Origin of the sequence: Mesorhizobium sp. AD1-1, assembly GCF_020164655.1 — a bacterium.
GTDB classification, from domain to species: domain Bacteria; phylum Pseudomonadota; class Alphaproteobacteria; order Rhizobiales; family Rhizobiaceae; genus Mesorhizobium; species Mesorhizobium ciceri.
In genome coordinates, this window is the sequence record NZ_JAIUGP010000007.1 from 114,671 (window position 1) to 172,341 (window position 57,671).

55 protein-coding genes (2 of these 55 running past the window's edge) are annotated in these 57,671 nt (G+C 58.5%); 11 read left to right on the plus strand and 44 right to left on the minus strand.

The genetic code is table 11. From position 1 onward, the window contains the following. From LB519_RS15505 to gtdA, 12 genes are all read right to left on the minus strand, one after another. Nucleotides 1-698, minus strand: the 5' portion of a protein-coding gene (locus tag LB519_RS15505; RefSeq protein WP_224620477.1) for an aldehyde dehydrogenase family protein. Its footprint begins 766 nt before the window's first position; 698 of the gene's 1,464 nt are visible here — the first part of the coding sequence; it begins with the start codon at nt 696-698; its stop codon lies beyond the left edge, outside the window. Nucleotides 699-763: 65 nt separating this feature from the next. Next, complete coding sequence (locus tag LB519_RS15510; protein WP_224620478.1) at nt 764-1,339, minus strand: DUF1349 domain-containing protein; 576 nt, start codon at nt 1,337-1,339, stop codon at nt 764-766. A 72-nt stretch (nt 1,340-1,411) separates the two neighbouring features. Then, nucleotides 1,412-2,440, minus strand: coding sequence for a proline racemase family protein (locus LB519_RS15515; protein ID WP_224620479.1), 1,029 nt, complete (start codon nt 2,438-2,440; stop codon nt 1,412-1,414). Between the two features lie 95 nt (nt 2,441-2,535). Continuing rightward, nucleotides 2,536-3,219 carry a GntR family transcriptional regulator gene (locus LB519_RS15520; protein WP_224620480.1) on the minus strand — a complete coding sequence of 228 codons (684 nt, stop codon included), beginning with the start codon at nt 3,217-3,219 and terminating at the stop codon, nt 2,536-2,538. A gap of 89 nt (nt 3,220-3,308) precedes the next feature. After that, nucleotides 3,309-4,421, minus strand: a complete 1,113-nt coding sequence (locus LB519_RS15525) for an ABC transporter ATP-binding protein (RefSeq protein ID WP_224620481.1) — start codon at nt 4,419-4,421, stop codon at nt 3,309-3,311. Between the two features lie 8 nt (nt 4,422-4,429). Next, complete coding sequence (locus LB519_RS15530; protein ID WP_224620482.1) at nt 4,430-5,218, minus strand: ABC transporter permease; 789 nt, start codon at nt 5,216-5,218, stop codon at nt 4,430-4,432. Beyond that, nucleotides 5,218-6,099 (minus strand): ABC transporter permease, encoded by an 882-nt coding sequence (locus tag LB519_RS15535; RefSeq protein ID WP_224620483.1) that lies wholly within the window; start codon nt 6,097-6,099, stop codon nt 5,218-5,220. Before LB519_RS15535 ends, LB519_RS15530 begins: the two co-directional genes overlap by 1 nt. Nucleotides 6,100-6,169: 70 nt before the next feature. Then, on the minus strand, nt 6,170-7,294 hold the full coding sequence (locus LB519_RS15540) for a PotD/PotF family extracellular solute-binding protein (RefSeq protein WP_224620484.1): 1,125 nt from the start codon (nt 7,292-7,294) through the stop codon (nt 6,170-6,172). A 189-nt stretch (nt 7,295-7,483) separates the two neighbouring features. Next, nucleotides 7,484-9,130 (minus strand): choline dehydrogenase, encoded by a 1,647-nt coding sequence (locus LB519_RS15545; protein ID WP_224620485.1) that lies wholly within the window; start codon nt 9,128-9,130, stop codon nt 7,484-7,486. A 93-nt stretch (nt 9,131-9,223) separates the two neighbouring features. Next, the gene (locus tag LB519_RS15550; protein WP_224620486.1) at nt 9,224-10,135 is read right to left on the minus strand and encodes a dihydrodipicolinate synthase family protein; all 912 of its coding nucleotides are present in this window, start codon (nt 10,133-10,135) and stop codon (nt 9,224-9,226) included. A gap of 530 nt (nt 10,136-10,665) precedes the next feature. Next, entirely contained in the window at nt 10,666-11,136 is a 471-nt protein-coding gene (locus tag LB519_RS15555; protein ID WP_224620487.1) for a MarR family winged helix-turn-helix transcriptional regulator, read from the minus strand. 201 nt (nt 11,137-11,337) lie between these two features. After that, nucleotides 11,338-12,387, minus strand: a complete 1,050-nt coding sequence (gene gtdA, locus LB519_RS15560; RefSeq protein ID WP_224620488.1) for a gentisate 1,2-dioxygenase — start codon at nt 12,385-12,387, stop codon at nt 11,338-11,340. Nucleotides 12,388-12,510: 123 nt separating this feature from the next. Here gtdA and LB519_RS15565 point away from each other — a divergent pair, with 123 nt between their 5' ends. Together LB519_RS15565 and wrbA are read left to right on the plus strand one after the other, a co-directional pair. Continuing rightward, nucleotides 12,511-13,365 (plus strand): fumarylacetoacetate hydrolase family protein, encoded by an 855-nt coding sequence (locus LB519_RS15565; RefSeq protein ID WP_224620612.1) that lies wholly within the window; start codon nt 12,511-12,513, stop codon nt 13,363-13,365. Nucleotides 13,366-13,437: 72 nt separating this feature from the next. Further along, nucleotides 13,438-14,067: an NAD(P)H:quinone oxidoreductase gene (wrbA, locus tag LB519_RS15570; protein WP_224620489.1), complete on the plus strand. Its 630-nt coding sequence runs from the start codon at nt 13,438-13,440 to the stop codon at nt 14,065-14,067. 115 nt (nt 14,068-14,182) lie between these two features. On the opposite strand, the gene LB519_RS15575 is transcribed toward wrbA, so the two are convergent. The 6 genes from LB519_RS15575 to LB519_RS15600 all read right to left on the minus strand — a co-directional run bounded on the left by LB519_RS15575 (nt 14,183) and on the right by LB519_RS15600 (nt 20,121). Next, nucleotides 14,183-14,392, minus strand: a complete 210-nt coding sequence (locus LB519_RS15575; RefSeq protein WP_224620490.1) for a hypothetical protein — start codon at nt 14,390-14,392, stop codon at nt 14,183-14,185. A gap of 49 nt (nt 14,393-14,441) precedes the next feature. Next, nucleotides 14,442-15,236 (minus strand): enoyl-CoA hydratase-related protein, encoded by a 795-nt coding sequence (locus tag LB519_RS15580; RefSeq protein WP_224620491.1) that lies wholly within the window; start codon nt 15,234-15,236, stop codon nt 14,442-14,444. A gap of 114 nt (nt 15,237-15,350) precedes the next feature. Then, nucleotides 15,351-17,003: an FAD-dependent oxidoreductase gene (locus tag LB519_RS15585; RefSeq protein WP_224620492.1), complete on the minus strand. Its 1,653-nt coding sequence runs from the start codon at nt 17,001-17,003 to the stop codon at nt 15,351-15,353. 75 nt (nt 17,004-17,078) lie between these two features. Continuing rightward, on the minus strand, nt 17,079-17,849 hold the full coding sequence (locus LB519_RS15590; RefSeq protein ID WP_224620493.1) for an alpha/beta fold hydrolase: 771 nt from the start codon (nt 17,847-17,849) through the stop codon (nt 17,079-17,081). Nucleotides 17,850-17,899: 50 nt separating this feature from the next. Beyond that, nucleotides 17,900-19,135 (minus strand): CaiB/BaiF CoA transferase family protein, encoded by a 1,236-nt coding sequence (locus tag LB519_RS15595; RefSeq protein ID WP_224620494.1) that lies wholly within the window; start codon nt 19,133-19,135, stop codon nt 17,900-17,902. A gap of 8 nt (nt 19,136-19,143) precedes the next feature. After that, nucleotides 19,144-20,121: a cupin domain-containing protein gene (locus LB519_RS15600; RefSeq protein ID WP_224620495.1), complete on the minus strand. Its 978-nt coding sequence runs from the start codon at nt 20,119-20,121 to the stop codon at nt 19,144-19,146. 335 nt (nt 20,122-20,456) lie between these two features. On the opposite strand from LB519_RS15600, the gene LB519_RS31320 reads away from it, so the two are divergent. Next, a complete protein-coding gene (locus tag LB519_RS31320) occupies nt 20,457-20,801 on the plus strand; it encodes a hypothetical protein (protein ID WP_318011928.1) in 345 nt (114 codons plus the stop codon). 218 nt (nt 20,802-21,019) lie between these two features. Here LB519_RS31320 and LB519_RS15610 read toward each other — a convergent pair whose 3' ends face one another. Beyond that, complete coding sequence (locus tag LB519_RS15610) at nt 21,020-22,639, minus strand: GMC family oxidoreductase (protein WP_224620496.1); 1,620 nt, start codon at nt 22,637-22,639, stop codon at nt 21,020-21,022. Nucleotides 22,640-22,831: 192 nt separating this feature from the next. Here LB519_RS15610 and LB519_RS15615 point away from each other — a divergent pair, with 192 nt between their 5' ends. Beyond that, the gene (locus LB519_RS15615) at nt 22,832-23,182 is read left to right on the plus strand and encodes a hypothetical protein (RefSeq protein WP_224620497.1); all 351 of its coding nucleotides are present in this window, start codon (nt 22,832-22,834) and stop codon (nt 23,180-23,182) included. A 569-nt stretch (nt 23,183-23,751) separates the two neighbouring features. Here LB519_RS15615 and pobA read toward each other — a convergent pair. The 6 genes from pobA to pcaD are packed head-to-tail and all read right to left on the minus strand — an operon-like array spanning nt 23,752 to nt 28,559. Further along, nucleotides 23,752-24,924, minus strand: coding sequence for a 4-hydroxybenzoate 3-monooxygenase (pobA, locus tag LB519_RS15620; RefSeq protein WP_224620498.1), 1,173 nt, complete (start codon nt 24,922-24,924; stop codon nt 23,752-23,754). Further along, the gene (locus LB519_RS15625; RefSeq protein WP_224620499.1) at nt 24,924-25,976 is read right to left on the minus strand and encodes a 3-carboxy-cis,cis-muconate cycloisomerase; all 1,053 of its coding nucleotides are present in this window, start codon (nt 25,974-25,976) and stop codon (nt 24,924-24,926) included. Before LB519_RS15625 ends, pobA begins: the two co-directional genes overlap by 1 nt. Before the next feature lie 8 nt (nt 25,977-25,984). Further along, a complete protein-coding gene (gene pcaG / locus LB519_RS15630) occupies nt 25,985-26,599 on the minus strand; it encodes a protocatechuate 3,4-dioxygenase subunit alpha (RefSeq protein ID WP_224620500.1) in 615 nt (204 codons plus the stop codon). Then, on the minus strand, nt 26,599-27,354 hold the full coding sequence (pcaH, locus tag LB519_RS15635; RefSeq protein WP_224620613.1) for a protocatechuate 3,4-dioxygenase subunit beta: 756 nt from the start codon (nt 27,352-27,354) through the stop codon (nt 26,599-26,601). Before pcaH ends, pcaG begins: the two co-directional genes overlap by 1 nt. Further along, nucleotides 27,344-27,757 carry a 4-carboxymuconolactone decarboxylase gene (pcaC, locus tag LB519_RS15640; protein WP_224620501.1) on the minus strand — a complete coding sequence of 138 codons (414 nt, stop codon included), beginning with the start codon at nt 27,755-27,757 and terminating at the stop codon, nt 27,344-27,346. Before pcaC ends, pcaH begins: the two co-directional genes overlap by 11 nt. Continuing rightward, nucleotides 27,750-28,559 (minus strand): 3-oxoadipate enol-lactonase, encoded by an 810-nt coding sequence (gene pcaD / locus LB519_RS15645; protein WP_224620502.1) that lies wholly within the window; start codon nt 28,557-28,559, stop codon nt 27,750-27,752. The genes pcaC and pcaD overlap by 8 nt, the downstream gene beginning before the upstream one ends. A gap of 302 nt (nt 28,560-28,861) precedes the next feature. On the opposite strand from pcaD, the gene LB519_RS15650 reads away from it, so the two are divergent. Beyond that, nucleotides 28,862-29,827 (plus strand): helix-turn-helix domain-containing protein, encoded by a 966-nt coding sequence (locus LB519_RS15650; RefSeq protein ID WP_224620503.1) that lies wholly within the window; start codon nt 28,862-28,864, stop codon nt 29,825-29,827. Nucleotides 29,828-30,012: 185 nt separating this feature from the next. On the opposite strand, the gene LB519_RS15655 is transcribed toward LB519_RS15650, so the two are convergent. The 10 genes from LB519_RS15655 to LB519_RS15700 form a co-directional block, all read right to left on the minus strand. After that, nucleotides 30,013-30,822 carry an aspartate dehydrogenase gene (locus LB519_RS15655; RefSeq protein ID WP_224620504.1) on the minus strand — a complete coding sequence of 270 codons (810 nt, stop codon included), beginning with the start codon at nt 30,820-30,822 and terminating at the stop codon, nt 30,013-30,015. Between the two features lie 18 nt (nt 30,823-30,840). Next, nucleotides 30,841-32,346, minus strand: coding sequence for an aldehyde dehydrogenase family protein (locus LB519_RS15660; protein WP_224620505.1), 1,506 nt, complete (start codon nt 32,344-32,346; stop codon nt 30,841-30,843). Nucleotides 32,347-32,454: 108 nt separating this feature from the next. Further along, nucleotides 32,455-33,519, minus strand: coding sequence for an ABC transporter ATP-binding protein (locus tag LB519_RS31325; RefSeq protein WP_224620506.1), 1,065 nt, complete (start codon nt 33,517-33,519; stop codon nt 32,455-32,457). A gap of 11 nt (nt 33,520-33,530) precedes the next feature. Beyond that, entirely contained in the window at nt 33,531-34,373 is an 843-nt protein-coding gene (locus tag LB519_RS15670; RefSeq protein ID WP_224620507.1) for a carbohydrate ABC transporter permease, read from the minus strand. Between the two features lie 9 nt (nt 34,374-34,382). Then, entirely contained in the window at nt 34,383-35,318 is a 936-nt protein-coding gene (locus LB519_RS15675; RefSeq protein ID WP_224620614.1) for a carbohydrate ABC transporter permease, read from the minus strand. Between the two features lie 71 nt (nt 35,319-35,389). After that, the gene (locus LB519_RS15680; RefSeq protein ID WP_224620508.1) at nt 35,390-36,691 is read right to left on the minus strand and encodes an ABC transporter substrate-binding protein; all 1,302 of its coding nucleotides are present in this window, start codon (nt 36,689-36,691) and stop codon (nt 35,390-35,392) included. A gap of 717 nt (nt 36,692-37,408) precedes the next feature. Continuing rightward, the gene (locus tag LB519_RS15685) at nt 37,409-38,731 is read right to left on the minus strand and encodes an NAD(P)/FAD-dependent oxidoreductase (protein WP_224620509.1); all 1,323 of its coding nucleotides are present in this window, start codon (nt 38,729-38,731) and stop codon (nt 37,409-37,411) included. Nucleotides 38,732-38,844: 113 nt separating this feature from the next. Then, a complete protein-coding gene (locus LB519_RS15690) occupies nt 38,845-39,339 on the minus strand; it encodes a hypothetical protein (protein ID WP_224620510.1) in 495 nt (164 codons plus the stop codon). A 2-nt stretch (nt 39,340-39,341) separates the two neighbouring features. Further along, nucleotides 39,342-40,958: a GMC family oxidoreductase gene (locus LB519_RS15695; RefSeq protein ID WP_224620511.1), complete on the minus strand. Its 1,617-nt coding sequence runs from the start codon at nt 40,956-40,958 to the stop codon at nt 39,342-39,344. Between the two features lie 632 nt (nt 40,959-41,590). Continuing rightward, nucleotides 41,591-42,511, minus strand: a complete 921-nt coding sequence (locus LB519_RS15700; RefSeq protein WP_224620615.1) for a LysR family transcriptional regulator — start codon at nt 42,509-42,511, stop codon at nt 41,591-41,593. 612 nt (nt 42,512-43,123) lie between these two features. On the opposite strand from LB519_RS15700, the gene LB519_RS15705 reads away from it, so the two are divergent. The 3 genes from LB519_RS15705 to LB519_RS15715 are packed head-to-tail and all read left to right on the plus strand — an operon-like array spanning nt 43,124 to nt 45,922. After that, a complete protein-coding gene (locus LB519_RS15705; RefSeq protein WP_224620512.1) occupies nt 43,124-44,353 on the plus strand; it encodes a cytochrome P450 in 1,230 nt (409 codons plus the stop codon). A 13-nt stretch (nt 44,354-44,366) separates the two neighbouring features. Continuing rightward, nucleotides 44,367-44,678: a 2Fe-2S iron-sulfur cluster-binding protein gene (locus tag LB519_RS15710; protein ID WP_224620513.1), complete on the plus strand. Its 312-nt coding sequence runs from the start codon at nt 44,367-44,369 to the stop codon at nt 44,676-44,678. After that, nucleotides 44,675-45,922, plus strand: a complete 1,248-nt coding sequence (locus tag LB519_RS15715; RefSeq protein WP_224620514.1) for an NAD(P)/FAD-dependent oxidoreductase — start codon at nt 44,675-44,677, stop codon at nt 45,920-45,922. The genes LB519_RS15710 and LB519_RS15715 overlap by 4 nt, the downstream gene beginning before the upstream one ends. Before the next feature lie 190 nt (nt 45,923-46,112). Here the strand turns inward: LB519_RS15715 and LB519_RS15720 are convergent, their stop codons facing one another. The 3 genes from LB519_RS15720 to LB519_RS15730 form a co-directional block, all read right to left on the minus strand. Continuing rightward, nucleotides 46,113-47,357 (minus strand): DegT/DnrJ/EryC1/StrS family aminotransferase, encoded by a 1,245-nt coding sequence (locus tag LB519_RS15720; RefSeq protein WP_224620515.1) that lies wholly within the window; start codon nt 47,355-47,357, stop codon nt 46,113-46,115. A gap of 64 nt (nt 47,358-47,421) precedes the next feature. After that, nucleotides 47,422-48,237: a shikimate dehydrogenase family protein gene (locus tag LB519_RS15725; protein ID WP_224620516.1), complete on the minus strand. Its 816-nt coding sequence runs from the start codon at nt 48,235-48,237 to the stop codon at nt 47,422-47,424. Nucleotides 48,238-48,350: 113 nt separating this feature from the next. Then, entirely contained in the window at nt 48,351-49,274 is a 924-nt protein-coding gene (locus tag LB519_RS15730; RefSeq protein WP_224620517.1) for a dihydrodipicolinate synthase family protein, read from the minus strand. A 113-nt stretch (nt 49,275-49,387) separates the two neighbouring features. Between LB519_RS15730 and LB519_RS15735 the strand changes: the two genes are divergently transcribed. Together LB519_RS15735 and LB519_RS15740 are read left to right on the plus strand one after the other, a co-directional pair. Then, nucleotides 49,388-50,911, plus strand: coding sequence for a UxaA family hydrolase (locus tag LB519_RS15735; protein ID WP_224620616.1), 1,524 nt, complete (start codon nt 49,388-49,390; stop codon nt 50,909-50,911). 18 nt (nt 50,912-50,929) lie between these two features. Beyond that, nucleotides 50,930-51,895 (plus strand): GntR family transcriptional regulator, encoded by a 966-nt coding sequence (locus LB519_RS15740; RefSeq protein ID WP_224620518.1) that lies wholly within the window; start codon nt 50,930-50,932, stop codon nt 51,893-51,895. A gap of 25 nt (nt 51,896-51,920) precedes the next feature. Here LB519_RS15740 and LB519_RS15745 read toward each other — a convergent pair whose 3' ends face one another. The 6 genes from LB519_RS15745 to LB519_RS15770 form a co-directional block, all read right to left on the minus strand. Continuing rightward, nucleotides 51,921-52,550 (minus strand): helix-turn-helix domain-containing protein, encoded by a 630-nt coding sequence (locus LB519_RS15745; RefSeq protein ID WP_263484779.1) that lies wholly within the window; start codon nt 52,548-52,550, stop codon nt 51,921-51,923. A gap of 75 nt (nt 52,551-52,625) precedes the next feature. Continuing rightward, on the minus strand, nt 52,626-53,423 hold the full coding sequence (locus LB519_RS15750) for an ABC transporter permease (protein WP_224620520.1): 798 nt from the start codon (nt 53,421-53,423) through the stop codon (nt 52,626-52,628). Beyond that, on the minus strand, nt 53,420-54,316 hold the full coding sequence (locus LB519_RS15755) for an ABC transporter permease (RefSeq protein ID WP_224620521.1): 897 nt from the start codon (nt 54,314-54,316) through the stop codon (nt 53,420-53,422). Before LB519_RS15755 ends, LB519_RS15750 begins: the two co-directional genes overlap by 4 nt. Before the next feature lie 4 nt (nt 54,317-54,320). Then, the gene (locus tag LB519_RS15760; RefSeq protein WP_224620522.1) at nt 54,321-55,427 is read right to left on the minus strand and encodes an ABC transporter ATP-binding protein; all 1,107 of its coding nucleotides are present in this window, start codon (nt 55,425-55,427) and stop codon (nt 54,321-54,323) included. Next, the gene (locus LB519_RS15765; protein WP_224620523.1) at nt 55,424-56,470 is read right to left on the minus strand and encodes a PotD/PotF family extracellular solute-binding protein; all 1,047 of its coding nucleotides are present in this window, start codon (nt 56,468-56,470) and stop codon (nt 55,424-55,426) included. The genes LB519_RS15760 and LB519_RS15765 overlap by 4 nt, the downstream gene beginning before the upstream one ends. 24 nt (nt 56,471-56,494) lie before the next feature. Further along, entirely contained in the window at nt 56,495-57,424 is a 930-nt protein-coding gene (locus LB519_RS15770; protein ID WP_224620524.1) for an aminotransferase class IV, read from the minus strand. Nucleotides 57,425-57,584: 160 nt separating this feature from the next. Between LB519_RS15770 and LB519_RS15775 the strand changes: the two genes are divergently transcribed. Continuing rightward, nucleotides 57,585-57,671 carry the start of an aldo/keto reductase gene (locus LB519_RS15775; protein WP_224620525.1) on the plus strand. The gene runs 900 nt beyond the window's last position, so only the first 87 of its 987 coding nucleotides appear in the window; it begins with the start codon at nt 57,585-57,587; its stop codon lies off the right edge, out of view.

The window sequence follows — 57,671 nt, forward strand, 5'->3', positions numbered from 1 at the left end:
GCGGTGGACCCCGTAAAGGAGATCATGTCGATGTCCGGGTGCACGCACATGCTGTGGCCGACCACCTCGCCAGTGCCAGGCAGAACCGCAAGGACCCCGTCGGGAACCCCGGCATGTTTGGCCAGTCGCGCATATTCGAGTGCTGTACCCGCCGTGAGCTCCGACGGCTTGATCACGACGCAACATCCCGCAACAAGGGCATAGGGCAACTTTTGGAACAGCGTCACCGTGGGAAAATTCCAAGGAAGAATCATGCCGATGACGGGCAGTGGCTCATAGGTCACCAGGCCCAACTTCTCGGCGCCCTCGTGATTGATGACGCGGCCGGGAATGCTCCAGGCGAGCGATGCGGCATAACGCAGCAACTCTACCGACCACTCGATCTCGCCCCTGGCGGCTGCGATCGTTTTTCCGGCTTCATCGGCCTCGATACGGCTGAGCGTTGCGAGTTCCCCCACGATGAGGTCGGCCCAACGCAGCAGGATCTTCCCGCGCTCGCTCGCCGCAAGCCCCTTCCAACTACCCTTCTTGAACGTTTCCTTCGCGAGAATGACAGCACGGTCGAGTTCTATCTTCCCGGCGAGATGAACGCTGGCGACGATTTCGCCTGTGGACGGCGAGCTTCTGTCGAAGACGGTACTTTCCGCCGGCAATTCGGCAGCGCCATTTATCCAGATGCCGTATTCACGCTTGGTCATTTCAGAATCCCGATGAAGACCGGCAAGGCAGCAGATGCCTCGCGGCTGCTCCTTGCGGCTTCAGGTCAGTCATGCAGCTCTTTGGAGATTGGCGCACCGACCACGAAGTCGGCGAAAGCCACCTCGAACCCCGCACGTTGGGGAGAGCAGCACATCATGCCGACATCCACCCGGTCAGAGGGTGGAAAATAGCCGAGCCTTACCGGTTGCCAGCTGTTGTCGCCGGTGTCCAGATACTGAACGCGAACCGCCTCGCGATGCCGGGTAAGGCGGATCCTGACGCCCGCCGGATCCGTCGGAATGGGAACCAGGGACCAGTCGGAAACATCGTTCGTGATAACCACGGAAAAGTACATCCGCCCGTCGGTAAACTCTACTCCGGCTTTCACCCAATGGGTTTCGCTGAGCCGCATCATCAGGCCCGCCTGGTCGTAGAGGGCTTCATAGTTGCCCTTGATCGTCACCTCGGCGGTAAAATCCCCGACGACGTTGCGATAGAAAAAATGGCCATTGTCACGCCAGAAACCGTAAAATGTCTCCCGCCAGAAGTCGGTTTCCTGACCTGTCACGACACGAAGGACGCCGCCGTCGCTTGCGTATTTCGGTGGCTCGTTGAGCCATTTCAACTGTTCTTCCGCCATCTCCGCCTTCCCGTTCCGTTGTGTCCGTGGTGTTGCGACATTCGAGCGCCTTGCGCCAAGGCTGCCTGTCGATCAATTGAACCAGGTGTCGGATAGACGGTAGCCTTCCGGAAACGGATCCTCGGGATCAACGCCGTAATGGCTCACACCCGTCAGCCAGGCGCGACCGGAGACCTGTGGAATGACGGCGGGCACGTCGCCTGCCCTGGCTTCGGCAATGATCTCGCAGTCGAAAACCGTATCGAGAATGGAGAGGTGCCTGAACTTCTCACCGACCGCGAGCTCACCACGCGCATGAAGAAGCGCCATGCGCGCCGACGTGCCTGTTCCGCATGGGCAGCGATCGAGCCGGCCGGGCGACACGACCACCGCGTTCTTGGATGTCTTGACGCCGCCGATGACCTCCACGGGGCCAGCAAACTCGGTTTGATTGATCGTATGGATGAGCGGATTCTCGGGATGAATGGAAGGCAGCTGGACGGCCGCGGCCGCCTTGATCCGCTCGCCGATTTCGACAAGCTTTCTGGCCTCGCCACGCTCAAGCGTCAGGTCCAGATCCGTAGAGTTCACGATACAGTAGATCATGCCGCCATAGGCGACATCGACCCGCAGCGAACCGAGCCCGGGAACGTCGATCATGCTGTCACGATGCATGACGAAGGAGGGGACGTTGCGAAAGGTGATGCTGCGGCACTTGCCCGCCCGGCACTCGGCGATCACGTCCACCAATCCTGCGGGCGTGTCGACCCGGGCGATCGTCTGGGGCTCCTTCATGGGAATCATGCCCGCCTCAAGCGCGACGGTCACAGTGCAGATCAGGTTCGAGCCCGACATCGGCACGAAGTAATCGGACTCCATGACGATCATGCCGATATCGGCATCGGGATGGAGCGGCGGCGTGATCAGGTTGACGGCGGCATTCACGCTGCCTCTCGGATCAAACAGAAGCATGTTCCTGAGCCATGAGCTGTCGCGCTCCAGGTTCTCCATTCTTTCGAACATCGTCGCCCCGCGCGGGGGGAGGACGCCGCCAGTGATGACCCGGCCGACCTCGCCTTCGGCGTGTGCGCCAACGACAGTTATAACGCGGTCCAACTGCATGCTCGACTCCAGTGGCTTCTATATCCAATATCCAATATTTATTGCGAGCAAGCAATAGCCATTGGCGGCTTCGCGCAAAGATTAGAAGTCAACGATCAGGTGTTTTCGAAATCCGGCCATGCCTGCAGGCCAGCCATCACGTCGTCGCGAGCGTTCTCGATGTGCTTCCTAAGAAGCTTCTGCGCCAAGGTCTGGTTGCCCTCGGCGAACGCGGCCGCCAACGCCTTATGATCTTCCAGGGCTTTGGTCTGTGCGGATCGGGCATCAATCTGAAGACGGAGATACCGATCAGCGGAATTGTAGAGTGACGACAAGAGAGCCAGAGACCGCGGCCGCCTTGCGGGACGGGACATCGCCTTGTGGAACGCCCAGTTCAGCTCGCTGAGCCTCGCCGGCGATTCCTTCGCCTTCACACCCTTGGTGTAGTCATCCAGGGCGTGCCGCACATGCTCGATGTCAATCTCGGTTGCTCGCTCGATCGCCTTCTTCAAGATGAATGGCTCAAGCGCAAGACGTGCTTCGAAGATGTCGATAGCGTCATCCACGGTCAGTGAAGCGACAACCGCTCCCTTATGGGTGTGGATGACGACGAGCCCTTCGGCTTCGAGCTGAAGAAGGGCTTCACGAATCGGGATACGGCTGACTCCGGCCTCCTCGGCGATCGCTTCCTGCTTGATCTGCTGACCGCCTTTGTAGAATCCGGATATGATCCTGTCGCGGATCAGGTCGACGACCGACGACGTGACGGTTCGACGCTTGATGGCGACCGAGGGGTTCATTTTGACCTACCAACGAATCGAGGCATATTGAATATAGGATATAGAATTGTGCGCTGGTTTGGTATCCTCGCGTACAGCGCGAATGGATGTCACGACGAGACGTGGGAAAGCGGCAGAACGGTCGCACTGTCTTTGCGCCACGAGACATGGACCTTGTCGCCCGTCGTTGGAAGGGCCGCACCAGGCATATTCTGGACCTGGACACGGAACTTTTGGCCGCCCAGGCTGACCAGATGGAAGAAAGAGCGACTGCCTGAAAAAATCACGTCGGCAATTTCGGCATCCACCGCATAGTCAAGCTGCGCATTGGATTGCCGGAAGGACATCGCTTCCGGCCGAACGGACATCACCGCGGCATCATTCCCGGACAGCGAGGCATCGATCGAAACAACGTCGAACGGCCCGTCCTGGGTCTCCAGCCTAAGCTGCCCTATGCCAGATGCAGTCAGTTTTCCCTCGAACAGATTTGTCTCGCCAAGAAATTTTGCCGCAAACAGAGATCTTGGGCGAAAATACATGTCCTGCGGCCTGTCGACCTGAACGATCTGGCCGTGGTCGATCAGCACGACCCGGTCGGAGAGGATCATCGCCTCATCCTGATCGTGCGTTACATAAACGAAGGTCGCTCCCGTCTCCAACTGAATCCGTTTCATCTCTCCCAGCATATGCTGGCGAATCTTCAGGTCGAGCGCCGCCAGGGGCTCGTCGAGCAACAGAACCCTGGGGCCGTTTACCAACGCCCGGGCCAGCGCGACCCGCTGGCACTGGCCACCGCTAAGTTCGCCGATGAAACGATGCGAGAGGCTCTCCATTTGCACGGTCCTGAGCATCGCCTGGACCCGTCTGCGGCGCTCGTCCTTCTCAACACCTTTGACCTTGAGGCCGTATGCGACATTGTCGAAGACGTCGAGATGAGGGAACAGGGCGTAGCGCTGAAAGACCATGTTCACTGGCCGCTTTTCCGGCGGCAGCGAAGCGACGTCCTTGCCGTCGATCTTCAGAGTCCCGGACGTGAGCGTCTCGAAGCCGGCGAGGATGCGCATCAAGGTGGTTTTGCCGCAGCCGCTCGGGCCGAGGAGCGTCACGATCTCCCCCTCGTTGATCGCGAGATTGATGTTGGTCAGGGCTTGAAAGAGGCCGAACTGCTTTTGACCGTTGGATAGCTCGATCAACGGTGCTTCTGGCGATGTTCCATTGTTCATTTGTAGCCTCAGGAGGACGCACGTTCTGACAGGGCGGATGCTCTTTTGAACCGCCCGACGACGAAGCCGATCGCCATGACGGCGATCGAGAACAAAAGGGCGAGTGTCGAGACCGAGTTGATCAATGGCGTGACCGTGCGGCGCATCATCGACCAGATGTACATCGGCAAGGTGGTTTCGGTGCCGGCAACAAATGACGTGACAACGAACTCGTCGAACGACAAGGCAAAGCTCAGGATCGCACAGGAGATCAAGGTCGGCGCGATCAGCGGCAGCGTTATCCTCCTGAATGTCACCATCTGCGAGGCGCCAAGATCGCGAGATGCCTCTTCCAGGGTTCGATCGAAAAGCGCAAGCCGGGCCCGCATCGCGATCATGAGCATCGGCAACGACAGAACGACGTGAGAAACGACGATCGTGACCGTCGAAAGCCGGACGCCCAGTTGCGCGGCCAAGACCAGCAATGAGACACCAAGGAAAAGCCCAGGCAGGGCGATTGGCGTGATGCACAGGATTTCGAGAACGCTTCGGCCAAGCCTCCCCAGCCGCAACCAGGCAAGGGACGCGGCCGTGCCGAGGACAAGGGTGACGATCGCCGTTGCCGTGGCAATCAGAAGACTTTTGACAAGCGCCTGGCCTAGCTGCGGATCCTCGAAGATCACCACATACCAGCGCAGGCTGTAACCGTTGATGGGAAAGGAAAACGACTGGTCGGCATTGAAGCTGAACAAGATGATCACGACGAGCGGAATCAGGAGATATGCTAGGGTCGCGTAGACGACGGCCTTCAGTAACATCACGCAACCTCCCTGGCGGGTTTCGTCTTGCGCCTGGCCGGAATGAGCCCTGTGAGGCGGCCCAGAGCGAGCACGAGCGCATAGATGACCAGCGAGACAAGAAACATGAGAAAGGCCTGGGCGGCGCCGAGCGGCCAATTGCCGGTCTTGCGGAACTGGTCCGCGATGAGCAGGCCCGTCGTTTGACCCGAGGACCCGCCGACCATCTGCGGCGTGACGTAATCACCCGCCACCAGGATGAAGGTCAGCATGAAAGCGCCGATAAGGCCCTGCGCGGCGTTGGGGGCAACAACCCGGAAGAAAGCCCCCAGGGCGGATGTGCCGAGATCCCGCGACGCCTCGATAAGCTCCGCTTTGATCTCGCTCATCGCCGAGACGACCATCAGGATCGCGAATGGCAGGTAGATGTGGGTCAGCGTGATCGCGACTGCGAATGGGCTGAACAGAAATGCCTGGACGGGCGTATCGACGATGCCGAGCTGGAGCAAAACCGCGTTGAGCAGGCCGTTAGTCCCAAGCAAGGTGCGCCAGGCGTAGATTCTGACGAGGTAGCTTGAGAACCAGGTGACGAGAATGAGATAGAAGATGACCTTCGATCTGGCGACATAGGTCAGGTAATATCCAACAGGGATGGATAGGCAGAGCGTTACGGATGCGGTGATGAGGCCTATTGCAACCGCGTTGTAAGTCACACGCAGAAAGAGCGGCGATCGTATCGCCGAGATGTAATTGGTCAGCACAAAATCTGGAACAATGCGGAAGCCGGAGGATATCCAGAAACTGTAGGAGAACAGCAATATGGCGGGCACCACGAAGAACAAAAGCATGTAGATTGCCGCCGGCGCGGCCAGGATACCTCCGGTTCTTTGTGATGGGGTCATCGCAATTCCTTTGACAAAGAAGCGCCGGAGCCGATCTCACCGACAGGCTCCGACGTCTGGCTCCAATGGACTACAAGCCTGCCTTGAATTCCTGCCAGGCCTGGACCCATTCCGCATAGGTCGCGTGCTCGCCATCATCGTCGACCGGCGGGATGCCCGGCAAGCCGGAGGCGAATATCTCGTCGATCTTCGAATAGTCGATCCTAGCGCGAGCGTCTGCGTCCAGAAGTTCGACAGCCTTCTTCGAGACCGGCGCCTGCACGACAGCCGTCGCAACTTTGGCCTGTATCTGGGGATCGAGGGACTGGTTGATAAAGGCGTGCGCGGTGTCGATGTTGTCGGCCGATATGGGAATGAACCAGGCGTCGACCCACAGAACCGGCCCCTCTTCCGGAATCGCCATTTCGAGCGGCACGCCCTGCGCGTGCACCTGCGTGATGATCGACGGATCCGCCATAAGAACCGCCACGACTTCCTTCGATGCTACAAAATTGGCGACATCGCCCTGATTGATTGAGATCAGGCGAGCCTGGTTCCGGTACAGAACGAAATTCTCGAACGCCTTGCCGAGCTCCTCGCGTGTGAGAAGCGGATATTTGTCTCCCAAGCCGACCAACCGGGCGATCAACGGCCAGTTGCCCGTCGCGTCGTCCATGATCGCGATCTTACCCTTCAGGCTCGGATCCAGCAAATCCTTGTAGGAAGTGGGCTTCTTCATCATGTCGGAATTATAGAGCAGGGTGTTGAAGCCCCACATATAGGGCGACCCCCAATGCTTGCCGTCCGAGAACCAAGTCGGCTTGTCGAAGAACACATCAAATAGATTGTCCGCGTTGTAATTCGGGACTTTCGACATATCGAGCGGCGAGACGATCTTCATGTCCTTGATGTAAAGCTTGCTATAGGCCTGATTGTATTCGGCAAGATCGATGGGGGGAGGATTGCCGGCGACAAATTTGGCCTGGACATCATCCTGTGAGGCGATCGAGGAGGTTTCCACGGTGATGCCGGTCGCCGACCGCCACTCCCGCAGCTCATTCGTCATATCGTAGCCTTCCCACGCCATGATCTGCAATGAGCCACCAACCGCCGCACGGGCGGGTGTCACGAACAGTCGACCCGTCGACACTGCAAGGCCGGCGCCTGCCAGGCTGAGCAGCGCGTTGCGACGGGTGAGCTGGATTGGTTCGGGCATAGACGAATTCGGTTCTTTCACCATGGTATTTCCCCTTTCGTGTTGGTTTACTCACTTTTTATAATGGATATTGGATATAATTGATTCACCGTCAAACCATTTGTGATGCGATCGTCCTTGTACCCTTTGTCGCGATTTGGCTTGGTTCCGGTCAGGCAGTTGATTTGCGGCTGATCGCCCCCGGTGGATTCAGCCCGAGCGCCTTTCGTCGGCGTAGTGAGCGATTTGCGGTGGCAGCGCCTGGCGACCTAGCACGCGATCGACCATCTTCTCGGCGACCATCATCGTCGGGCAGTGGAGATTGCCGTTGGGAATGCGCGGCATGACTGAAGCATCGATCACTCGAAGCCGTTCAACACCATGGACCCGGCCTTCGTCATCAACGACAGCCATGTCGTCATTGCCCATCCGGCAACTCGAACACGGATGGTACTGGGTTCCCATATTTTCCTTGAGCCAGGAGAAAACCTCTTCGTCCGATTTCTTGCGCAAGCCGGGGACAATGGCTTCGCCGCGGATGCTATCCCAACCCTTTTGTTGGATGATCTCGTCGGTATGACGAACGCCGTCGATCAGATTTCGCCGGTCTTGCTGCTGCTGGAGATAGTTCAGTACGATTGACGGATGAAGTCTCGGGTCAGCCGATTTTAGCGTCACTGCCCCCCGACTTTCCGGCCGCCCAAGGCAGACCTGATACTGGAACCCTTCCTCGATGTTGACCTTTCCATGCATCAGCTCGCCGAGCATCGGCAGGAACTCGTGCTGGATGTTGGCGTACTCGACGGCATCGCTGCTTTTGAAAAAGGAGCCGACCTCCCAGAGATTGGTTATGCCCAAGCCACTCCTGAAGAACAGCCATTGTGCACCGATGAACGCCATCTTGAGGAGGTTCATATCGACGGCTGGAGACACACCTTTGTGCGAAGCACGATACTTGATGGACACCGCGACATGGTCCTGCAAGCCTTTCCCTACCCCGGGAAGCTCAGCCACGCCCTTGATGCCATACGCGGCAAGTTCCGCCGCAGGACCTATGCCGGACAGGAGGAGCACATGCGGCGAGTTGAAGGCGCCACCGCACAAGATAACCTCGCGCTCGGCTTCGACCGACTGAATCACGCCGCCCTTCTCGAAGGTGACCCCGACAGCCGTCTTTCCGCTGAAATCGACCTTGTGAACCAGGGCATTCAAAACCAGTTCGACATTGCCGCGCTTGAGGGCGGGGCGAAGATAGGCCCGACCGCCACTGGCGCGGATGCCGTTGTCGATGTTGGCCTGATAGGCGTGTACGCCTTCCTGGCGATAGGCGTTGTAATCTTCGCTCAACGGGTGCCCAGCCTGTTGCCCGGCTTCCAGGAACGCCCGGAAGGGTTCGAGCTCGGCCTTCAGGGTCGTGATCCGGATTGGCCCCTGCCCGCCTCGGTATTCGTTGCTTCCCTTGTCGTACGATTCCAATTTCTTGAAGTATGGAAGGCAATGGGCATAGGACCAGTTGGACAAACCGTCTTCCGCCCAACGGTCGAAGTCGCGCGGATTTCCCCGGACATAGACCATGCCGTTCAGGGATCCAGAACCGCCAAGCATCTTGCCGCGGAGATGGGTGACCATGCGGCCATCGAGAGCCGCCTCGGGCCCTGTTTCGAATTCCCACGTTCGCTTCTTGTCGGTCAGCGGATAGGACATCGCGGCAGGCATGCGAACATAGATCGAATTGTCGTGCGGCCCCGCCTCAAGGACCAGAACGCTGACATTGCGGTCTTCGCCGAGCCGGGCGGCGACAATGGAACCCGCGGCGCCGGAACCCACGACAATGTAGTCATATTTTTTCGAACGCACCTGTCTCACTCCGGATTCAAAACTCGGCAATGAAGAAAGGCGGACAACCTAGTGCCCACAGTCCGCCGCTTCTTCCCAATATGACAATCTGGATTATGCCGCCTTCGGGAGCGAGTAGCTCTCGAGCTGCTTGATCGCGTCCTTGATGGTGCGCGTTACGAATTCCCGCTCGTCGCCGACGAGCGGCAGGCGAGGTCGACGCACCCACTCGGGCGCGCCATAGACCAAGCTCTCGGAGAGCTTGATGTACTGGACGAGCTTCACGTGAGTATCGAGGTGGAATGCTGGCGTGAGCAATCTGTAAAGCCGCAGCGCCTCTTCCTTGCGGCCCTGGTTGCAGAGGTTGAAAAGCGTGACGCATTCCTTGGGCCAGACATTCGTCATGCCCGACACCCAGCCGACCGAACCGAGGGCGACGCTCTCGACGATCTGATCGTCAACACCGCAGAAAATCTGATACCGATTGCCGAGCGCAATATACATATCGGTCACGCGGCGGACATCACCGGCCTCATCCTTTACGGCAACGATGGTCGGCGAGTCGGCCAGTTCCTTCAAAATCTGGGGTGTGACGTCGACGCCGTAAGCGATCGGATTGTTATAGATCATGATCGGCAGCCCGCTGGCCTTGGCGAGGCTCCTGTACCATTCGGTTGTCTCTCGCGCGTCGGACTTGTATCCGAGAGTAGGGAACGCCATCAAGCCATCCACGCCAAGCTTCTCGAATTCACGAGCCCGCGAATTGGCGTCGGACTGGGTGATCTCGGCCAATCCCGACAGCACTGGAACCCGCCCGGCGGCCGCTTCCTGCGCGCTGCGGATGACGAGTTCCTTCTCGGAAGGAGTGAGGCAGGCATTTTCGCCAAGCATCGGCAAAACGATCACCCCCGACACGCCATTTGTGATCAGCCTGTCAATGGCAGACTGATTAGCCTGCACATTGATCGAGCCATCCTGATTCAGCTTTGTGGTTACGGCGGGGAACACCCCTGTCCACTGATTCATATTTTTCCTCTTGCGTTCGATGGCGCACCTTACACCACCATTACATCCAATCTATAATATCCAATATTCAAAGTCCAGCCCCGCTTCTGGGTTCGCCAGGCTCGACGAATTCGCAGGTGCCCCCCCCGGGAATCCGTCATCCGTCCCTTTGTCGACACCTGTTCATCACCAACGGCGCGACCGCGCCGGCGACCGAGGTCGAACCGTCTCGGACGCCGTCGGCCGCCGCTTCATACATCAGGGCAATGCGTGTGGATCATCTCGGCCGGCGTGGTCGCCAATGAGCTCGCGAGCCGCGCCGTCGTCGCCTTACCGGTCGACACGGAGGAGCCAACGATGCGTACCGACACAGCCCCCTCGCCCGCTTCAGGATCCTGCTGCAAACCATTGCGGAGCGGCTTCGAGCAGCCGCATCGGGAATTCGAGCAAGCTACCCAAATCCCAGTCGCCTAGGTGTGTCGCGCCCCAAGGAGGAGGTGGACGGACAAGTGACTCGAGGCCTAAGCCGCTCGGGCAGACGCTCATGTCGCTTAAGAACCTTGATCCTCGCCGAGCGGCAATGAATCGCGAGTGAGCAAGGAATACATGGTTTTCAGGACGCGTCTCGTCGTAGCGATATCGCCTTCGGGCATATCGGTGAGCATCAACGTCTCCAGTTTCAGCGCCTCGGGTATCAATGCTTCCACCAGCGACACACCGGAAGACCTTAAGGAGATCACTATCTCTCGCTTGCTTCGAGTGGATCGAGCTTTGCGAATGAGTTTGCGATCGTGCATCGCTTCCGTCAGTCGGGAGAGCGTAGATCCTTCGATAGATGTCAGTCCCGAAAGATCGATGAGCTTTTGCTCACCGCGGTCATGCAGAACGACCAGGACCCGCCACATAGGGATCGTCAGATCATACGGCTGCAGCTTGAGCAGGAACCGTTCGTTGATTGCGAAGGCGACCCGGTTGGACAGGTAGGATAGCCGTTCGTCGAGCTCATAAGTACCCTGGCCCATGTGGCGTCCTTTGCTCCCTGCCATACACCTCGGCGCACTTGCCGCGTGATGACGGAACCTAATCCGGACGCCGCACGAAGGACAACAGCAATGGGCACTGACTGTCCTCCCGGAAATTCGCCTGCACCCAAATCTAACGGTGGATCTGACCCCGCTTTCCATAAGCGTCCGCTCCACAAGGCAGGGCGAACTACGAGCTATTCAGAGGCGCTCCTCACGAAGCAAACCGAGCTTTTGATGCACGGGCCGATCCGAAAAGGAAAATACCACGCTGTCTGCGTCCCCGCCCTCGAACCTGTACCTGATCCAGCCGGGGACCGCAAACACGTCGTTGGGTATCAGCTGCACTGGAGCTTGGCCCTCAATGATGATAGACGGTTCACCTTCCAAGACCACGAATGCGCAGCTGTCCGTAGAGCGATAGAAGGCCGACGAGAAGTTCTTCGGCAATAGCCGGATCGTCGTTCCGATCGTCGGAATTGCCCAATCCCCGGTCACCGGATTGATGTAACGCATGCAGATCCCGAAGTGCCTATCGATACCGGCGGAACCGCGCAGAACTTCCAAAGCTTCGCGCGTTCTTTCATACGGGTAGTTGAACACAGGCGACGTGGAAGACACCGGCGTCAGATCGACAGGCAGCAAACCGCTGCCGTACCGAGCCAGGGAGTCGCCCTCGGGACGCGTCAGCACTTGTGAGCTCTCGCGGTGTTCTTCCCGGAAGCCCGCTTTCAGGAAACTCACAAGCGGTACATCCAGACCGTCGAGCCAGATGACGGGCTCGTCACCGTCGTGACCGTGGTCGTGCCATGTCCAAAAGGGGGTCAGGATCAAATCCCCGCGCCGCATGGTCGTTCTTTCACCATCGACCGCGGTGAACCCCCCGGTGCCCTCGAGCATGAAGCGCAAGGCTGACTGTGTGTGCCGATGCGCCGGCGCCACCTCTTTTGGGAGTATTAGTTGCAAACCTGCGTACAGCGTGTCGGTGATCTGCGACTTTCCCTGCAGTCCCGGGTTTTCCAGCACCAGAACTCGACGCTCGGCCTCCTCGGCGGTGATCGTCTCTCCGGCTTTGATCAGCAGTGGACGTACAGTTTGCCACGCCCAGTGATAGGGCACTGAAGCCGGCTTTGGATCTGTGGGAACCAGCCCCTTCAGTCTCTCCCATAGGGGTGCCAGCTGGAGTTTGCTGAGGTCGGAGTAGTAGGCAGACCGGTCGGTCGCCGGTGCCAAATCAGGTTTATTGGTCATCTATGAGTCCTCGTTGCCGGGGCCTTCGGCGCGATTGACAGCCACCTCAAGCTAATATATTGCATATGCAATAATTGCAAATGCAATAATAATGACGTGTCTCCGCAGATGGGGTTGGTCTGGATGAAAATATGTAGATTCAACTCCAATCGGATTGGTGTTGTGGACAGGGATGAGGTCATCGATGTAACGGACGCTTACGATCGCAGCCCTCCCTGGCCCGTCCCTGCGGGTGACTGGATCGCAAACCAGCTGACGGACACAGCAAGACTGCGCGATGCGGTGTCGAAGAATTCCACGCGCCACGCGCTGCGCGACACAAGGCTGGACGCGCCGGTCGCAAACCCCGGGAAGATCATCGGGGCGCCGATTAATTACAAAGCCCACATCGAAGAGGCGAACGCAGACAGCCAGATCAATAACGGAACGACTTATACCAATCTTGACGAGTTCGGGCTGTTCCTCAAAGCGGGCAGTTCCCTGATCGGCCCCTCGGACAGATTCACGCCGAGATTCGCCGACCGGCGCACCGACCATGAAGTAGAGTTGGCCGTCGTTATCGGGAAGGAAGCGCGGGCCATCCGGAAGGAAGATGCCTTAAGCCATGTCCTCGGCTTCACCGTGGGATTGGATATGACCATCCGTGGCAAGGAATTCCCGACGTTTCGGAAGTCGCCTGACACTCACTGCGTGCTTGGCCCGTGGCTGGTGACGCCCGATGAAATTCCGTCTGCCGACGCACTCGACCTGCGACTGTCCGTCAACGGGATCGAGAGACAGAGGTCCAACACCAGGTTTCTAATCTACGGCGTTGCACGTCTGATCGAATACGCGTCGAGCTTCTACACCCTCCATCCTGGCGACGTGATCATGACGGGCACTCCCGAAGGGGTCGGGCCGGTGTTTCCCGGTGACAGGATCGACGCGCACATAACTTCGATAGGCGATCTTTCGATCGAAGTGGGGATGCCGCGCTGAAGCAAGCCGCTGTGAATCTTCAATAAAACCCTCATTGGCCTCCCTGCGAGGCGACAACCACCGGAGTAGATAATGGCAAAAGTTCTCGTTCTATATCACTCGGCCTATGGCCACATCGAAACCATGGCCAAAGCCGTTGCCGAAGGCGCTCGCGACGCTGGCGCGGAAGTGACGGTCAAGCGCGTTCCGGAACTGGTGCCGGACGAAGTGGCGCGGGCGTCCTTTTTCAAGATGGATCAGGAAGCCCCCATCGCGGATCCCAACGAACTGGATCAGTATGACGCCATCATCGTCGGCGCCGGCACTCGTTTCGGAACCGTGGCTTCGCAGATGCGCAATTTCTGGGACCAGACCGGCGGTCTTTGGGCATCGGGCAAGCTCTTGGGCAAGGTCGGGTCGGTCTTCACCGCAACTGCCACGCAGCATGGCGGCCAGGAGTCCACGCTGCTGGGCTTCATCCCTACTCTGCTTCACCACGGCATGGTGGTGGTGGGGCTACCTTACGCCTTCGAAGGACAGCTCGGTTTGGGTGAAATCCTTGGCGGCTCGCCCTACGGCGCATCGACGATCACTGGCACGGACGGCTCGCGTCAGCCCTCCGCGATCGAACTGGACGGCGCCCGCTACCAGGGAAGCCATGTCGCAAAGATTGCAGCCAGCTTAAACCATCAAGCGGGAGCGGCCATGAAGAGGGCAGTCTGAAGCAGATGCGCCTCTCTTTGGTTGGGACGCCCGCCGAACCGCGACAATTGATGTCACCACTGCCCGTCCGAACTGTCGCCTTCCCGCTGCTGCTCGGACTAGCGGGAGGTATTGCTCATTTCGTGAAGCGCACCAACTGGCCGAGCGGCTGGTTGCGGCGATCCTCGTGGATGCGGTCTACATCTGCTTTGAAGACCCCCCGCCCGGCACCGTTCGCCCCGCGGCTGACGCACTTCCAGCCGCCACTGATCGCCGGGGGCTGCCAACCGCCACCTTCTGGATCGGCAGCAACGAACCGTTCGCCGTTGCGGGAGATGAATCTCACCTAGCGAAGAGCCATCCTGTTCCGGCTCTCAAGTGCGTGCTCGATAAACTCAGGTCCCGGTAAAGTCCGGCGGGCGCTTCTCCGTAAACGCGAGCATGCCCTCCTTGGAGTCGTCCGTCATGGTCAGACGGGCGATAGCGCTTTGCTCGAACGCAAGGCCGTTTTCGGCCGTGGCACCGACTGCAGTTCGGATGCAGGCCTTCGTTGCACGCACTGCGGCAGGGGCACGCTGCGCGATCGTCGCCGCAATTTGCACGGCGCGAGGAACGGTGTCGGCCACCCTGCACACTTCCACCGCAAATCCGAATTGAAGGGCCCGCTCGGCATTGATGGGCTCACCCGTCAGGAGCATGTAGGACGCCAGATTGGGCGACAGCTTGCGCGGAAGTCGCTGGGTTCCTCCGTCGCCTGCCATGCCGCCGATCTTGATCTCGGGTTGCCCGAATTCGGCGTTGTCGCCGGCGACGATGAAATCGCACACCATTGCAAGCTCGCATCCGGCACCGAACGCAATACCGTTCACCGCAGCGATAAGAGGCTTGCCGAAGAACTCGATCGCCCGCCAGGCGGCTACCCTGGCCGGACTGTTCGCCACCGCTGTAGGCCCGAACGCCACCATTTCCTTGATATCCGCGCCGGCCGCGAAGCTTGAATCCGAACCGGTGATGACGACACAACGGACGGAGCTGTCGGTTTCCAGTTGTGTAAGCAGGCGACCCAACTCAACGATCATGGAACTGTGCAGCGCATTCTTTTTTTCGGGCCGGTCGAACCTTATCAAGGCGACGTACTCGGCCGGGCGCTCCAGTATCACCTTGGCAGAATGATTGTCCGCTAAAGTCATGAATTCTCCAGTTCTTCCGAGCACGATTGTTTAGAGCGTTCATGAATTCCTGTAATGCCGGGGGCATTCAGGGCAATAAAAGGTTCGAATGCTGGGCTAGGTACCATGTGCGCATCAGCGGTTGCTTTGGAGGATAGTTTGGCCGCAGATGAAGCCCCATGTCATGTACGGGCCGAGGGTGGTACCGACCTGGCTCGGCGTGCGCGCACCGGTCGGGCTGGCCATCACGTTGCCGGCGCAGTAAAGCCCCGGAATGACGGTGCCGTCGGCGCGGAGCGCCTGACCCCGGGCATTTGTGCGCACTCCGCCCTTGGTACCGAGCAAGGAGGGTCTGAACCGGTAGGCGACGTAAGGCGGAGTATCGATCTCCTCCATCAGCCCCAAGTTCTCCGCAAGCTTTCTCTCGTAGGTATTCGAAGTCCCGCGCTTGAAATCGAGATCCCGTCCGGTGCGCGCGAAACCGTTGAAACGCTCCACCGTGTCCTTCAGGTTCTGAACGGGCAGTTTGGTCCGCTCAGCCAATTCCTCTATCGACGACGCTTTGAGAAGCCAATCACGTTTGTACCGGCGGTACCACCGGATCAATGGCGTCCGTTTAACCATAGGCCAGTGGCTGATGACCCATGCAGGTTGGTGGATGAGCTCTCCCGCTTCGTTTCTGTCCATGATGCGATCGTACACCCAAAACTCGTACTCGCTCGCAAAACGACGCCCGTATCTGTCCACGATGATAGCGTCAGGCTCCGCGTGTATTCTCAAGGGAAGTCCGTGTAACTCGCCCTCATAGGTGACGGGGGGCTGAATGACGATATTGCCCTGATCCATGTGGGCGAAAGCTGCACCGACAGCCTGCGCCATTTTGTGTCCGTCACCTTCATTGCTGCTCGGCGAGCTTTTGAAGTCTACCTCGCTGGGAAAGTAGGTGGCCAGCATCTGCGCATCCCATTCGAAGCCGCCTGTCGCCAGCACCACTGCGCTACGCGCCTCAAAGGTGTGAAGCGCACCGTACCGCTCCACCTGAACGCCCGTCACCACGCCGGCGTCATCGGTTTTGAGCGTCATCGCGCGGGTGGACAGTTCGATCAGGCAGCCTTGGTCCAGGCAGCCCTTGAGCAGGCCGATGATCAAGCCGTTTCCCTGGGCCATTGAGTCCGACCACCATCGTCGAAACAGCAGGGGCAGCGATTGAAGCATGCCGAGGATGGGATGACGGTCCAGCTTCGCGTCCACGGTTTCCTGGAAGGTGAGCCTCTGCGGCAAGGTTGACCGCCGTACGCGGCTGCGCCACCAACCGAGAATCGCTTTGCTAAGGGGCTCAACCGCAAGAATTCTGCTCGATTTTGCGCCTTCGCACTCCTCGAAGGGGTCCGGTATCTGGGTTAGGCTGAACCTCAGCGGACTGTGGGCCTCGACCAGCTTGAGCATCTGCGGGCCGTTTTCGATCTGGCTTTTCCACAGCTCGTCTTCCGTTTCCTGCCATCCTTTGGGAGAGGCGGCCCGCATATAGGCGAGAGCCTCGGCGAAGCTGTCCGACAAACCGGCCCGTTCGGCGTAGTGATTGACGGGAAGCCAGGTCATTCCACCAGACATGGCACTCGTGCCGCCGAGCACATCCGTCTTCTCGATGATACGAACTGTCTTTCCTGCAACAGCCACGGTCAACGCTGCGGTAAGGGCGGCAGCGCCGGAGCCGACAACGATCACGTCCGTGACGTTACTTTCCGGCGGGACAGGGTCCGCAAAATAGATGTTCATCAGCGCATACATGCACGCTCCTTACCGGTTACAAGTTCCAGCTTTGGAACTTGCCTTGCCGAGCTTCAATCCACGATTGTGCGAGCGCTATCGATCGGTGGATTGAAGGAAGCCTTCCAGTATTTCCCAATATCTTTGCGGGCGCGTGTTGGGAAAAAAATGACCGCCGTTCATTATCTCCAACCTGGCGCCTTTGATGAGAGCCGCGATCTCGCGGGATTGATATTCGGCAGCGAGCATGTCGTCCGACGCACCGATCACCAAACTAGGCAGTTCGACGCTGCGTAATTCTTCTCGCCGATCGAACTTGTAGGGTGCCCTCATCCGGGCGGACAAGACCTCATCCGCCATGCTTTGGGTGACATTCTGGATACGACCCATAAGATCATAATTCGGATCGAGGACGTCGCCACCGGGCATCGCAAGGATCGCAGAAAGATGGCCACAAGTCACCGTGCCGGCCGCGTCAAGCACGCGTTGCCGCAGGTCGTTTATGAATTCCATATATCTGTCGAAAGCGCAGAACGTCCCGCTGAAGACCGCCGCCTCAAAAAGCTCGGGATGATCGAGCACCAGGCACTGGGCGATGACCCCCCCCATCGAATGTCCCACTACGGTGACCTTGCTGGCTTCCGCGTCGGCGAGAATGTCGATTGCATCTCCGACAATTTCCCGGAGGGTGTGTACGCCTTCCCGCGCTCGATTGGCGCCGCAGCCTCGCTGGTCGAAGCTCAGGACCGTGAAGCGTTCTGCCAGTTTGGGCCGATGGGCGTTCCAAAAGCTTGCATGCCCGCCGAGGCCCGTCACAAGCAAGATCGCCCGGGCGCCGGTTCCTTCACGATTGTAAGCCAGTACCATTGTTAGATCTCACCGTGTCGTTGGGGCCTCTGACCTGATCGCTACGCGAATCAGGCCCGTTGGGTATCGACCACCTTCTTTTCGATCAGCTGGCCGATCTGATCCTGGGAATAGCCGTACTCAGCCAAAATCTCTTCGGAGTGCTGTCCCAACAACGGCGGCGGCTTCAACGCGATCTGTGGAAATTCCGAGGACTTGATGGCGTTACCCACCGTACGAAGAAGTCCGTGTTTGGGATGGTCGAGCTCTATGAGGATATTGTTTTCCTTCACTTGAGGATGCTTAAGCGTCTCGCCAAGCGGGAGAACCGGACTGCACAGAATATCCACCCTGTCGAGTCGCGTCAGGCACTCTTCTGTCGTGAACTTGCTGAACCCCTCGCTCATGCGCCGTCTGTATTCGGTTCTGTTCGCCATCTGCTGTGCCAGCGTGGCGAATTCGGGATCGGACGTGATGTCGGGTATTTCCAGGGCCTGGCAGATATCAGAAACCGGATTGGGCCTCAGCACCGCTATGACCGCAACAAACCCGTCGGATGCGGCGAAAATGTCCATGGGGTCTGACTCGAGCGGATTGAAGTCGTGGCCCGTGCGGAGCTTCTGCGTGACCTCCTGCTGCTGCATGACCAGAAATACGTCGAGCAGGTTGATCTCGATTTTCTGCCCCCGACCCGCTCGTTCACGATGAAGGAGTGCCAGAAGAACGCTTTGGACGAGGATCATTCCAGCGGAGAAGTCCGCCGCCGAAACAGGAAACAGCTGCGGCTTTCCGCTTGGATCCTTGTTGTCGTGCGCGACGCCGGCGAGAGCCTGGGCCACGAAGTCCATCCCCCCCTTCTGCGACAGAGGACCGGTCGTGCCAAACCCCGAGCCCTCGACGTAGATGATCCGATCGTTGTCCTTACGGATATCCTCATAACCCAATCCAAGACGCTCGATGACGCCCGGCCGGAAATTATGGACGAAGACGTCGGATTCTCTGGCGATCTTCCGGAGGATCTCCCTACCCTCCTCAGTCTTCATGTCGAGTGCCAAACTTCTCTTGTTTCGGTTCATCGCCATGAAGTTGCAGCTCTCGTCATCCTTGTTCGGGCGATGACGGTCGATCGCCCGACTGATGTCCCCCAGACCGGGTTTCTCGATCTTGATGATATCGGCGCCAAAATCGCCAAGCACTTGGGTGCCACACGGCCCAAACATGATCTGGGACAGATCACAGATGCGAATGCCGTCTAATGGAAGCGCCATGGAGTTGTCCCTTTCAAGACTGCGGATGACGATGCTCAACTCGGAACTCAGATGCCGGGGATGATAAACCCGTACTTCTCTACGAGAAGTCTTTCCGTCGTTGGATTGCGAGGAATTGCCGCCGGCCTTTCCGCACCGGGAAGCTTACGCACTCCCGTCTCCCTCAAGGCCCCCTCAACGCTGGGGGGCAGAAAGACCCCGCCATATTTCAGCGGTTCCGTACCGTTGTTGACGAAGTGGTGCATCAAGGTCGGGGGCAAAACGATCAAATCGCCCTCGGCGATCGGGTATGCGACATCGCCCAAAATTGCGAGGCCCTTACCGTGGGTAACGATCACGATCTCCTCGGACATCACGTGACCGTGGTGCCGGACGTTGGCGCCAGGCTCCAGGAGCTGCGATGCCGCACAGAAATAGGTCAGAGGCAAAGCAGGTGCGGCAATCATGATGCTGACGTAACCCAGGCTGGGTGCAGCTTGCCAGTACTCTTCCCCCTCATCGTCCTGCACGATGATAAAATGACCGTCAAAGTCGCCGTTCGCGGCGTCGCCATCGTCGACGCCCAACATAGCTGCCGACTTCTTCGAAGCCTCGGCGCCATTTCCACCCACCGGGAAGAGATCAAAACGAGAGTCCGGGCCAGGGGGGAAGGAGATCACGGAGAAGCGAAGCGGCTCTTCGCCCTCCTGCTCCACTTTCACGGCGACGCCGCGGCCCCAGAACATGAATGTGCCCTTGGAGACCGCGTGCTGCTTGCCGCCGCAAAACACCCGACCTTTCCCGGAAAAACAGATAACCAATCGCTCGTTCAGTTCATAGGCCCGCGAACGGAGGTGCCCGCCTTTCGGCAAATCCACACCCACGACGGCGAAGTGAGTGTATTTGTGACTAATTGGCGATACCTTTACCAGCGCCGAGCCGCCGTCTTCGGAGCCGAGGCCCACCGGCGTCCCCTCGTTCGCTGCTACGAGTACTGCTTCAACTGGCGCCTTCGTGCTGACCTTAAACGGAACCGTATTCTGCATGGTGCTCCACTTGTCCTAGACGATGCTTTAAAATCTTGCCAAATCGACTTATCCGACCAGTCTCGCCGGGCATCGCCGACTTCCAAATTTCCTCAACAAGGGTACTTTCGCTACGATTGGCGGATAGAGAACAACGTTCGAATTGAGCCGAACTTTTTCGCGCGCAGCTCTGCAGGTGCCGTGAGTTACTTTCCGCCTGTTGCCGCAAAGGCAGGCCAAGAACACCATTTAACTCGGGTGGGAACAATGGTAAAATCCAATAAATAGCTGGACTTTTTGCTCAATGCGGCAGGCAATGGTCAGAGGCAGATCTGACCACCGACATCGAGGTGCATTTGCATGTCGACTGGTATTATCAAAGGGTCGCTCTACTGAAGCGGGGCGTCGAACATGTGACGCGGGACGACATCGCGGCCGCCGACGTCGGGCGGATGACCGTGTTCAATCACCTCCCCCGCAAGGAGGACATGTCTTCGATCGCGACGAAGTGGGCCGCGAAATCCTGCGCGAACCGTTACGGCAGCGCGATCTCGGCATCGTTCATCGCCGAGCGCAGCCCCTTCGCCGAGTTTTCAGGTCAGGGCCAACGCTTCGTTGAACCGCTGGTCCGATCTCATTCGTCGGTTTTGACCGGCGGATCGCCAGCCGTCTTGTGCGAGCGGGAACTTTGCTTCGCCTGAGTGCGCACTTTGCTTGCCATCGAAGAGTTGATCGGCCGCGTCGAACAGACCGGGAGGGTTGCTTTGCAGCGTAGGTAGTTGAGCTCGGGTTTAGGCAGGGTATGGGCGAAAATCCCAAGCGTACGGATTTCCTCCGGAGAAAAGGCGGCGCGCGAACCGGCTTCGGTGTTGACACCGACAGCCGCTCCCGTTTGACGATGGACTGGCTGTTGTTCATTTCAATTGGCTTCCAACAAGGTCTGAACGAGTTTCTCGGCATTGCGGAGCGCCAGCGCCGCAATGGTGCTGGTGGGGTTTGCCGCGCCCCCGGTGACGAAGATGCTTCCGTCCGAGATAGTCAGGTTCGGCACGTCGTGCGCCCTGCCGTATTCATCCACAACGGACGTTTTGGGGTCGCTTCCCATCCTGGCGGTCCCGAGAAGATGACCGGGCTCCCCTTGCAGGTCATTTATCTCGATGGTTTTCTTAGCTCCGGCGGCCCGGTGGATCTCGGACATACGAGCCACGGTAAAGTCACGGATCTTCAGCGTGTTCTCGCTATATCGATAGCTTATTTTAGGTGCCGGAATGCCGTCACTATCGCGAAGACTGGGGTCGAGGGTGACTCGGTTACTTTCCTCGGGAAGGTCATCTATGTTCGCCGCCCAGAAAATCGCGTTTCTCGCGTCACGGATAACTTGATGGAAACTCGGGCCCCACAAATCCTCGAAAGGCAGAAGTCTGTGCGGGTCCACGCCGTTGAACAGCAATCCCGGCGTGGGGCAGGCATGCATCTTGCTGCCGCGCATGAAACCCCGCGAGCGATCCGTTTCATAGAATTGCATGGAACTGGCCGCGGAACCCGCCGGCCCGCGCCACGATTCGAGTTCTTCGTCGTAGTATCCAATGACGGCGCAGTTCGGGTGCAGCATCAGGTTCTTGCCGACGAGACCCGACGAATTGGCCAGTCCTTGGGGATGACGTTCGCTTGCCGACAGCAGGAGCAGCCTCGGGGTGCCGATGCCGTTGGCGCAGACGACGACCTGTTTGGCCTTGGTATGGCGTTCTTCACCCTTGGAAATCCACGTGGCGCCGGTCGCCGCGCCGCCCGCGTCGGTGGTGATTTTGGACACGCGCGCGCCGGTGACCAATTTGGCACCGGCCTTGATGGAACTGGGCCAGTAAGCCAGATCAAAGGATGCCTTAGCTCCCTCGGGGCAGCCCTGGGTGCAGGTGCCCCAACGGGCACAGGCGGCAAGGGAGCCGATCTTTTGACTAGGGATCGCGTTTGCATGGGGCCACCAGTGCCACTGCAGTGCATTCATCGCTTCGGCAGCCTTCCTGCCGAACTTTCCCAGAGGCAGCGGGGGCATCTTGGGAGCGTAGCCCTCAGGATAGGCGGGATCACCCTCCAGTCCGGATACCCCGATGAAGTCGTCCACCTTGTCATGGAAAGGAGAGAGGGTTTCGTAGCTTATCGGCCAGTCGCTCGCTACCCCGTCCAACGTGCGCACGCGAAAGTCGGAAGGGGCGAGGCGTGCCCAAAGGGCGCTGAAATGAATGGTGGATCCGCCTACGGCGCTGTACATTGAAGGGGCGAGGTCGGTGTCGGACACCTCCAGCGGGTAGTCCGCAGGATTACGGCGGCGGTTGGGCTCGGCCTGCCAGTGGCCACGCGCCACCAACTCCCACATATCGAAGTTTGCCGGATAGTCCGACGGAAGTGCGTAGTCGCCCTGCTCAAGGCATATGACCTTGAAGCCGGCGCCGGCCACCGCATGCGCGGTGATGGCACCGGAAGGCCCGGCGCCGATAATCAGCACGTCATAGGTATCGTCGTCAGCACTTGTCACGTTCATGGTTGCCTCGCCTGTGCATTTTGAAATTTGCTTGCGTCCCGCGCGGCGCGTTCGGCCACGGGTATGACTGCGCGTCGTGAAAGTCGGCTCCCGCCAAGGCGGCGGCGCCCTCGACCCTGATAAGGCACTCGGCGTTTTGGCATATCAAGTCCGTGAGACCTGTGCAGCGGGGCGGCACGCGAAGACCCCGTCATGGCTGCCCCGCTCTCACGTTTGAAGGCGCTGCTCGCTACGACCGCGATGTCAGTGTCCTCGGCCTTGCCCGAGGAAAAACACGGAAGCGGGCGACCGTCGGCGAATGAAAATCTCGCGCCGAGCCTCTTCGAGGGTGCTGTGAACCGGCCGTTGATGAAATGTCCGTATAAGGGCGGCGGGTTCAATGAGCTCAGCGAATTCACGAAGGATTCCTCCCGCAAAAATACTGCTTTAATCGGTGATGAACCGGACGAATTCCTGAGGCGCGGTCACGTCGACTTCCTGGCCGACGTGGAGGCTAGAACGATCCGTCACCATGATGCAATGGCAGTCCCAGAGGCGAGATAAACGTTTGTGAGCTGGCCGAGGAGCCCGGTAAGCTCGACGGCAGTTCTGGTCGAGAACGATTTGCGGAGCGCTGGCGCCCAGGTGCCGAGAGCGTCTCTTCAGGGGCTGCATTTCTGTGCGCGTCTCAAGCAAAAAAGCGATCGCGACACTGTATCTCCGAAAAAGTGTGCGGCGACATGTCCTGTGTCGCGACATGCTCACCATCCATTGCCGGCAACAATGGTAAAATCCAGCTAAGGCTTGGACAATGTGCTCAAGAGCCTCCGTGCCCGGCCCGACGCGGAGCGGGGGTGCCGGTGGAGATGGTGTCGCCGGATGCCGCGACATGAACTGGAGATGGGTCCAGATGTCTAGGAGCTATTGGGTGGAAGCGCGCGAAAATCGATCGGGCTCGGGCGACACCTTGTCCAGACGCATCAGGAAGCCTGATATACGTCTGCAGTTGTAACCAACGTTCCCGATCCAGCCGCTCTATAGCAATTGGGCGGGTCCAAATACGTCCACATGTCAGCACCCGAAGCGCAGGAAGCCTCCTTTGCAGGCCGGCCTCACCTGAATATCGGCACGCCCTAGTAAGGCAGGCCGACATAATTCTCGGCCAGCGCCGTCGACGCCGCTTGCGAATGCACGAGATAGTCCAGCTCGGCTTCCTGGATGCGCTGGCCGAAGTCGCCCGTATCAGGGAAGCGGTGCAGCATCGTCGTCATCCACCAGGAAAAGCGCACGGCTTTCCACACCCGCGCCAGCGCCTTGCCTGAATAGGCATCGATGCCGGCGCGCGATTTCTCGACATAGAAATCTCTTAGGCCTGAAAACAGATAGCGCACGTCGCTGGCAGCGAGGTTGAGGCCCTTGGCGCCCGTCGGCGGCACGATGTGGGCGGCGTCGCCAACCAGGAAAAGCCGGCCGAAGCGCAGCGGCTCGGCAACGAAGGAGCGCAGCGGCGCGATCGATTTCTCGAAGGATGGACCTGTGGTGACCGCAGCCGCTGTCTGCGGCGGCAAGCGGCGGCGCAACTCTTCCCAGAAGCGGTCGTCCGACCACGCCACGACCTGGTCGTCGAGAGGACATTGCACATAGTAGCGGCTGCGGTGCGTCGACCGCATCGAGCACAGCGCAAAACCGCGCTCGTGGTTGGCGTAGACCAGTTCGTAGTCGGCCGGCGGCACTTCGGCCAGCACGCCGAGCCAACCGAACGGATATTGCCGCTCGAACGTCTTCAGCGCGCGCTCCGGCACCGATTTGCGGCTGACGCCGTGATAGCCATCACAACCGGCGATGAAATCGCAGTCGATGCGATCGGTGACGCCGCCCTTGTCGTAGGTGGCGAAAGGTGCGTCACCGTCGAAACCATGGAGCGCAACGTTTGCCGCCTCGTAGATCGTGGTCAGTCCTGCCGCATCGCGCTTGTCCATCAGATCATGCGTCACTTCGGTCTGGCCGTAGACGGTGACATGCCTGCCGCCAGTCAAAGCCTCGAGGTCGATGCGGTGCAGGCCGTCGTTGAAAGCCAGCGAGAACCCTGTGTGCGGCAGCCCCTCGGCGCGCAGCCGTGCCGCGGCGCCCACCTCCTGCAGCAATTCCACCGTGCCCTGCTCGAGCACACCGGCGCGCACGCGGGAAAGCACATGCTCGCGGCTCGAACGCTCGAGGATGACGGTTTCGACACCGATGCCGGCCAGCAGCTGTCCGAGCAACAGGCCGGACGGTCCCGAACCGACGATGACGACTTGTGTACGCATCAGTGCCCCAGGTTTTCGATCTGCGCGGCCAGTTCGGCGGCCAGCCGCAATGACGCGGCGGTGGCGACGACCATCTGCGGCAGCAGCAGCCATTCCAGCGTCCAGGCCGCGCCCGAGCGCTCCTGCTCATGCACCAGCGCCTGATGCATGCCGGAAAGCTGCGTGGCGTTGAAGCGGGCGAGCGCCACCAGCGCTTCGGCCTTCACCGGGTTCTGCTTGTGCGGCATGGCCGACGAGCCGCCACCGCCCGATAGCGCGATTTCGGTGCCCCTTTGCGCCATCAGCGCAATGTCCTGGCCGAACTTGCCGAGGCTGCCGGTCACCAGCGACAGCCAGCCGGCAAAATCCGCAAGGGTGTCGCGCTGGCACTGCCATTGCGGCGCATCGGCAAGGCCGAGTTTTGCGGCAAGTGCGGCACGCACGGCCGGCCCCTTGCCGCCAAGCTTTTCCAGCGTGCCGGCGGCACCACCGAACTGAACCACAAGCAGACGTGCGGACTGGTCCGACAATCTTTGCTGATGACGCAGCAGCGGCGCCAGCCATGTGGCTACGCGATCCAGCGCTCGAATAGGGATCGCCGGCCGCATCCGCGTCATTCCGGTCAGCGCTCTGCCCCCGAAACGCTCATCGAGCGCCGAAAGGCGCACGATGTTTTCGGTCAGCAGCAGACTGAGATGGTCGACCACAGACTTCAGCCGCAGCACCAGCGCCGTGTCGATGACATCCTGGCTGGTTGCACCGAAATGAACGGAAGCGCCGTGCGGTTCGCCGACCGCCGCCCTGATCTGGCGCACCAGTTCCGGAACCATGACGCCATCCTTCGCCACGCCGGCACGTAGCAAGCCTGTGTCCGGCCTGAACAAGTTCAGCGCCGCAACGATCGCTGCGGCGGCGTCCAGGCCGACAATACCGTTGTCGGCCTCCGCCTCCGCCAGCGCGCCCTCAAATGCCAACGCCGCGGCGATTTCTGCTTCGACAGAAAAATGCCTGGCGGTCTCCTCGTCGCCGAGAAGGCTGGAAAGCAGCGGATGATCGAAAGGCGATACGGTCATGGTGCCGGTCAGCTGTCGAAGAAGACCGTCTCCTTGTCGCCCTGGAGATGGACGTCGAAGACGTAAGTGTTGTCCTGGCGCTCGGCGATCAGTGTCGGCACGCGAACGCGGTGCTCAATGAGCGCCAGGATAGGATCCTGCGCATTGGCCTGCGCCTCATCGGAAAAATACAGCCGCGTCTGCAGGCCGATGTTGATGCCACGAGCGACGATCCAAAGGCTGACATGCGGCGCCATCAGTCGCCCGTCCTGGTACGGCACGCGGCCGGGCTTGATCGTTTCGAAATCGCACAGGCCCGTTTCCATGTCGGTCGGGCAGCGGCCCCAGCCCTGGAAATTCGGATCGGCGGCACCGCGCAATTCGGCGGGCGAATTGTACAGCCCGTCGGCATCGGCTTGCCAGATCTCGATCAACGCATCCTTGAGCGGCGTGCTGGTGCCGTCGAGCACCCGGATCTTGAGACCGATTCGCTCGCCCTTGGTCTTGTCGTTGACCATGGTAGCGCCGAGGTCGGCCGCATAGACGCCGCTAATGCCGCAGAAATTCGGCGTCAGCCCGATATGGACGTAGGGTCCGGCGGTCTGCGAAGGACTTTCCTTGAGCCGGCTGAGCGACTGCGCCATCAATTGCCCTCCGGCCGGTTTTCGAACAGCGAGGCACGGCGTCCGCGCAACACGATATCGAACTTGTAGGCGCGCGCGTCGAACGGGATCGTCGCCTGCATGTCGAGCGCGGCAACCAGCGTTTCGATCGCCGCCTTGTCGCGGATGCCGCGCACGATCGGGCACCGCCAGATCAGCGGGTCCCCCTCGAAATACATCTGCGTGATCAGCCGCTGCGCAAAGCCATGGCCGAAAACCGAGAAATGGATGTGTGCCGGGCGCCAGTCATTGGGGCCGTTCGGCCAGGGATAGGGACCGGGCTTGACGGTGCGAAAGGCGTAGCCGCCGTCCCCGCCTGCTATGGTGCGGCCGCAGCCGCCAAAATTCGGGTCGAGCGGGGCGAGATAGCCGTCCTTCTTGTGGCGGTAGCGGCCTCCGGCATTGGCCTGCCAGAATTCGAGCAGCACGCCGGGAACGCCAACGCCGCGCTCATCGAGCACACGCCCATGGACGATGATGCGCTCGCCGATGGCGCTTTCGCCAGGTCCTGCGAAATTGTGGATCAGGTCGGCGTCCAGGTCGCCGAGGATGGCGTGGCCAAACACCGGACCGGTGATCTCAGACGCCGTGTTGTCGAAAGCCAGCAGCGCCTTCTGCGGCGAGCGCAGCACCGAGGTCTTGTAGTCCGGCGTCAGCGCCGGCGGATGCCAGCTCCGGTCGCGCTGGAAGAAGGCGCCGGTCTCCGGCGTCCGGTTCGAACCGGGGTTAGCGGGCATGGACATTCTGGCTTTCGTCCATTTCCGAAAATACCCCCTTGGCGATCTTGAAGGCACGGTTGGCCGCCGGTACGCCGGCATAGATCCCGACATGCAGGAACGCTTCGCAGATATCGTCGCGTGACGCCCCAGTGTTGGCGGTGGCGCGCACATGCATGGCGACCTCTTCATCGTGACCGAGCGCCGCCAGCAGCGCCAACGTCACGATCGAGCGCTCGCGTCTGGACAGACCAGGTCGCGCCCACACGGTTCCCCAAGCCGCCTCGGTGATCAGGCTCTGGAACGGCCGGTCGAAATCGGTGGCGGCATTCGCGGCTCGGTCGACATGGCGGTCGCCGAGCACGGACCGACGGATTGCGAGGCCACTGCGATATCTGGCTGAGTTGCCGGGGACTTCATCCATGGGTTTCTGCTCCAGGGGCAAGTGATGCGACAAAATCGCGGATCAAGGCGGTCAGTGCTTCAGGCTGTTCGACGCAGGGAATGTGTCCGGCTTCGCGGATGATCTCGAAGCGCGCACCGGGGATCATCTCGGCCAACGAGCGAACAAGATCGGGAGGCGTGGAGCCATCCTGGTCGCCAGCGACGCAGAGCGTCGGTATGGCGATGCGGTGTGTCGCGTGGGTGAAATCAGCGTCGCGGACCACCATGCAGGTTTTGACATAGCCAGGCAGCGCCTGCCTGGTCAGCATGTTGCGGTATCCAGCAAGGTCGGCAGCGCGCGCGTCACGGAAATTCGGCGTGAACCACACTTTCATTACGCCGTCTGCGATCGCCTCGATGCCGTCGCGCTCGACGGCCGAAATTCGCGTGTTCCAGCTCTCGGCCGTGCCGATCTTGTGTGCCGTGTCGCACAGGATCAAGCCTTCGACCATGTTAGGGTGCCTGATATAAAACCCTTGCGCGATCAGACCGCCGACCGACAGGCCGCACAGCACGACCTTGTCCAGCCCGAAATGATCTATGAGGTGCGAGAGATCATCGACATGATCGTCGATCGACCTGATGTCGCTGTTATCGGAGAGCCCGTGGCCGCGCTTGTCGTAGACCAGCAGCGGCATTTCCCCGTCCAGGTTCGACAGGATCTGGTCCCAGATGCGGAAATCGGTGCCGAGCGAATTGATGAACACGATCGGCCCCGCGTTGCCAGCCGCCTTGATGTGGCGATGGTGCAGCGTGATGCCGCCGATGGTGTCAAATGGCACGACTTCGGTCCTCCTCCCCACAGTGCACAAACGCGATGCCTGTTTCCGCCCGGTCTCCCTAAGCGGCCCTCCGTTTTCGGCCACCCTGGATACTCGGTGGAGCCCGCAGGACATGCTTCACGGATGTATTGAAGCGTCGACAATCTACAACCAAAGGTTGCGTAAGACGTAGCCATTCAATCCATGCCTGAGTTGAAGAAATCACTTTCCCTCAAAGCGGGCAATGGTAATATCCAACATCATATTGGACATTCTCCTCATTCCCGCAATGCTGGAATTTGAGATTTGAGAGGTGAATCGCGATGCAGAAAACAACGAAGCGTGTAAATGGCTCAAGCCGCGCGCCAGCCTATTCTCTCTACGGCGAGAGCCCTGAGTTTGGTCGATCAATCTTCTCAAATGCAGAGTCGATTCTCGTTAGAAGCAACAACCTAATGTCAAATATCGACTTGCATGTGCATGTCGATTTGTATCAATTCGTCTATATTTCCGAGGGACGATCGACGCTTATATATCCAGACGGACAGCATCATTTTGGCAGCAATAGCCTTGTTATGATCCCACCGAATATGGAGCATGGTTTCTACTCCTACATCGATACGAAAACGTTTGGCCATGTAATAACAATTAGCACTGCGTATTTTGATCGACTAGCTCAGAAGGGATTTCTCGCCAGTGACTTGGTCAAACATATAACCATTATCGAACAGATCGAAAGAGATCGAAATCCCGAGGTTTTGACTGCAATAGAACGCGTTATATACGAGCACAGCAGGGAGACATATCCCTATATCATAGCACGAGAAGCAGCAGTCCTTTCTTTTATGGTTGAATTTCTAAGGATTGTTGCTGAAAGGAACGTGCTTCAGTTCGGCGTTAAAACGAGCGATACCGCCGATCCGGCAGGGAAAAGTAAGATTGAAATATTGTCGCAACTTATCGACAGATATTATAAAACTCATAAAAATGTGCAATTTTATGCTGACCGAATGAACATGTCGTTTTCAAATCTAAATAAGGTCTCCGTTCAAGCAACCGGTAAAACCGTACACTCAAATATAAAGGCGCGCAGTTTGGAGCAGGCTCGTTCGTATTTAGCGAATACAAACTTGAGCGTAAAGGAAATTTCTTTTACGCTCGGGTATGATGATGCGGCTTACTTCACTCGATTTTTCACTACGAACACGGGCCTATCGCCAATCGCTTTTCGTCGGCTGGCAACCAAAGGCCCGATCGCCGAACAAGCCCTGCCTGTCGATCAGATTTAAGCGTCAAGGGAGGGTGCAGATACCACCCGAAGCCGAACCTCGACGTTTCAAGGTGGTGAGCGGCGCTGGCAGCCGAGGTTCGATGGACGACAGAGACTTCAGCTTGCCAAGCAGCCGCTCCTGGACCGGACGCGAATGTCAGGCGGCGCGGCAGACTCTATTATACGGCGAGCGAGTGAGACTGTCTAAACATCGATCGCTCTAAAGTGCCGAACAATGGCTTCTTCGATGCTTAAAGCCGCCAACCAGGATGTTTTTGGGTTATCAGGCAAAGGCTTGTTTTGAAGCTCAATCGAGAAACTGCCAAAAGCACCTGTCGCCTCTACTCGATGGAGGTTCGTAGTCGCGTCAGGGTCTGCAATTAGCACGACGCTGGTTGCCTCGAAGCCGATGCCAGCGAGGGCGACCGCAGCGGTCACATTGGCGTTTTTGGGATAAAGTCGTGCAGCCTGCTCCGCATTGCCTTTATATATTACTGTCGGCTGGCAAAGAGACGCCAAGTCAACTGCATCCGCTGCCGGTGTACCCGTCCAGGCGTTGGGCGGTTTCGTTCCGGTATATGCGACGGAGCTTAGTCCCGCGCTTCTTGCGGATCTCAGGACATCAAGACCCCCAATGGCACCTGATACTGCAGTTAGGCGACTACCTCCCTTTGTCGCGGCGGCTTCAAGGCTGTCCAGCAGCGTCTTGTCACTCAGACTGCCCACGGAAACGATGATGGTGTCGATTCCTTTTCGCAACAACGCGGGAACGAAGTCACGGACAGCGTCGTGACTCGCGCATTCAACAACGAGTGAGGGATGCCAGTCGATCAGGTCCGCAACATCATTGAAGAGCCTCACCCCGCCCAGTTCGCTCGGCGCCGGGGCGAACTCCCTAGGTACCAGCGTCGCTGCAACTTCAAAATGATTGCCAGACCTGCGAAACGACGCCTGCAAGCTGCGTACCATCGCTCCAAAACCAATAACCGCGATGCGCCTTCTATCGTTTGGCAAAACAGATCCTCCGAAGAATTACGCGATGGTGTGGGCAAGGATTGGTAGACGGGGGCCCAGCTTCACGTAGGTCTGCTTGGTCTCCATGTATTCATGAAGCGCGTCCAGGCCGTTCTCACGGCCGAAACCGCTTTGCTTGACGCCACCTTGCGGCAGCTGCACGGCCCCCTCCAGATAGGTGTTGGCAAAAACGGTCCCTGATTTCAGCTTCCGCGTGGTCAGAAGAACCTTGTCGATGTCCTTGCTCCACACGCCGTTTGCCAAACCATATTCTGTGAGATTGGCAAGGTTAATTGCCTCTTCCAGGCTTTTGAACCTTGTGACGCATAGAACCGGTCCGAATATCTCCTCTCGGAAAACTCGCATGTCTGCCGTGACTTCAGTCAGGATCGTCGGACCAATGAAATAGCCGTCATCGTACTCCTGGCCGCGAAGACGCTGTCCGCCACAAATCACGACAGCCCCTTCCTTTTGCCCTTCTGCAATATAAGCGAGGACTTTGTGCATGTGGCTTTCGTGAATAAGCGCACTCATGTCGGCCTGCTCATCCGTCGGATGGCCGACATTGATCAGCTTGGCACGCTCCGCAAGTTTCGACACGAAGTCATCGGCAATGCTGTCCTCAATGATCAAGCGCGCTCCGGCAGCGCAGACCTCGCCCTGATTGAAGACAAAACCAAAAAGGATGCCATCCAGTGCGGCGTCGAGATCCGCATCGGCAAACACGATGTTCGCACCTTTTCCGCCAAGCTCCAACGCAACGCGTTTTACGCTCTCGCCACATTTTGCGCCGATCCGCCGTCCGACGGCAGTGGATCCGGTGAACGAGATCATCGAAACATCCGGGTGGCCGGTGAGAGCTTCACCCACGATCGCACCGTTGCCTGTCACAACGTTGATAACACCCGCAGGAATACCGGCTCTCGTCGCCAGCTTCGCGATTTCCAGGGCGGTGCTGGAGGTCAGTTCCGATGGCTTGATAACCACAGTGCAGCCGGCAGCGAGCGCGTAGGGAAGTTTCTGGAAAAGGCATACCAGGGGAAAGTTCCACGGTACGATCATGCCAACGACCCCGGACGGTTCTTTCGTGACGAGGCCAAGTACTCCAGGACCCAACTGCGTATGCGCTTCACCTTTCGCCGTGATCGCAAGCGAGGCCGCAAAACGGGTCATTTCAACAACCATTGCCAGTTCATGGACGGACATCTTTATTGCTTTAGATGCCTCTTCCGCCTCCATCTGGACGAGATGGTCGGCATCGTCAGCGATCAGGTCGGCAAATTTATTGAGCAATTTTGCGCGGGCGGAGCCAGTGAGATCCGCCCAGTCCTCGCGATGGAACGCTCTGACCGCTGCCGAGACGGCGTCATCAACATCTTTCGGCGTGCCGGCCGAAAAGCGCGCAAGCAGTGATCCGTTCACCGGTGAATGGCGGTCGATCAAAGTTTGTGAGGGATCAGACAGCACGCCGTCGATAAAGTGGCCGTAAATACGGGGCGAAAGATGCGATTGAGTCTGCAGCATGATAGGCCTCCATCGGAAATCAATTCCAGTAACTCATCGTCAGAGGTCGGAATGCCGGCTGCCTCGACAACCTGCCTGAATGCATTCCGCCGAGAACAGAAAGCGCTGCTAATTGGCTACAACACGCACGAATTCGGGCGGGGCGTACACGCCAACCACATCACCCACCTGCCGATTGCATCGATCTGTGACCGCAATGAAACGGGTTTCCCCCGCCGTCAGATATACGTTGGTGGTCTGACCCAATGGTTCGACAAAATCGACGACCGCACGCGCGGAGCCGGTAGAACCTGGTTGGACAAGCTTCAAATGTTCAGGTCGAATGCCGGCGCTGAACTGACCTGTTGAATCTAGTCTACCCGCGATCAAAGCCTGCTCTTCATCGGGAATAGAGTCGACAAATTCTTGTATCTGACAGGTCGGACGACCTGGCTTCTTCAGAGATGCAGCAAAAAGGTTCATAGGTGGCGATCCCATAAAATCCGCCACAAAGCGCGTCAGGGGCCTGTCATAGATCTCTAGCGGTGATCCGACCTGTACCATGTCGCCTCTCCGCATAACCGCTATGCGATCGGCCATGGACATAGCCTCGATCTGGTCGTGGGTTACATAGATAGTCGTGATCCCGAGGTCGGAGACAAGCTTCTTGATCTCAGTCCTCATGACTGCGCGAAGCTTAGCGTCAAGATTCGAAAGCGGCTCATCCATAAGGAAGACCTTGGGATTTCGAACCAGAGCTCGAGCAAGCGAAACGCGCTGCCGTTGACCACCGGAAAGCTGAAAGGGCTTGCGGCTAAGGTAATCGGCGATCCCGAGCCTACCGGCCGTTTCCTCGACCTTTCTGCGGCGATCGGCCTGTGGCACTTTACGAATCTTCAACGGAAACGCGATGTTCTCGAAGACCGTCATGTTCGGGTATAGCCCATAGTCTTGGAATGCCATCGCGATGTCGCGATGGCGGGGCTCTGCAAAGGTCACGTCCTTGCCATTAATATGAATGGAGCCGGATGTAGGCAATTCTAGCCCTGCGACCATTCGCAGTGTGGTCGTTTTCCCGCAGCCTGACTCGCCCAGCATGACGAAAAACTCACCATCGGCAATATCAACCGACACTCCATTGACGACGGTAACGGCGCCGAACCGCTTTTGCACGTTCCTGATCTGAATGCCCACGATAATCTCCTCTAGCCCTTTACCGCGCCTAGCGTCAGGCCGCGAACAAGATAGCGTTGCATCAGCAGAACAAGCACGACGACAGGCAGTGACATGATGACCCCCGCCGCTGAGGCCATGCCCCACGCGATGGATTTTGCGTTCAAAGTATTTGCCGCTATGACCGGAAGCGTTTTGGCCGCATTCGATGTCAGCATCGACGCCAAGAGAAACTCGTTCCAGGCAAACATGAAAACGATGACCATGGTCGCGGCCAGTCCCGGCAGAAGCAGGGGCAACATCACTCGCCAAAATGCTTCAAGCCTTGAACAACCGTCGATCAATGCGGCTTCTTCGATTGACTGCGGAATGTCCTGAATGAAGACGCGCATGACCCAAACCACAAAAGGGAGACCGGAAAGGGCATATGCGGCGATAAGCAACCAGTAAGTATCGAACACACCAAGCCAGCGAGCCAGGATGAACATCGGAACAACGCTAACGATCGGCGGCAACATGCGAATTGATAAAACTTCGAACGCGATCAACTGTTTGTTTCTTATATCGAACCGTGCCAGCGCATAGGCAGCAAGCGTTCCGCAGACCATTGCCAGACATGTGGACAAGCCTACTATGACTGCGCTGTTGATGAACATTTTCATTATGCCAAGTTCTTCGACCAGCTTGACATAGTTTTGCAGACTCGGAGCGAAAACCCATACCGGCGGGTACGCTGTAATACTCTGGTCGCTTTTCAAAGAGGCAGTGACCATCCAAAAAATTGGGAAAGCAAAAAAGGCTGTGGCAAGAAGCGCCAGCATGTAGACAAGGATCATCTTGGAGAAGCGGCCAATAGGGGCTCGATGTACGGACATTGACAACTCCTACCGGCCTTCTTTTTCGGAAATGATGCGTGTGAAACCGGAGAGCTTCGTAAAGATCAAAATAATGACAGTCAGGATCACGAGGGTGATCCACGACAATGCGGAGCCGTAGCCAAGATCAAAAACTCGGAAGTTTACTCTCTGCAGATAAACGCTAACGAGGTCGGTTGCGAAATCGGGGCCGCCTCGTGTCATAATGAATGCAGCGTCGTATGTCCGGAAAGCATCCACGATGCGCAGGAGGGTTGCGATAACGATGACCGGCTTGAGGAGCGGCAAGGTTATCGAGAAAAATACCCTTATGGCACCCGCCCCGTCGATCGCGGCAGCCTCAAACGGACTCTTTGGCAACGAAGAGATGCCGGCAAAGACGATAAGGAACATAAAGGGCGTCCATTGCCAAATATCCACGAGAACAATTGACAAGAGCGCGGTGCTTGATGAGGAAGTCCAAAGTTGCGGCTGCAAGCCAATGACGGTTAGAATGTAGTTGAGCACTCCGAGATCCGGCATCATCATGACACGCCACACGATCCCGACCGCGATTGGCGTAATCAACATCGGAATCAATATGATCGTGCGTAACAAGAAGAATCCGGGATAACGCATATTGAAAAGCAGGGACAACAGCACAGCGAGTATCAGTGACGACGTCACACTCAGTGTGACGAAAACAAAAGTGAGGCCCAGGGCATGCCAATATTGCAGGTCAAAAAATGCCTTAGCGTAGTTTCCCAGGCCTACAAAGCGAGCAATGCCGCCGTGCGAGGGGTTGTAGTCCGTCAGTGAAATGTAAAGCGAATACACCATCGGGAAAAAACCGACGACGTTCATGAGAACGAAAGCTGGCGTGAGAAGCAATAAGCCGGCGCGGCGCTCCCCTGCCCTCTGCGCCTTATCGCCACCCACTTTTGCCGTTGAAATTGAATCCGTCATGCTCACGACGATTCCCCATATACGAGAGGAATGACCTCCAGGGGCCACTCCTCTATACATTTTGTGCGAAGTTAGCGGATAACACCCTGGACGCGAACTTCGGCGTCCTTCATCGCTTGTTCAGGGGTCTTTCTGCCGAGTACGGCGGCTAGAATTTCTTCGTATAAAACGCGCTGCACTTCAACCGCGTTCGGAGCTCGATAAGGGGTCAACGCGATCGTAGTGGTCCCTCGCTTCTTGAAATCCTCGTACACATTCAGAGACGGAATTTTTGCCCGCACTGCCGGATCGTCAAGTTGCGACTTCAGCACAAGATTTGTTTCGCCGTTCTCCAGAAAGAGCCTGTAGCCCTCGCCCTTCAGCATCCAATCCAGGAATTTGTAGGCCTCGCTCGGATTATTCGAAAAGGCACTGACAGCCAGCGAAAGGCCGCCGGTCATCTGCTGCTGGTATTTCTCACTTGGAACGGCTGCGTACCCAATTTTGCCCTTCAACGGGCCGTTCTCCATGCCAGCGAACACATCCGACCAGCTGATGAACATCGCGGCTTTTCCCTGCGAGAAAAGCGAGACGCCATCAGGATAATCGAGACCTTCGGCACCTTTCGGCGCAAACGGGAGCACTTCCTTGATTCGCTCGATGGCCCTTGCACCCTGGCCTTCCGAATTGAACACCGGCCGGAGCGCACTGTCCAGCACGCCATCGTCGTCCGGGCCCAGCTTTGTCATGCTCATCAGTCGGGTCGCCCAGTCCCCCGACATGTGAGCATCCTGGCCGCCGAGCAGCAAGATATTGCCAGCAACTTCATCGGTGTGAAGCGCCTCAGCGCATTTTCGATAATCGTCCCAGTTCGTGGGCACCGAAAGACCCTTGGCCTCGAACAAATCCTTTCTATAGACGAAGATCGGAGTCGAAAGCGTCATCGGTATGCCGAAACTTTTGCCGTCATACTTCAGATACTTCAAAGACGCCGGGGCGACGTTTTCGTACTTCAAGGGCGGAAGTGATGGATCATCAGCCTTGATGTCATCAACCGCTTTCACCCACTTGTTGACGAGAAACTGATGAGAAAACATATTGTCCAAGACCAAGAGATCGTAGGTCGAGGAACCTTGCGACATCTCAACCAGGAGCTTTTCATAGTGCTCGTTTTGAGGATTTTCTTCAGCGGTGATTTCCGCATCGGTATAAACCTTCGGGATCACCTTTGCCAGGACGTCGCAAAAAAGCAGATTTGTATTCAGAATGTTGAGGCTTTTGCCGCTAGCGGCACGCGCTCCAGACGAACTGAGATTATAGGCGGCGAACAGAGCAGCAGCAGCCTTCAAGGCCGTTCGGCGGCTCATTTCCCAATGATTGATACCGTTAGACATGTATGCCTCCACCATTGTTCCCGTATGGTTTATGACTGTCGTGACATTCCTGTGCGAGCCAGGTGGCGCCGTCTTCTGCGGCTACCATCTGAAATGCAGCGCCGCTATCGCGGCTATTTCCGTTGCTCCATGTGTACTGGCCGTCCCGGCAGCTTGCGTCACCGCAGCCTGATCAACGTAACCATGCAGCCTGCTATCAGACAATGGTAAAATCCAACAAAACATTGGACTAAGTGCTTCTGTCGCGTCACCCGCAGGTCGACGCCCGAATCCTTCTTACCCAGACGGCGGATCGTCTCGGAGGAAACCAACATGCCGGGTTCCTGCGGCATTCCGCCGGCTCAGGGGGAGCTGAAAGTACAGCCAGATCGCGTCGGCAATGATCTCGGCAGGAAAGACGGTGGCGCTTGTAGCTGACAGCGGGCGTATGCATGCTGCGCGTCTGGTGGCGAAAATCCTGGAGCTTGGTTTGTGTCGCGAGCTGCCGCAGTGAGCTTCGTGAACCAGGCCTGCTTCCCCGGGCCTTTCGATTTTCAGAGAGGACGCGCTGCCATTCCTCGTCACTGCATTCGGCGACCGGCCAATATGTGACGATGCCAGTGCTGTTAACAAGAATGCCGGTCCGCCCGTAGTCACTGCTCAATTCAGCCGACACTGGCCAACGTGAGTTCAACGGCGGTGCTAAGGCGTCTCCTTGAGCGAAGACTAGGCGAGCTCCTACGATAGACCTAAGCGGTCTTGTGCCTGAAACCATGGGAAAATGTAACGCGCGGCGCAGGATTTGATGGGCCAGTAAGCAATATCTCGCCTACGCTCCACAACCGCCACCGGTAGGTCCTCCAACGCTGCTTTCCCAGCTGCGAACTCACCCAGAAGCCGACCGAGGTTTTGAGCTAGATTGAGACCGCGGGTCGAAAACCCGACGAGCGAGAAGACGTTGGCTCCAAGCCGCAAGACATGGGGGAGGTGTGATTCAGACATCGCGCAAAACCCCTCCCAGTAGGCCTCCAGGGCGACGTCGTGCTCCGATAACTGCGGGTAGAGGAGTTTCAGTCGGCTGCGAGCGTGACTTTCACCGTAGCGTCTGCTGTTGCCAAGTGCGAACACCGCCCCTCCCGTGATTAACCGGCCCTCGGAATCTAGCCTGCCGAAACCGCCAGACTTACGGCGATCTGAAAAGCACATCTGGGTTTTCAAGATAGATGCCCGAAGCTCTCTGCGCAGCGGCTTGGTTGCAACCTGATAAAGATTAACAGGGATTGCAGAGCGCTGTACTTCTTTAAAGACATCCCCAGTGTAGCCGCCGGTGGCGATAAGGATGATGCTCGCTTTCACCCGCAATTCGCCGCAAACCGCGACCGGCAGGGTGGCCGTTTGTTCGATGCTCTGGATCGACGTATTCTCAAAAATGCGAACACCCGCCTTCATCGCCACCCTTGCAAGGCCCAGCGCCAAGCCGTAGGGGTTGACAGAGCCGCCGGTCGGGTTCGACCAGCCACCGATATAGCCAACGGCGCCAAGGAGGTCGTGAGTGTCAGCGGCGGAGTGCCACTCGACCGGCGCTCCGAAAGCCTTCCATTGTTCATAGGCACGCCGAACTTTTGGCAGTGAGTGTTGTGAGTGCGCCGGCTGCATCCAGCCATTTTGCGCAGACGAGCAGTTGATTTGAAATTCAGCTGCTTGCTGGAAAATCATGTCCGAGCCGGCTACGACGAGTTCGCAAAGAGCCTGCGCTTTCTTCGCACCAAGGATCGACGCAACGTCTGAAGGTGTCATCGTCCCCGGGAAATGTGGGATGCTATTGCCGCCATTTTTTCCGGATGCACCCGCGCCCACAGTTCGCGCATCGACAAGAACAACGCTGGCACCATTTCGGGCTGCATGGATTGCGGCGCTCAGACCACAAAACCCGCCTCCAATCACCAAAACGTCGGCAACTTGGTCTTCTTCCAATGTGGGGAAGCGGATGATCGGCTCGGCGAGGGTCTTGCTCCAAATAACCGATTGCATCGACGGATCGATTGGGTCCGCAATGGACATCATAAAATCCTCTGGCCATTCAAGATGGTGCAGCGCCCTTCAACAATGGCGTGATGAACTGGGGTTCTATGAGGCGCTCGATACCGCGCGGGCCCATATCCTACTTTTTCACCTCAATCGACGCGAACGAAGATTGGCCCCCGTTCGATCACTGGGTCTAGAATACCGGTTGAGAGTTCGTCTGCGGCATCGAAAAGATCAGGGGGGTTTCGGTGTGGTGCGGGGTATTGCAGTTCGGCTTTCATCTCATCGGAATATAAATATGCACCTGCGAGCAACGTGGAGAGGAAATAAAAGGTCTCGTTGTCCTGCGCCTCCAATTCACGAAGCTGGTCCCACATCTGTTCCGAAGGTATCGCCGACAGCCCGCCGAGGATCGCCGTCAGTGTGGCGAAGTGCTTGTCGAGGATTGCCGCCGCGCGGGTGACGAGACTTTCGAATTTTGCGAGGCCGCTACCGGACGGATTTCCGTTAGCGGCCGGTATCAAAGTGTCGGCGACAACCCGCAGCGTTTGCATTTCCAGATCGGTGAAGTTGCGAGGAGGAGCCTGCCGGAGCATGGAAACGGAAAGGCGCTCATTTGTGTGGGCTTGCTGAACAGTAACCATTGTCAATTTGCCTCGTTTAAGGTCGCGATAAGCTGTTTTGCGTTGCGCAGCGCGAGCGCCGCAATCGTGCTGGTCGGGTTCGCGGCGCCGCCGGTCACGAATATGCTCCCGTCGGAGATGACCAGATTGGGGACGTCATGAGCTCGGCCATATTCGTCAACCACGGAGGTCTTCGCATCCTGACCCATCCTGCCGGTTCCGAGCAGGTGCCCGGGCTCGCCTTTCAAGTCAGCGATCTCAACGAGCTTCTTTGCCCCTGCCACCTTATGAATTTCAACGAGCTTCCCCATGACGTAACTGCGCATCTTCAACGTATTTTCGCTGTACCGATAACTGATTTTTGGTGCGGGAATACCATCACCATCGCAAAGATCGGGATCCAGCGTAACCCGATTGCTTTCTTCTGGCAGGTCGTCGATATTCGCCCCCCAGAAGATCGCGTTGCGCGCATCCCGAATGACTTGATGGAAGTTCGCACCCCAAAGCGCATCGAATGGCAAAAGCCTGTGGGGGTCGATACCATTGAACAGCAGCCCAGGCGTTGGACAGGCATGCAATTTCGGACCACGCACGAAGCCGCGAGAACGATCGGTTTCAAAGAACTGCATTGAACTGATGACGGACCCGACAGGACCGCGCCAGGATTCCAGATCCTCGTCATAGTAGCCGATAACGGTGCAGTTTGGGTGCAGCATCAGGTTCTTGCCCACCAGACCGGATGAATTGGCCAGCCCATGAGGATGCTGCTCACTTGCCGAAAGCAGAAGCAGTCTTGGCGTGCCTATGCCATTGGCGCAAACAACGACCTGTTTGGCCCGCGTGTGATACTGCGTTCCCTTGCTGATCCACGCAGCACCCGTCGCAGCACCGCTCTCATCTGTCGTAATCCTGGAAACACGAGCACCGGTGACCAACTTAGCGCCAGCTTTGATGGCCGCTGGCCAATACGCCATGTCGAACGACGCTTTGGCACCTTCGGGACACCCTTGTATGCAGGTGCCCCAACGCGCGCATGCTGCAAGCGCGCCAATCTTCTGGCTGGGGATCGCATTGGCGTGTGGCCACCAATGCCAGCCCAACTCGTTCATGGCCCCGGCGGCTTTCAAGCCAAGCTTGCCGAGGGGCATCGGGGGCAGCTTAGGCGAAAGTCCTTCAGGATAAGCCGTGTCGCCTTCCACGCCGGACACACCGATAAAATCGTCGACCTCGTCGTAGAATGGAGCAAGCTTGTCATAGCTAATCGGCCAATCGTCGGCGACGCCATCAAGAGTACGAACGCGAAAATCCGACGGTGCAAGCCGCGACCAGAGAGCGCTGTAGTGGATGGTGGAGCCGCCAACCGCATTGTACATCGATGGTGCAAGATCGGTCTCGGAGACGTTCAAGGGATAATCAGCCGGATTTCCCCGGCGATTTGGTTCAGCCTGCCAATGACCCCGGGCAACGATTTCCCACATGTCGTGGTTGGCGGCATAATCCGACGGAAGCGCGTAGTCTCCCTGCTCCAGACAAATGACCCTGAAACCTGCCACAGCGAGTGTATGTGCGGTTATCGCCCCCGACGGCCCAGAGCCGATAATTACCGCATCATAAACATCTTCTTCCAGAGCCGCGTCCATTGTCCTACCCATATGGTGGCCTCTTGCCACTCGCCGGTCCCCGCTTCCAGCGACCATGGCATTGAGGCGAGCGAAACTGGACTGAGCGTCGTCGCTCAAGCGTTTCGAAGTTCTAATGACGAGTGGACGGTAGCGACAGTCGATCACCGGAGACAATAGAAAAATCTAATCAATCCTTGGACATTTCCGCATCGGCCAGGACCAGGCTCCGCAGGCGGCGACCTGACCGGCCCGATCACTTTCGATTAGGAGGCGATGTCGGCTAAACCAGCCTCAACCGGTGCAGTGACTATTTCTGCCTTGTCAGCGATAGCCGATACCGATCACCGTGAGGGTCAATCGCGAGACGCAACTGCGCATGTATTGGTTTTCGTGTTTTTCTCGATCGCTGAAGACAGTGGTCGACCGTTGGTCCCTCCTCCAGTTGAAGAATTTTGACGGCGCAAAGCCCGCATTCGCCGCGTTGAACAGTCGTAGATCATCTCGATCCCTGCGCTCATCAGCGCATTGAGCAACGACTGGTCCGGCCGAGCCTGTACGGTGACGCCCTTGTTGGCGACCCTGTCTTGAAACGGCATTTCTGCGTCGCCAAAAACCTCGCGGCGCAGTCGGCTGACGGGTCCCGGCCACTTTCAAACCGGTCCGAACAAGGCCGACGCGGGATCGGAGGTGGGATCACGGTTCAGGAAGTGTCGTGCGACCTGACCTCGAAACCAGATGACCGCTAGATCGCCATTTACGCGTCGATGCCAAAATTGTTTGAGCTCGATGGGAGGTATGTAGAACGGTGGCTCCAGAGCTTTGACATTCGCCGTCTGTACAGCGAGCTGAGCAACCGCCCGCGGCACGACGGAAACCATATCAGAATGCGCGATCAGAACCGGCAGGCTCATGTAGTGCGGGGACCGCAGAAGCACGCGTCGCCTCAGCCCGAGATCGAGCATACGCTTCTCGAAGATTTCCTGGCTCCGGCCTTCCGCGGCGACGATGGCATGCTCCGCTTCAAGAAACTGTTCCGCGCTGATTGTTTCGCCAATCCTCGGATGATCGCGCCGCACGATGCAGGCGAAAGGATGGTCGAAAAGCTTCTGCTGGAAAAACGAGGCCTCCGAGAGATCGGGGAAATACCCGACAGCGAGGTCAAGCGATCCGTTCGCCATCGCTTCCTTGAGTTCGTTTGGCTTTAGGGAAAGGCAGCGGATGGACGTGTTCGGAGCCTGCTCACGCAGGACCCGCAGGAGCGCCGGCAACCAAACAAGCTCGCCGATGTCGGACATGCTCACCGAGAATACCCGGTCGGTCGTAGCCGGATCGAAACTCCTCTCTTGCAGGAGTTCACTCCTGATCGTCTGCAGAATCCGACCGATGGGATCGGCGATCGAGTCCGCGAACGGAGTAGGCTGCATGGAGCCCGCCTGCCTCACGAACAATTCATCTTTGAAGAACATGCGCATCTTGTTCAGCGCAACACTGATCGTCGGCTGGCTCATGCCCAATACGCGAGCGGCGAGCGTTACGCTCCGCTGCGCGTACAGCACCTCAAAAACCAGCATGAGGTTCAAGTCGAGCCGCCTAAAATTCATAATTCAAATTATCCCTATTAATAAAATTTGCTAGGCAAATTTTCCAAGGGCGTCTAATTTGGCTTCGTCGGTCGAGGACCCGACACGCTGGGAGGCGCACACCAATATTATTCCGGGCAATACCGATCCGAGGCGCAGGGTTTCGGCCGGAATGCCAAGGACTGCGGAGGCCACAGCCACGCCCTGTGGGGGAGGTTATCTGGAATGTGCGTTTCGGGGCCGCGACGGCACCGATAGTCCGTTTCGCTCAGGAGAACGCCGAATATCGGCGTCTTTTGACAGGCCTGATCGAACTTTCTCCCAATCGCGCTAACCGAGGTCGGCTGGCGCCTATGTGGCGCGGAGATCGTCCACAGGATGATCGAAAGCGACCAAAGAAAAGCAGCCGGCCAAAGCGGCAAAACGGTTCTCGCGGTCGGGTCAAGACCGATACCAGGCCCGGCGCCCTCATGAGACGCGAGCCGACAAACGATAGACGACGGAACGTTCTCGATGCAGCCGGCTGGAGCAACGCCAGGCCCACGCAGCGAGGTCTTGCCGCACCTGCTGAGAGACACGCGGTATCACGTTGAAGGAGCTCCCATGACAGTCCCACAGGAACAGCCCGCCACGGAAGTTCGCCGCGATAACGGCGGAGCTTTGCCAATCTCCGACTTTGACCCTTTTTCGATCGAGTTTTTCAAGGACCCGTTCCCCATCCATGAGGAACTGCGGGAGTGCGGCCCGTTATTCTACCTCTCGAGATATGGCATCTATGGAGTTGCCCGGTACGAGCAGGTCCATCAGGTCCTTATGGATTGGCAAACGTTCTGTTCGAGCCGCGGCGTCGGCCTGGCGGACTTCGCCAAGGAAAAACCGTGGCGGCCGCCGAGCCTCGTTCTTGAGAAGGACCCGCCCGAGCACGACCGGGCGCGAAAGATACTTTCGAAGGTTCTTTCCCCGGTAACGGTGAAGAAGCTAAGGGAATCTTTCGAGGCCTCCGCGGAACGCACGGTCGACGCGCTGCTCGTCAGGGGTCGCTTCGACGGGGTTCGGGACCTGGCCGAAGCCTACCCAATGTCCGTATTTCCCGATGCCGTGGGGCTGGGCGCGGAAGGCCGGGAACACCTGCTCCCGTACGCGGGATTGGCGTTCAATGCATTCGGGCCTCCCAACGAGCTGCGAGACCAGGCAATCGCTAAGGCCACTCCGCATGTCGCATACGTGACGGAACAATGCCGTCGGGAAAATCTGGCCGGCGCGGGGTTTGGCGCCGAGGTTCATGCGGCCGTCGATGCCGGCCAGATAACGTTCGAAGAGGCTGTGCTCCTCGTGCGGTCCCTGCTGACAGCAGGCATCGACACCACTGTAAACGGAATAGGAGCCGCGCTGTACTGTCTCGCGCGATTCGATGACCAGTGGGAAGCGTTGAGGTCCGAACCGCAACTCGCCAGGAATGCCTTCGAGGAAGGTATCCGGTTTGAGTCTCCCGTTCAGACTTTTTTCCGGACCACCACTCGTGCAGCGGAAGTCGGAGGCCATGTCATTCCCGAAGGCTCAAAGGTCCTTATGTTCCTTGGTGCCGCAAATCGGGATGGCCGAAAATGGGAGCGGCCCGAACTCTATGACATTCGCCGCGTCACGAGTGGGCACGTCGGATTCGGTGCGGGCATCCACATGTGCGTTGGACAACTCGTGGCACGGCTGGAAGGCGAATTGATCCTCAGCGCGTTGGCCCGGAAGGTCAAGCGCATCCGGATCACCGGGGAGCCGGTCCGAGCTTTTAACAACACCTTGCGCGGGCTGCGAAGCCTCCCAATGGAAATCGAATGATCCGGAGCATCCAATGCGGGTAATATTTGTGTCGCCTGACGGAAGCGAGCGCAGCATCAGCGTGCCGGAGGGTATGAGCATCATGGCGGTTGCTACGAGCAACGGCATTGACGGCATCGTTGGGGAGTGCGGAGGGAACGCGATGTGCGCAACCTGCCACGTATACATCTCTGACGAGCGCCTCAAATCACTCTCGGAAGAGGAAGACGAACTTCTGGAAGGCACCGCTGAAGAACGGACGTCGGAAAGCCGGCTTGGCTGCCAGATCAAGCTGACGGGCGACCTCGATGGGCTGCGGATCCGTCTCCCGGCGCGTCAGGTATGACCGAACGCATCGTCATCGTCGGAGCCGGACAGGCCGGATTCCAGCTTGTGCTTTCCTTGCGACTGGCCGGGTACGGAGGGGCGATCGTCCTGGTAGGCGACGAGCCTGGCCTTCCGTACCAGCGCCCGCCGCTGTCGAAGGCCTATTTGCTCGACAAGCTTCCGCTCTCCGAACTCGTCTTCCGCCCGGAAGACTTCTTCGTCGAGAACCGTATCCAGCGCATTGCCGCCACCGCCACGGCCATCGACCGCAAAAGCCGGCGCGTCCTACTCGATCGCGGGGACGCGGTGGAGTACGACCGGCTCGTTCTCGCCATGGGGGCTTACCGCCGGGAACTGCGAGTGGAGGGCGCGGATCTCGAACGGGTCCATGGCCTGGCGACACTGGGCGACGCGGACAGGTTGAAGAGTGCGCTCCGGAATGGCTGCCGACAGACGGTCATCATCGGCGCGGGCTTTATCGGGCTCGAATTCGCGTCCGTCGCAAGACACTTGGGGCTGGACGTCACTGTTGTGGACGCCGCTTCCCGTGCCATGGTCCGAGCGGTCAGTCCGGCAGTGTCCGCTTATTTCGAAGCGCATCACTCACAGCAAGGCACTAGACTTCTTTTCGGAGAAGGTGTCGGCCGTATCACCGGATTGGGCGGAACGGTTACGGGTGTCGAAACATCATCCGGCCAGCTCCTGCCTGCGGACTGCGTCGTCACAGGCATCGGCGTCATACCCAACGACGTGCTCGCGCGCGATTGCGGGCTAGAAGTGGATAACGGCATCATCGTGGACGGGCAACTGGCCACGGGCGATCAGAATATCTTCGCGATCGGGGATTGCTGCAACTTCCTGTTCGGTCCTGCGGGTACGCGGTGTCGGCTGGAGTCCGTTCAGAATGCGACTGACCAGGCGCGGCTTCTCGCCGCGCGGCTGGCAAAAGGCGAACACGCGCAATACAGCGCCGTTCCCTGGTTCTGGTCGGATCAAGGTAACCTGAAGCTTCAGATTGCCGGGCTCGCCGCAGGATGCGACGAATTCGTCGAACTGCGGGAAGCCAACGGCCTCTCGGTTCTGTGCTTTCGAAAGGGCGTGCTCGCCGCAGTGGAATCGATTAACCGGCCGGCAGACCACATGGCCGCGCGCCGCCTCCTGGCTTCCGTCGGCCGGCGCCCGACACCTGCGGAAGCTGGGCGGGACGGCTTTGTGCTGAAGCGCTTCACTGCTGATGCAACCGCGCAGAACATGACGGAATAGCGATGCTGCACATTCGGCTTGGGGGTAGTTGCCTCAGCTCTGGAATGGTGCTTCTCGCAATTTCGCTGGTCGTTCTGTGAGCAGGAGCTTGCGCGCCGCCATCTCCGCGATGGCATGCTTGTCGCAGCCGCGAACACGAACGTCAGCGCGATTCCCTCGAGCGGTTCCTTTAAGCGTTGGTAGACATATCTCACTTTCGATAAGCCGTGATCACCTTGCGGATCGCATCGGCTATCTGCCCGAGATGATGGTCCTCCATTCTGTCCGTCCACCACATGCAGATGGTTTCTCGGCAGGCACGCTCGGCCACCGGACAAAGTTCGGTGTCAAAGTCATCCTTGCGAACGCCATCGAGGGTGAACGGCAGGCCCGAACTGCCGAACGTTTTGTGTTCCCTGATCAAGGGATATCGATAGAGGGGGATCTGACCGGGATAGCCGATGAAACCGTCGATGCCCTCGGCCGTCAGGGCTTTCATGATTTCCGGGATCGGCCGCGACAATCTTTGGGGATCCAGGCGAAATGAATAGAAGAAATAGACGCCGGTTGTCCCTGGCAACGGTAGGACCGGAATGACATCGGTACCGGAAAGCAGCGCGGTCAGCCTGTCGGCGGCGCTAACCCGCGCCTTGACAAACTGGTCCAGCTTTTTCAGCTGCGCCAGGCCCACCGCAGCTTGCAACTCCGTCATGTGGTAGTTCGGCGCGAGAAACAGATGGTCGCGGCCTCCCCTTTCGCGCGGCCATCCCTTGTCGCTGCAATGTCTGAGCCCGCGCCCGAAACGCTCGTCCTCATTGCTGATCACCATGCCGCCGTCGCCAGTGGTCATGTGTTTCGACTGCTGGAAACTGAAACAGCCGAGATTACCCAAGGTGCCGCACAGCTTTCCCTTGTACAAGGCGAGATGAGCTTGTGCGCAGTCCTCGATGACGAAGAGGTTGTGTTTCTTCGCGATCGCCATGATCGCATCCATGTCCGCCGGATGACCGTAGACGTGCGTGACGATGATCGCGCGGGTACGCGTGCTGATGTTCCGCTCGATGGACGCCGGGTCGATGTTGTGGGTCTGGGGATCGACATCGGCAAAAACCGGGATGGCGAGTTGGGAAATGATGGGAATAACGGTGCCGACATCCGTCACCGGGGAGAGGATGATCTCGTCACCAGGTTCGGGATTGAGATAGATGACGGCCGTATGAAGTGCCGCCGTCCCGCTGCTGACGGCGACCGCGTGGTGGACACCATATCTCGCCGCAAATTGCCTTTCGAACTCACCCGTTTTCGGACCGACGAGAAAGGAAAGGCTGCCCGACTTGAGCACGTCTGACAACTCTTTCATCTCTTCGTCGCCGAGCGTGCGCCCGGATGCATCGCGAAAGCTCGGAAGGGTTCCCTCGATGGCGCGCGGACCGCCATTGATAGCCAGATCTTGCATTGCGATATCTCTTTTCGGGTTCTGGAACATTTGTTTGCCGGTCCACTGGGGGCTGATGAAATGCCTAGAGGCCGAGGAAGTTGGCCATGAGTTGAAGCTGATGCTCAAGCATGTGCCGGCCGAGATGGATCCTGCAGCCGATGCCGCGAGCAGCCTCGAGAAGCGGCGTTATCTCGGGCTCCATGATGACTTCGGCCACCACCATGTCTGGCGACAGCATGGCGGTGTCGAGCGGAAGCGGGTCGGATTCCTTCATGCCCAGCGTCGTGCCATTCACGACGAGGTCGTGGCCGACCGGGTTTGCGGACCCCAGTCGCACGTCGATGCTACCGTGCGCATCGACCAGTTTTTCGCGCAGCGCCCCGATCTTGGCCTGTGTGCGGTTGGCAAGGGTCAGATGCCGCACGCCTGCTTCGACCAGTGCAAAGGCAATCGCATTCGCGGCCCCTCCTGCGCCGACGAGGTAGGCAGACTTGCCCTCCAATTCGACGCCAGCGTACCGCAGCCCTTCCACAAAACCGATGCCGTCGAGCTGATCGCCAATGATCCGCCCATCCGTATCGCGCCGCAGGACGTTCGCGGCGCCAACGGCGCGAGCCCGCGGGCTGACCTCATCGCAAAGCCGGATGATCGCTTGCTTGTGCGGCACTGTGACGATCGCTCCGTCGAAACTCTTGACCCCGCGTAGTCCACCAACAAGAGCCTCCAGATCCGCCGGCGCTACATTCAGCGGCACCATGACCGCATCCGCGCCCCTCAGCCTCGCGATGCGGTTGATCTCAGGGGGCGCTTTTACGTGTTCGGTTGGATGCGCGAGAATCCCAAGAAGACGCGTCTTCCCGGTGATCTCGATATTTTGGCGCTCAAGATTCGACAGCATCTAAGGCAAGTCCCTTCCGCAGTCCGCGCAGTTTCTGGATGCAGGTCCGTGCTGGGAGCGGCGCGCCGTTTCTGGTGCCGTCCGTGTCGTCGGTGTGCACGGCACTGGCAACGTCACCTGCCCCAGTTCAGAGCTATGGGATCGACGCTACGCGCGAGTTCGAGCAGGCCATCGCGCGTCGCCGGATGCAGGGGTTTCAGTGGATGCCTGACATGATCGGATTTGATGACCTTGCCTTCAGCCATGACGGTCTTTGCCGCCCGCAAGCCGCATTGTCGGTTTTCATAGTTGATCAGCGGCAGGATACGCTCGTAAGCCTTCATCGCATCCTGCCTGTTGCCGTCGCGATGATGCTGGATGACCGGGCCGATGAGGTCCGGAAGCAAGGCGCTTGACATGACGCCGGTGGCACCGGCGTCGAGATCGGCCATCAAGGTGATCGCTTCCTCGCCATCGAAGGGTCCCTCAATCGCGTCGCCACCCCTCTCGATCAGGTCACGGAGCTTGCCGGCCGTGCCCGGCACCTCGATCTTGAAATAGCGTACCAGAGGGAGGGACCGCGCCAGACTGACGAGGAATTCGACTGAGAGGGAAACGCCACTCAACGGCGCGTCCTGGATCATGATCGGCAAACGTGCCGCGTCCGCGACCCCAGCGAAATGCTCCAAGATCGAAGCTTCATCGAGCTTAATACCGGCGCCATGATAGGGTGGCATCAACATGATCAGGCTGGCGCCGCAATCCGCCGCATGGCGTGCGCGCTCGCTGGCGATCCCGGTGCTGAAATGGCTGCAGGTGACCATAACGGGCACGCGGCCCGCCACATGCTCCAGGCATAGTTCCGTGAGTTGTTTCCGCTCGTCGTCGGACAGCAGGAACTGCTCTGAATAATTGGCCAGGACGCATATGCCGTCGACCTTCTGATCGATCATGCAATCCAGAACGCGGCGCTGACCGTCAATATCGATTTCTCCGGTTTCCGTGAAGGGCGTCGGCGCGACTGGAAACAGGCCCGAATACGGTTGATCCTTAGCCATTTTCGAAAAATCCCCCAAGGCACCCTTTTGATTCAAAGTCTTCTCTTGACTTTCAGTCGTTTAACATAAATGATTTTTGCACGCAATACTCATTAATGGAGATGAAGGTGCCAATTTCTCAGTCCGCTCCGGCCATCATCCGACTGCATGACGCCGACAATGTCGCTGTCGCCACGAGGCGGATAGAAGCGGCCGAAGACCTCGGCGGGATTGTCGCGGAGGCAATAATCCCTAGCGGCCACAAGCTTGCGTTGCGCGCCATCCGCGAAGGCGAGCCGGTGACCAAATATGGACAGGTCATCGGCCGGGCGAGCACCGATATCCGACCCGGCAGCCATGTCCATCTGCACAATCTCGCAATGCTCGACAGCGCGGTTTCGCATGAATTCGCCGTCGATGGCGGGCAGACGCCTTTGCTGCCCGAAGACCAGCGCAGGACCTTCCGGGGATATCAGCGTACGTCGGGGCTGGTCGGCACCAGGAACTATATCGGCATCATCACCTCGGTGAACTGCTCGGCGACGGTGGCTCGCGCGGTCGCCGATCATTTCAAGACGAACGGCTTCGGCCAATTCACCAATGTCGACGGCGTTGTGGCTCTCACTCACGGTACGGGATGCGCGATCCCCACCAACACCGAGGGATACCAGTATCTGCGACGAACGCTGAGTGGCTACGCGAGGAACCCGAATTTCGCCGCCATCCTGATGATAGGGCTCGGCTGCGAGACCAACCAGATCAGCCACCTCGTCAAGGCCTTCGACCTGGAGGAGGGCCCAATGCTGCGGACCATGACGATCCAGCAGCTTGGCGGCACGCGCAAAACGATCGAAGAAGCGATTGGCATCATTCGCGAGATGCTGCCGGCCATCAACGACGAGCAACGGACGACCGTTTCGCTTTCCGGCATCAAGCTGGCGCTTCAGTGCGGCGGATCCGACGGCTATTCCGGCATCACCGCCAACCCGGCGCTCGGATATGCCGCCGATCTTTTGGTCAGGCATGGCGGCACCGCTGTGCTCAGTGAAACGCCCGAAATCTACGGCGCCGAACATCTGCTGACGCGCCGCGCGGCGACACCGGAGATCGCCCGCAAGCTGATGGCGCGAATTGACTGGTGGCGCGACTACACCGCGAAGAACGGCGCTGAGCTCAACAACAATCCCTCGCATGGCAACAAGGAGGGCGGCCTGACCACGATCCTCGAGAAGTCCCTGGGGGCGGTCGCCAAGGGCGGATCGATGCCGCTGCGAGAAGTCTATGAATACGCCGAACCGATCCGGGAACCCGGATTCGTCTTCATGGACACGCCGGGCTACGACCCGGTCGCCGTCACCGGACAGGTCGCGGGCGGGTGCAACCTGATCGTGTTCACGACAGGTCGCGGCTCCGTTTCCGGATTCAAGCCGGCGCCTTGCATCAAGGTTGCCACGAACAATGCGATGTTCGAGCACATGAGCGAGGACATGGACATCAATTGCGGCGGCATCATCGATGGAAGCGACAGCATCGCCAAGGCAGGCGAGCGCATTTTCGAAAAGATTGTTGCCGTCGCTTCGGGCGAACGCACGCTGAGCGAAGGCTACAATTATGGTGACTCCGAATTCGTCCCTTGGCAAATAGGGGCGGTAACCTGACGTCTCGGAAGGGGTCGCATGGGGCATCGCCCGCTCGCTTATGAATCCATCGCCGACATCCTCAGAAGGGCTGTCCTCGGCGGATCCGTTCCAGAAGGCACTGTCTTGCTCGAGGGACCGATTGCCGCCCTCTTTGGCTCCAGCCGGTCGCCGGTCAAGCAGGCGCTTGCCACGCTGGAGGCAGAAGGGCTGGTGCGGCGGTTTGAGGGCCGCGGCGTGCTGGCGGGAAACGGCGGGCCGCCGCTGCGGCTGAAGATAACGGGCGAGATGCTCGATCTTGAAGCGCCGAAGAACGCCAAGGCCTTCGCCTGGCAATCCTACTATTACGACTTCGAGGAAACGGTCGTCCTGCGCGCGGTGTTTGGAAGCTGCCGCATCAACGAGCTGGCTCTGGCGCGCCACTACAAGGTGGGCAGGACCGTTGCCGGAGACATTCTGAACCATGCGGCGAAGAACGGCATCGTGATAAGCGACGAGAAATCCCGGTGGTGGATAAATCCGCTCGACGAGCGCCGATTCCAGGATTTGTATGAAATACGGCTGTTGCTCGAGCCGGCTGCTCTGCGCACCGCGATGGCCCGCATTCCTTCCGACGCACTTTCCGAAATGCGCCGGCGCCTGACGCAGGCCTCGGCAAAATTTCCGCTGGTGGAGCCGGCCGAACTGGATCGGCTCGAGGAGGATCTGCATGTGAATCTGCTGCAGTACAGTTCCAATTCCGACATACTGGAAACCCTCGTCCGCACGCGCGGCATCCTCGTCGCGGGCAAGCACATCCAGAGGGCGGTGCGGGGCAGTTTGCCGATCGACGCCTTCATGGACGAGCATCTGGAAATCATGGACGCCATCGATGCTGGCAACGTCGCTTCGGCGCAGAGCGCGCTGGGCGAACATCTGCAGCGGTCGAGCGACAAGGCCGTTGAGCGCTTGCGGGCGTTTCGCAAAATCAGCGTTGTGTCGCATATGTCCTATCTGATCGATTAGCGCCGGGACACACAGGCATCGCCGCTCAGTCGGCCTTCGGGCCGGAGTGGGATTCCTGAATTATCTGGTCCTTGATGATCTCCCGCAACGTCTGCGCCAGGTTCGGCGTGGCGCTGGAGCAGCAAACGAGAATGGAACTGGTTGGCTCCTGTAGCGACATGTAGCCGTGTTTCATGGTGCTATCGAGATAGACGCTATCTCCCTGCTCCAGATCCATTGGCTCATAATACTCGCTGTAGAGACGCACCTTGCCACTCAGGACGAGCATGAATTCCTCGCCCACATGCGCGGTCAGTGGCCCCATCTCCTCGGGGGTCATCGCCTGCACCTCGATATAGATCGGGATGATGCGCTTGTGCGCCACGTCGGCGGACAGGTAGCTGTAGCTGTAATGCTGGCGATCAAGCCTCTGGCCTTCGAAATTGCGGCTGATGCTGCGCCGTGCAACCACAAGCGGTGGCGTGGGCTCGCTGGGCGGCGAATTCAGCAGATCGCCGATCTCGACACCAAGGCCGTGCGACAGCTTCAATATGGTGTCGAAATTCGGTGAGATGTGACCGTTCTCGATCTTCGACAATGTCGAAGTGGCAATGCCGGTCATGGAGCTGACTTCGGCCAGCGTCCATCCATGATAGGCGCGCCGTTCCTTCAGCAATTTTCCAAGGTCTTTGGTTTGTTTGTTCATATCTTGCCGTCGTTTCCAATTGCCTAGACCACAATCTTCGCCACGCTATGGCTTGCGTTCAATACTTTCGCGAAGCGACATTGCACCCAACGCCGCGAACAACAACGTTACGCACAGCACGATCGAAACGAGCGCATTTATCTCAGGGGTAAAGCCGGTTCGCATCATTGCCCAGAGCCGCATGGGCAGCGTCGTCTCCCCGCCGACGAGAAAGAACGTGACCAATGTTTCGTCGAACGACAGCGCAAAAGCAAGCAGCGAGCTGGTCAATAGTGCCGATCGCAACTGCGGGAGAACAACATAGAGGAAGGTTTCAAGACCGTTTGCGCCGAGATCGAGAGATGCCTCTATCTGGGAATTCTCAAGTGTGTCGAGCCTGATTGTGACCATGCGATAGACCACCGCCAGGATCAGCACGATGTGGCCGATCGTGACCGTGATCAGGCTTCGCTCCAGCCCGATTTCTCGGAATGCGACCAGCAGCGAGATTCCGGTGATGATAGCCGGCAGCACGAATGGCAGAAAGATAATGAACTCGACATAGGCGCGGCCACGCCGCACACCGGTTTTCATGTAGTAGGCCAGCGCCAATGATATGATCGTCGCACTGACCACAGCGCAGATCCCGACGACGATCGAATTGTAGAGCGCCGCCAATAGCTGCGAATTGTCCGCCAGCCGCCCGTACCATTCCAGGCTGAAGTTCGACCAGTCGATCTGATGGTTCTTCATGGCGAAAAATGAAAACAGGATTACGATCAGTGCTGGTGCGTAGAGCACCATGAATGTAAAGCCGCCGACAACCCACAGAAGTGCGATGGTGAGGCGTTCCAACCTGGTCATCCCAACCTCGCTTTTCGCGCGATGAGGGAGGCCAAGCCTATCAGCGCTATGACGGTGACGAGCAACACCACGGCGAGTGCTGCCCCGAAAGGCCAGTTGAATGCCATGCCGAACTGGCTCCATATGGCGCGACCGAAGGTGAAACCCTCGCTTCCTCCCACCATCTGGGGCGTCAGATAGTCGCCGAGTGCGATGACCATGACAAACAGCGCACCGGCAATCGAACCCGGCAGGCTGAGCGGCAGGATGACGGTCAGGAATATCTGCCCAGGCTTGGCGCCGAGATCGGCCGCGGCACTCAGCAGGGATTGCGGTATGCGCTCCAGCGCCAGAAAGATCGGAAGGATTCCAAATGGCAGATAGATCACAGCCATCGCCAGCATGACGGCGGTCTGGTTGAAGATGAACAGTTTGCTCGGCGCATTGATGACGCCCGACGCCATCAGGAAGGAATTCAGGAAACCGTTGAAACCGAGAATGCTGCGCATCGCATAGATCTTGACCACATAGTTCATGACCAGCGGCAGCGCACTGAGCAGGAGCAGCAGGTAGCGCTTCGAGCCCTCCAGCCGCCAGATCAGGTAGGAGATGATGTAGCCCAGGAACAACGCCACTGCCGCCACGACGAAGGCAAGTTTTACGGTTCCTAAGAACACGTAGAGGTAGCTGCTGCTTTGGAAGAACGCCGCGTAGTTTGCCAGGGTCAGATGGCCGGTAGCGATGTTGTCCTTCTGTTCGAGAAAGCTGTAGGCCAGGAACGACATCAGCGGTGCCAGGATCATCACCGTGGGCACGCCATAGACGAGCAGCCTCACAACGATCTTGCCTGGCGAGGCAAGCCAGCGAGGCGGTCCAACACTGGTGTCAGCGAGTTCAGCGGGAACGACGGTCATCATGTCATCCTCGCGGCAGCACGTTGACGTCGGCCTCGGACCAACGCAGCGGCACGTCATCGCCAAAGGCCAGGTTATTGCCGGATTGACCCGTCGGCACCCTGACCTTGATCGTCTGTTGCGCCTTGCCCACGTTTAGCGACAACTGGGTTGTGGCACCGAGAAACGTGACGTTTTCGAGGCGGCCTACACAAACTGATTGCCCCGGACGCAACGCGCTGCCGTCATGGATGGAAAAGCTCTCCGGTCTTATCGCCAGCAGAAAGTTGCCGCCACCCATGGCCGATGCGGGCAGAGAATGTTTGCCAAGCGGACTTTCCAGGATGTTGGCGGCATTGTTGTCGGGCTGCGCCGCCAACAGGTTGTTCTCGCCAAAGAACTTCGCCACGAACTCGGTTCGCGGCTTGTAGTAGATTTCTTGAGGCGTGCCGACCTGAACCAGATTGCCGTGGTCCATGACGGCGATGCGATCCGACATGGAGATCGCCTCTTCCTGATCATGTGTGATGAACACGAATGTCGTGCGTATGCGCCGCTGCAGGTCCTTCAGAAATTCCTGCATCGAGCGCCGCAACTCGGCGTCCAGCGCGGCCAGCGGCTCGTCCAGGAGAATAACCTGCGGCTCGCAGACGATGGCCCTTGCCAAAGCCACCCGCTGACGCTGGCCACCGCTCAATTCACTTGGGTAGCGCTCGGCCTTGTCAGTTAGGTTGACTGTGTCGAGCACGGCGGAGACCTTTGTCTTGATCTCCTCAGCCGGTCTGCGCCTGATCCGCAACCCGTAAGCCACGTTTTTTGCCACCGTCATGTGCGGGAAAAGCGCGTAGTCCTGGAACACCGTATTGAACGGCCGCCTGAAGATCGGCACCTGGGAGATATCAGCGCCGCGCAGCAAGATGCGGCCGGATGTCGGCGGCGTGAAGCCGCCGATCATCCGCAAGATCGTCGTCTTTCCCGATCCGGATGGCCCAAGGATGGTGAGGAACTCACCATCCTTGATGTCGAGATCGACCGGTTTCAGAACGTTGAGGTTCCTATAGGACTTGGTTACGCCAACCAGTTGGATGACGTTCGGTCTGACGACCTCGTCTTCGGAGAGTGCAGCAGTCATTGTTGAACCGGAGTTGCCTTGATCTCGTTCCACAATTCGATGCGACGGCCGAAATCTTCCGGCGCCTGGAGGAAGACAAGCCTGTCGGAATAGGTCAAGCCGATCTTTTCATTGGCGTCACCATTGGTGGTGTTGCCGTAACCGGTCTTTTCACTGATGTAGGTTCCGACCGCCTTTTCGAGCATGGCGTCGACCCAGGCGTGGGCAAGTTCGGTATCGCGGGCCTTGGCGCTTATCGCCCAGCAATCGATCCAGCCGATCGCACCTTCCTTCGGAATTGTAAGCCCGACATTGGCGCCACGGCTGCGCAACATCGGCGCCTGAGGCTCACCCATCGACATCATAAGATCGATGCCTCCTTGGGCGAAAATACTGACGCCGTCGTCGAAGCCAGCATAGTAGCTCGCGACATTGGCCTTTTGCTCCAGAAGCTTGGCCTTGACCTGCAAGAACTGGTCGGCCGAGAGGTTGAAAGGATCCTTGAGGCCGAGCAAGAGCGCCGTGGTGACGATCGCGTTGTTGGCATCATCCATCACGATGATGCGCCCCTTGTATTTCGGGTCCCACAGAACGCTCCAGCTGTCAGGCGCGGTTTTGAACGTGTCGGTGCTGTAGATCAGCGGAATGGAACCCCAGGCGAAGGGAACCGCGTACGGCTTGCCATCGAAAATAATCGCCGACACGGAACGGAAAGCCGGCAAAAGATTGCTCGACTGCGGGACTTTGGCGAGATCGACAGGCTGAAGAAGCTTCTCCTGGGTCAGCCGCTTGTAGGATGACGTCTCGATTGCGATGACGTCGAAATCGGCGCCGCCCGACGCTGTCATCTTGGCGAAGATTTCATCGACGCTGCCGGTGTAGCTGATGCTTACGGTCGATCCGGTCTTTTGTTCGAAGGCTTTAACCCACTGGTCGTCGGCATATCCCTCCCAGGTCAGGATGCGTAGTTCCTTTCCGGCTGCTTTGGCTGGCTTGAACGCCGACGATGCCAATGCGCCGGCTGCCATGGTGGTGGTCAGAGACAGAAATTCACGTCTTTTCATTTTCATTCCCCTGCGTTGAGTTTTCTATGCGGCGTAGTTAACTGGTGTCTGGTACCAACCTGCCTTGTGCTGTTCCCAATAGGATGACTTGAGCCGCGCGCTTAATTTTCCTGGTTTGCCGCCGCTCATGACGTGATCGTCGATACGCGATACGGGCATGACGCCGCCCGCCGTCGTTGTGCAGAACATCTCGTCCGCCGACAGCAAATCCTGCTTCCGCAACGGCGCAATCCGTGCCGGAATGGCGAGCATTTCGCAAAGTTCGAGCACAGAGCGGCGCGTGATCCCCTCGAGCGCGCCGCGATCGGGGGTGAGCACTTCGCCGTGGCGCACGATGAAGACGTTGAACCCCGGCCCCTCGGTGACATAACCGTCGCAATCCAGCAGGACGGCGGTGTCGGCTCCAGCATCATGGGCCTCGAAGAGGCCGCGGGTCAGATCGCCCCAATGGTAGTTCTTGACGGTCGGGTCAATGGAGGCCGCGGGGATTCGGGGCACCGAAGCGATATGGAGATGGGCCCCGCGGGCCTGCACATCGAGCGGGATGACGTCGATCCATGGAATGGCATAAACGATAAGCTTGTTGTCGCAGTCCTGCGGCCGCCTGGAACCGAAAACGCGGGGGCGACCTCGAGTGCAGACCATAGCCACATAGGCATCCCGCAGCCCAGAAAGGGCAACGCATCGCACTGCTATCGAAGCAATCTCCGCCATCGAATGAGGTGGCGCCAACCTGACGCCCAGCATCGATCGCTCGAACCGCGCAAGGTGATCGTCCAAACGAAAGAAACTCCCGTCCCGCACATGCACGACGTCGTAGGTGACATCAGAACGGGAGAAACCCCAATCCAGAACGGATATCTTGGCTTCGCCGGCAGGGACGAACTTGCCATCGCAAAAGGCGACGCCGTTTGCATGCTTAGCGTTCATGGATGTTGCATGCTGAGCGTTCATGGATGCAATCTACACTTCCCGAAATGAGCATGAACAAGCTGACAAGAAAATTGCCCATGTGCAAGATAATTTTCTTTTGAGAAATTTATTGACATCAGAGAAAGAGGGTGGGAATTAGCTCCCAAGCGGACTTCGGCTCGCGTTTGGGACGAATTTTTTTATGCAAAAAGCATCTGGACAAAAGCCGCTGGGCCGCACCCCGCTCAAAGCCACAGCTCTGGGTCTGGGGACGACGGCGATCGGCGGG

Coding starts and splice junctions, on each gene's coding strand:
- LB519_RS15510 (WP_224620478.1), bottom strand. CDS start 1,339: ATGGCGGAAGAACAGTTGAAATGGCTCAACGAGCCACCGAAATACGCA.
- LB519_RS15515 (WP_224620479.1), bottom strand. CDS start 2,440: ATGCAGTTGGACCGCGTTATAACTGTCGTTGGCGCACACGCCGAAGGC.
- LB519_RS15520 (WP_224620480.1), bottom strand. CDS start 3,219: ATGAACCCCTCGGTCGCCATCAAGCGTCGAACCGTCACGTCGTCGGTC.
- LB519_RS15525 (WP_224620481.1), bottom strand. CDS start 4,421: ATGAACAATGGAACATCGCCAGAAGCACCGTTGATCGAGCTATCCAAC.
- LB519_RS15530 (WP_224620482.1), bottom strand. CDS start 5,218: ATGTTACTGAAGGCCGTCGTCTACGCGACCCTAGCATATCTCCTGATT.
- LB519_RS15535 (WP_224620483.1), bottom strand. CDS start 6,099: ATGACCCCATCACAAAGAACCGGAGGTATCCTGGCCGCGCCGGCGGCA.
- LB519_RS15540 (WP_224620484.1), bottom strand. CDS start 7,294: ATGCCCGAACCAATCCAGCTCACCCGTCGCAACGCGCTGCTCAGCCTG.
- LB519_RS15550 (WP_224620486.1), bottom strand. CDS start 10,135: ATGAATCAGTGGACAGGGGTGTTCCCCGCCGTAACCACAAAGCTGAAT.
- LB519_RS15555 (WP_224620487.1), bottom strand. CDS start 11,136: ATGGGCCAGGGTACTTATGAGCTCGACGAACGGCTATCCTACCTGTCC.
- gtdA (WP_224620488.1), bottom strand. CDS start 12,387: ATGACCAATAAACCTGATTTGGCACCGGCGACCGACCGGTCTGCCTAC.
- LB519_RS15565 (WP_224620612.1), top strand. CDS start 12,511: ATGAAAATATGTAGATTCAACTCCAATCGGATTGGTGTTGTGGACAGG.
- wrbA (WP_224620489.1), top strand. CDS start 13,438: ATGGCAAAAGTTCTCGTTCTATATCACTCGGCCTATGGCCACATCGAA.
- LB519_RS15580 (WP_224620491.1), bottom strand. CDS start 15,236: ATGACTTTAGCGGACAATCATTCTGCCAAGGTGATACTGGAGCGCCCG.
- LB519_RS15585 (WP_224620492.1), bottom strand. CDS start 17,003: ATGTATGCGCTGATGAACATCTATTTTGCGGACCCTGTCCCGCCGGAA.
- LB519_RS15590 (WP_224620493.1), bottom strand. CDS start 17,849: ATGGTACTGGCTTACAATCGTGAAGGAACCGGCGCCCGGGCGATCTTG.
- LB519_RS15600 (WP_224620495.1), bottom strand. CDS start 20,121: ATGCAGAATACGGTTCCGTTTAAGGTCAGCACGAAGGCGCCAGTTGAA.
- LB519_RS15610 (WP_224620496.1), bottom strand. CDS start 22,639: ATGAACGTGACAAGTGCTGACGACGATACCTATGACGTGCTGATTATC.
- LB519_RS15615 (WP_224620497.1), top strand. CDS start 22,832: ATGGCTGCCCCGCTCTCACGTTTGAAGGCGCTGCTCGCTACGACCGCG.
- pobA (WP_224620498.1), bottom strand. CDS start 24,924: ATGCGTACACAAGTCGTCATCGTCGGTTCGGGACCGTCCGGCCTGTTG.
- LB519_RS15625 (WP_224620499.1), bottom strand. CDS start 25,976: ATGACCGTATCGCCTTTCGATCATCCGCTGCTTTCCAGCCTTCTCGGC.
- pcaG (WP_224620500.1), bottom strand. CDS start 26,599: ATGGCGCAGTCGCTCAGCCGGCTCAAGGAAAGTCCTTCGCAGACCGCC.
- pcaH (WP_224620613.1), bottom strand. CDS start 27,354: ATGCCCGCTAACCCCGGTTCGAACCGGACGCCGGAGACCGGCGCCTTC.
- pcaC (WP_224620501.1), bottom strand. CDS start 27,757: ATGGATGAAGTCCCCGGCAACTCAGCCAGATATCGCAGTGGCCTCGCA.
- LB519_RS15650 (WP_224620503.1), top strand. CDS start 28,862: ATGCAGAAAACAACGAAGCGTGTAAATGGCTCAAGCCGCGCGCCAGCC.
- LB519_RS15660 (WP_224620505.1), bottom strand. CDS start 32,346: ATGCTGCAGACTCAATCGCATCTTTCGCCCCGTATTTACGGCCACTTT.
- LB519_RS15670 (WP_224620507.1), bottom strand. CDS start 34,373: ATGTCCGTACATCGAGCCCCTATTGGCCGCTTCTCCAAGATGATCCTT.
- LB519_RS15675 (WP_224620614.1), bottom strand. CDS start 35,318: ATGACGGATTCAATTTCAACGGCAAAAGTGGGTGGCGATAAGGCGCAG.
- LB519_RS15680 (WP_224620508.1), bottom strand. CDS start 36,691: ATGTCTAACGGTATCAATCATTGGGAAATGAGCCGCCGAACGGCCTTG.
- LB519_RS15685 (WP_224620509.1), bottom strand. CDS start 38,731: ATGTCCATTGCGGACCCAATCGATCCGTCGATGCAATCGGTTATTTGG.
- LB519_RS15690 (WP_224620510.1), bottom strand. CDS start 39,339: ATGGTTACTGTTCAGCAAGCCCACACAAATGAGCGCCTTTCCGTTTCC.
- LB519_RS15695 (WP_224620511.1), bottom strand. CDS start 40,958: ATGGACGCGGCTCTGGAAGAAGATGTTTATGATGCGGTAATTATCGGC.
- LB519_RS15700 (WP_224620615.1), bottom strand. CDS start 42,511: ATGCTGGTTTTTGAGGTGCTGTACGCGCAGCGGAGCGTAACGCTCGCC.
- LB519_RS15705 (WP_224620512.1), top strand. CDS start 43,124: ATGACAGTCCCACAGGAACAGCCCGCCACGGAAGTTCGCCGCGATAAC.
- LB519_RS15710 (WP_224620513.1), top strand. CDS start 44,367: ATGCGGGTAATATTTGTGTCGCCTGACGGAAGCGAGCGCAGCATCAGC.
- LB519_RS15715 (WP_224620514.1), top strand. CDS start 44,675: ATGACCGAACGCATCGTCATCGTCGGAGCCGGACAGGCCGGATTCCAG.
- LB519_RS15720 (WP_224620515.1), bottom strand. CDS start 47,357: ATGCAAGATCTGGCTATCAATGGCGGTCCGCGCGCCATCGAGGGAACC.
- LB519_RS15725 (WP_224620516.1), bottom strand. CDS start 48,237: ATGCTGTCGAATCTTGAGCGCCAAAATATCGAGATCACCGGGAAGACG.
- LB519_RS15730 (WP_224620517.1), bottom strand. CDS start 49,274: ATGGCTAAGGATCAACCGTATTCGGGCCTGTTTCCAGTCGCGCCGACG.
- LB519_RS15740 (WP_224620518.1), top strand. CDS start 50,930: ATGGGGCATCGCCCGCTCGCTTATGAATCCATCGCCGACATCCTCAGA.
- LB519_RS15750 (WP_224620520.1), bottom strand. CDS start 53,423: ATGACCAGGTTGGAACGCCTCACCATCGCACTTCTGTGGGTTGTCGGC.
- LB519_RS15755 (WP_224620521.1), bottom strand. CDS start 54,316: ATGACCGTCGTTCCCGCTGAACTCGCTGACACCAGTGTTGGACCGCCT.
- LB519_RS15760 (WP_224620522.1), bottom strand. CDS start 55,427: ATGACTGCTGCACTCTCCGAAGACGAGGTCGTCAGACCGAACGTCATC.
- LB519_RS15765 (WP_224620523.1), bottom strand. CDS start 56,470: ATGAAAAGACGTGAATTTCTGTCTCTGACCACCACCATGGCAGCCGGC.
- LB519_RS15770 (WP_224620524.1), bottom strand. CDS start 57,424: ATGAACGCTCAGCATGCAACATCCATGAACGCTAAGCATGCAAACGGC.